Annotated in this window: 51 protein-coding genes and 1 riboswitch (1 of these 52 running past the window's edge); of the genes, 38 read left to right on the top strand and 13 right to left on the bottom strand. The window is 59.2% G+C overall.

Annotation, left to right across the window (positions count from 1 at the left end; all coding sequences use genetic code 11):
• The 3 genes in view from IE111_RS00255 to IE111_RS00245 are tightly spaced (at most 55 nt apart) and all read left to right on the top strand, a layout consistent with a single transcriptional unit that may run on beyond the window.
• Positions 1–494, top strand: partial view of a hypothetical protein gene (locus IE111_RS00255; RefSeq protein WP_229805070.1) — the 3' end only. It extends 868 nt beyond the left edge of the window; 494 of the gene's 1,362 nt are visible here — the last part of the coding sequence; the start codon falls outside the window, past its left edge; its stop codon occupies positions 492–494.
• A gap of 55 nt (positions 495–549) precedes the next feature.
• The gene (locus IE111_RS00250) at positions 550–2,637 is read left to right on the top strand and encodes a LodA/GoxA family CTQ-dependent oxidase (protein WP_189606489.1); all 2,088 of its coding nucleotides are present in this window, start codon (positions 550–552) and stop codon (positions 2,635–2,637) included.
• A gap of 3 nt (positions 2,638–2,640) precedes the next feature.
• Positions 2,641–3,783, top strand: a complete 1,143-nt coding sequence (locus IE111_RS00245) for an NAD(P)/FAD-dependent oxidoreductase (RefSeq protein WP_189606488.1) — start codon at positions 2,641–2,643, stop codon at positions 3,781–3,783.
• 54 nt (positions 3,784–3,837) lie between these two features.
• On the opposite strand, the gene IE111_RS00240 is transcribed toward IE111_RS00245, so the two are convergent.
• The 4 genes from IE111_RS00240 to IE111_RS00225 all read right to left on the bottom strand — a co-directional run bounded on the left by IE111_RS00240 (position 3,838) and on the right by IE111_RS00225 (position 6,182).
• A complete protein-coding gene (locus IE111_RS00240; protein ID WP_189606487.1) occupies positions 3,838–4,287 on the bottom strand; it encodes a DoxX family protein in 450 nt (149 codons plus the stop codon).
• A 9-nt stretch (positions 4,288–4,296) separates the two neighbouring features.
• The gene (locus IE111_RS00235) at positions 4,297–5,037 is read right to left on the bottom strand and encodes an HvfC/BufC N-terminal domain-containing protein (protein ID WP_189606486.1); all 741 of its coding nucleotides are present in this window, start codon (positions 5,035–5,037) and stop codon (positions 4,297–4,299) included.
• Positions 5,024–5,854, bottom strand: coding sequence for an MNIO family bufferin maturase (bufB, locus tag IE111_RS00230; RefSeq protein ID WP_229805068.1), 831 nt, complete (start codon positions 5,852–5,854; stop codon positions 5,024–5,026). The genes IE111_RS00235 and bufB overlap by 14 nt, the downstream gene beginning before the upstream one ends.
• Before the next feature lie 67 nt (positions 5,855–5,921).
• Positions 5,922–6,182 carry a BufA1 family periplasmic bufferin-type metallophore gene (locus IE111_RS00225; RefSeq protein ID WP_189606484.1) on the bottom strand — a complete coding sequence of 87 codons (261 nt, stop codon included), beginning with the start codon at positions 6,180–6,182 and terminating at the stop codon, positions 5,922–5,924.
• A 395-nt stretch (positions 6,183–6,577) separates the two neighbouring features.
• Here IE111_RS00225 and IE111_RS00220 point away from each other — a divergent pair, with 395 nt between their 5' ends.
• The 22 genes from IE111_RS00220 (at position 6,578) to IE111_RS00115 (ending at position 35,530) form a co-directional block, all read left to right on the top strand.
• Positions 6,578–7,729: a sulfotransferase gene (locus tag IE111_RS00220; protein WP_189606483.1), complete on the top strand. Its 1,152-nt coding sequence runs from the start codon at positions 6,578–6,580 to the stop codon at positions 7,727–7,729.
• Positions 7,726–8,856, top strand: a complete 1,131-nt coding sequence (locus IE111_RS00215; RefSeq protein ID WP_189606482.1) for a glycosyltransferase — start codon at positions 7,726–7,728, stop codon at positions 8,854–8,856. Before IE111_RS00220 ends, IE111_RS00215 begins: the two co-directional genes overlap by 4 nt.
• Entirely contained in the window at positions 8,856–9,599 is a 744-nt protein-coding gene (locus tag IE111_RS00210) for a polysaccharide deacetylase family protein (RefSeq protein ID WP_189606481.1), read from the top strand. The genes IE111_RS00215 and IE111_RS00210 overlap by 1 nt, the downstream gene beginning before the upstream one ends.
• Before the next feature lie 154 nt (positions 9,600–9,753).
• Positions 9,754–10,350, top strand: a complete 597-nt coding sequence (locus IE111_RS00205; RefSeq protein ID WP_189606480.1) for a LemA family protein — start codon at positions 9,754–9,756, stop codon at positions 10,348–10,350.
• A 13-nt stretch (positions 10,351–10,363) separates the two neighbouring features.
• Positions 10,364–12,265 carry a M48 family metallopeptidase gene (locus tag IE111_RS00200; protein ID WP_189606479.1) on the top strand — a complete coding sequence of 634 codons (1,902 nt, stop codon included), beginning with the start codon at positions 10,364–10,366 and terminating at the stop codon, positions 12,263–12,265.
• A gap of 484 nt (positions 12,266–12,749) precedes the next feature.
• Positions 12,750–13,166: a 30S ribosomal protein S6 gene (gene rpsF, locus IE111_RS00195; protein ID WP_189606478.1), complete on the top strand. Its 417-nt coding sequence runs from the start codon at positions 12,750–12,752 to the stop codon at positions 13,164–13,166.
• A gap of 18 nt (positions 13,167–13,184) precedes the next feature.
• Positions 13,185–13,412 carry a 30S ribosomal protein S18 gene (rpsR, locus tag IE111_RS00190; RefSeq protein ID WP_108125226.1) on the top strand — a complete coding sequence of 76 codons (228 nt, stop codon included), beginning with the start codon at positions 13,185–13,187 and terminating at the stop codon, positions 13,410–13,412.
• Positions 13,413–13,438: 26 nt separating this feature from the next.
• Positions 13,439–14,290 (top strand): hypothetical protein, encoded by an 852-nt coding sequence (locus IE111_RS00185; protein WP_189606477.1) that lies wholly within the window; start codon positions 13,439–13,441, stop codon positions 14,288–14,290.
• A 10-nt stretch (positions 14,291–14,300) separates the two neighbouring features.
• Positions 14,301–14,750, top strand: coding sequence for a 50S ribosomal protein L9 (rplI, locus tag IE111_RS00180; protein WP_189606476.1), 450 nt, complete (start codon positions 14,301–14,303; stop codon positions 14,748–14,750).
• Positions 14,751–14,896: 146 nt separating this feature from the next.
• Complete coding sequence (gene dnaB / locus IE111_RS00175) at positions 14,897–16,297, top strand: replicative DNA helicase (RefSeq protein WP_189606475.1); 1,401 nt, start codon at positions 14,897–14,899, stop codon at positions 16,295–16,297.
• Positions 16,294–17,370 (top strand): alanine racemase, encoded by a 1,077-nt coding sequence (gene alr, locus IE111_RS00170; protein WP_189606474.1) that lies wholly within the window; start codon positions 16,294–16,296, stop codon positions 17,368–17,370. Before dnaB ends, alr begins: the two co-directional genes overlap by 4 nt.
• A gap of 862 nt (positions 17,371–18,232) precedes the next feature.
• Positions 18,233–20,653: a cyanophycinase gene (locus tag IE111_RS00165; protein WP_189606473.1), complete on the top strand. Its 2,421-nt coding sequence runs from the start codon at positions 18,233–18,235 to the stop codon at positions 20,651–20,653.
• A gap of 615 nt (positions 20,654–21,268) precedes the next feature.
• On the top strand, positions 21,269–22,753 hold the full coding sequence (gene mqo / locus IE111_RS00160) for a malate dehydrogenase (quinone) (RefSeq protein ID WP_189606472.1): 1,485 nt from the start codon (positions 21,269–21,271) through the stop codon (positions 22,751–22,753).
• 706 nt (positions 22,754–23,459) lie between these two features.
• Positions 23,460–24,749, top strand: a complete 1,290-nt coding sequence (locus tag IE111_RS00155) for an NCS2 family permease (protein ID WP_189606471.1) — start codon at positions 23,460–23,462, stop codon at positions 24,747–24,749.
• Positions 24,750–24,874: 125 nt separating this feature from the next.
• Entirely contained in the window at positions 24,875–25,405 is a 531-nt protein-coding gene (locus IE111_RS00150) for an adenine phosphoribosyltransferase (RefSeq protein WP_189606470.1), read from the top strand.
• A gap of 250 nt (positions 25,406–25,655) precedes the next feature.
• Positions 25,656–27,428 (top strand): putative bifunctional diguanylate cyclase/phosphodiesterase, encoded by a 1,773-nt coding sequence (locus tag IE111_RS00145; RefSeq protein WP_189606469.1) that lies wholly within the window; start codon positions 25,656–25,658, stop codon positions 27,426–27,428.
• Positions 27,425–28,351: a sugar phosphate isomerase/epimerase family protein gene (locus IE111_RS00140; RefSeq protein ID WP_189606468.1), complete on the top strand. Its 927-nt coding sequence runs from the start codon at positions 27,425–27,427 to the stop codon at positions 28,349–28,351. Before IE111_RS00145 ends, IE111_RS00140 begins: the two co-directional genes overlap by 4 nt.
• A 55-nt stretch (positions 28,352–28,406) precedes the next feature.
• Positions 28,407–29,402 (top strand): YhdH/YhfP family quinone oxidoreductase, encoded by a 996-nt coding sequence (locus tag IE111_RS00135; protein WP_189606467.1) that lies wholly within the window; start codon positions 28,407–28,409, stop codon positions 29,400–29,402.
• Positions 29,399–30,097, top strand: coding sequence for a uracil-DNA glycosylase (gene ung, locus IE111_RS00130; RefSeq protein WP_189606466.1), 699 nt, complete (start codon positions 29,399–29,401; stop codon positions 30,095–30,097). Before IE111_RS00135 ends, ung begins: the two co-directional genes overlap by 4 nt.
• Before the next feature lie 598 nt (positions 30,098–30,695).
• The gene (locus IE111_RS00125; protein WP_189606465.1) at positions 30,696–32,618 is read left to right on the top strand and encodes a PrkA family serine protein kinase; all 1,923 of its coding nucleotides are present in this window, start codon (positions 30,696–30,698) and stop codon (positions 32,616–32,618) included.
• Between the two features lie 90 nt (positions 32,619–32,708).
• The gene (locus IE111_RS00120) at positions 32,709–33,992 is read left to right on the top strand and encodes a YeaH/YhbH family protein (protein WP_189606464.1); all 1,284 of its coding nucleotides are present in this window, start codon (positions 32,709–32,711) and stop codon (positions 33,990–33,992) included.
• On the top strand, positions 33,989–35,530 hold the full coding sequence (locus tag IE111_RS00115; RefSeq protein WP_189606463.1) for a SpoVR family protein: 1,542 nt from the start codon (positions 33,989–33,991) through the stop codon (positions 35,528–35,530). The genes IE111_RS00120 and IE111_RS00115 overlap by 4 nt, the downstream gene beginning before the upstream one ends.
• A gap of 118 nt (positions 35,531–35,648) precedes the next feature.
• On the opposite strand, the gene IE111_RS00110 is transcribed toward IE111_RS00115, so the two are convergent.
• A complete protein-coding gene (locus IE111_RS00110) occupies positions 35,649–38,705 on the bottom strand; it encodes a hypothetical protein (protein ID WP_189606462.1) in 3,057 nt (1,018 codons plus the stop codon).
• A gap of 251 nt (positions 38,706–38,956) precedes the next feature.
• Positions 38,957–39,109, top strand: a riboswitch (molybdenum cofactor riboswitch).
• On the opposite strand from IE111_RS00110, the gene moaA reads away from it, so the two are divergent.
• The 10 genes from moaA (at position 39,098) to egtD (ending at position 46,550) form a co-directional block, all read left to right on the top strand.
• Complete coding sequence (gene moaA, locus IE111_RS00105) at positions 39,098–40,066, top strand: GTP 3',8-cyclase MoaA (RefSeq protein WP_189606461.1); 969 nt, start codon at positions 39,098–39,100, stop codon at positions 40,064–40,066. It overlaps the preceding riboswitch by 12 nt.
• Positions 40,067–40,068: 2 nt before the next feature.
• Positions 40,069–40,641: a molybdenum cofactor guanylyltransferase gene (mobA, locus tag IE111_RS00100; RefSeq protein ID WP_189606460.1), complete on the top strand. Its 573-nt coding sequence runs from the start codon at positions 40,069–40,071 to the stop codon at positions 40,639–40,641.
• Positions 40,638–41,183, top strand: coding sequence for a molybdenum cofactor biosynthesis protein B (moaB, locus tag IE111_RS00095; RefSeq protein ID WP_189606459.1), 546 nt, complete (start codon positions 40,638–40,640; stop codon positions 41,181–41,183). Before mobA ends, moaB begins: the two co-directional genes overlap by 4 nt.
• Positions 41,184–41,185: 2 nt before the next feature.
• The gene (gene moaC / locus IE111_RS00090; RefSeq protein ID WP_189606458.1) at positions 41,186–41,680 is read left to right on the top strand and encodes a cyclic pyranopterin monophosphate synthase MoaC; all 495 of its coding nucleotides are present in this window, start codon (positions 41,186–41,188) and stop codon (positions 41,678–41,680) included.
• Positions 41,677–41,928 carry a MoaD/ThiS family protein gene (locus IE111_RS00085; RefSeq protein WP_189606457.1) on the top strand — a complete coding sequence of 84 codons (252 nt, stop codon included), beginning with the start codon at positions 41,677–41,679 and terminating at the stop codon, positions 41,926–41,928. The genes moaC and IE111_RS00085 overlap by 4 nt, the downstream gene beginning before the upstream one ends.
• Positions 41,929–41,935: 7 nt before the next feature.
• Positions 41,936–42,391 (top strand): molybdopterin synthase catalytic subunit MoaE, encoded by a 456-nt coding sequence (gene moaE, locus IE111_RS00080; protein WP_189606456.1) that lies wholly within the window; start codon positions 41,936–41,938, stop codon positions 42,389–42,391.
• 217 nt (positions 42,392–42,608) lie between these two features.
• Positions 42,609–43,151 (top strand): uracil-DNA glycosylase, encoded by a 543-nt coding sequence (locus tag IE111_RS00075; protein ID WP_189606455.1) that lies wholly within the window; start codon positions 42,609–42,611, stop codon positions 43,149–43,151.
• Between the two features lie 12 nt (positions 43,152–43,163).
• Positions 43,164–43,964, top strand: a complete 801-nt coding sequence (locus IE111_RS00070) for a phosphotransferase family protein (RefSeq protein ID WP_189606454.1) — start codon at positions 43,164–43,166, stop codon at positions 43,962–43,964.
• Between the two features lie 374 nt (positions 43,965–44,338).
• Positions 44,339–45,565: an ergothioneine biosynthesis protein EgtB gene (egtB, locus tag IE111_RS00065; protein ID WP_189606453.1), complete on the top strand. Its 1,227-nt coding sequence runs from the start codon at positions 44,339–44,341 to the stop codon at positions 45,563–45,565.
• 4 nt (positions 45,566–45,569) lie between these two features.
• Positions 45,570–46,550 carry an L-histidine N(alpha)-methyltransferase gene (egtD, locus tag IE111_RS00060; protein ID WP_189606452.1) on the top strand — a complete coding sequence of 327 codons (981 nt, stop codon included), beginning with the start codon at positions 45,570–45,572 and terminating at the stop codon, positions 46,548–46,550.
• 56 nt (positions 46,551–46,606) lie between these two features.
• Here egtD and yihG read toward each other — a convergent pair whose 3' ends face one another.
• Positions 46,607–47,518, bottom strand: coding sequence for a 1-acylglycerol-3-phosphate O-acyltransferase, YihG family (gene yihG / locus IE111_RS00055; protein ID WP_189606451.1), 912 nt, complete (start codon positions 47,516–47,518; stop codon positions 46,607–46,609).
• A gap of 149 nt (positions 47,519–47,667) precedes the next feature.
• On the opposite strand from yihG, the gene IE111_RS00050 reads away from it, so the two are divergent.
• A complete protein-coding gene (locus tag IE111_RS00050; protein WP_189606450.1) occupies positions 47,668–48,660 on the top strand; it encodes an aminoglycoside phosphotransferase family protein in 993 nt (330 codons plus the stop codon).
• A gap of 3 nt (positions 48,661–48,663) precedes the next feature.
• On the opposite strand, the gene IE111_RS00045 is transcribed toward IE111_RS00050, so the two are convergent.
• Genes IE111_RS00045 through IE111_RS00030 form a run of 4 tightly spaced genes read right to left on the bottom strand, consistent with a single transcriptional unit; the run spans position 48,664 to position 52,508 of the window.
• Entirely contained in the window at positions 48,664–49,371 is a 708-nt protein-coding gene (locus IE111_RS00045) for a response regulator transcription factor (protein ID WP_189606449.1), read from the bottom strand.
• Positions 49,359–50,429, bottom strand: a complete 1,071-nt coding sequence (locus IE111_RS00040; protein ID WP_189606448.1) for a tetratricopeptide repeat protein — start codon at positions 50,427–50,429, stop codon at positions 49,359–49,361. Before IE111_RS00040 ends, IE111_RS00045 begins: the two co-directional genes overlap by 13 nt.
• A complete protein-coding gene (locus IE111_RS00035) occupies positions 50,416–50,958 on the bottom strand; it encodes a hypothetical protein (RefSeq protein ID WP_189606447.1) in 543 nt (180 codons plus the stop codon). Before IE111_RS00035 ends, IE111_RS00040 begins: the two co-directional genes overlap by 14 nt.
• Positions 50,955–52,508 carry a sensor histidine kinase gene (locus tag IE111_RS00030; protein WP_189606446.1) on the bottom strand — a complete coding sequence of 518 codons (1,554 nt, stop codon included), beginning with the start codon at positions 52,506–52,508 and terminating at the stop codon, positions 50,955–50,957. The genes IE111_RS00035 and IE111_RS00030 overlap by 4 nt, the downstream gene beginning before the upstream one ends.
• 451 nt (positions 52,509–52,959) lie before the next feature.
• On the opposite strand from IE111_RS00030, the gene IE111_RS00025 reads away from it, so the two are divergent.
• Positions 52,960–53,697: a hypothetical protein gene (locus IE111_RS00025; protein ID WP_189606445.1), complete on the top strand. Its 738-nt coding sequence runs from the start codon at positions 52,960–52,962 to the stop codon at positions 53,695–53,697.
• 53 nt (positions 53,698–53,750) lie between these two features.
• Here the strand turns inward: IE111_RS00025 and IE111_RS00020 are convergent, their stop codons facing one another.
• On the bottom strand, positions 53,751–54,665 hold the full coding sequence (locus tag IE111_RS00020) for a LysR substrate-binding domain-containing protein (RefSeq protein WP_189606444.1): 915 nt from the start codon (positions 54,663–54,665) through the stop codon (positions 53,751–53,753).
• Positions 54,666–54,791: 126 nt separating this feature from the next.
• Between IE111_RS00020 and IE111_RS00015 the strand changes: the two genes are divergently transcribed.
• A complete protein-coding gene (locus IE111_RS00015) occupies positions 54,792–55,001 on the top strand; it encodes a DUF1127 domain-containing protein (RefSeq protein ID WP_189606443.1) in 210 nt (69 codons plus the stop codon).
• 111 nt (positions 55,002–55,112) lie between these two features.
• On the opposite strand, the gene IE111_RS00010 is transcribed toward IE111_RS00015, so the two are convergent.
• Both IE111_RS00010 and IE111_RS00005 read right to left on the bottom strand, forming a co-directional pair.
• Positions 55,113–56,432: a peptidoglycan -binding protein gene (locus IE111_RS00010; RefSeq protein WP_189606442.1), complete on the bottom strand. Its 1,320-nt coding sequence runs from the start codon at positions 56,430–56,432 to the stop codon at positions 55,113–55,115.
• Positions 56,433–56,454: 22 nt separating this feature from the next.
• The gene (locus tag IE111_RS00005; RefSeq protein WP_189606441.1) at positions 56,455–57,291 is read right to left on the bottom strand and encodes a flagellar motor protein MotA; all 837 of its coding nucleotides are present in this window, start codon (positions 57,289–57,291) and stop codon (positions 56,455–56,457) included.
• Between the last annotated feature and the right edge of the window lie 380 nt (positions 57,292–57,671).

The following is a 57,671-nucleotide window of genomic DNA, read 5'->3' as shown; positions in this document are numbered from 1 at the left end:
AGTGCAACCGGAACCCCAGCAATTCCGCCTCCCGAAAACTGGACGAGCGGACGCAGACACTGACGCCAGTCACCCAGGTGTGTCGGTTGTTCGAATTCGGCAACGATCCGAACGATGCGGTGAACGACCGGAAATCCATAGCAAAAAACGATTCCAACATCCATGACCTGAATCTTCAGGTGAAGCAGCAATTACGTACCGAGTCCAGTGTTTGGTCGAATTATTTCGAAGTAGGTGCCATCTGGTTTCTGAAAGGCAATGATTTCAAAGCCAACGAATCCCTGGCCGATGACGACTTCCTGACCGGCTCACTCAAACTCTCGAACGCGACCATCGAAACCTTCACCCAAACCCAAAGCACGATGAACAACTGTTTCCGTTGTCACAACACCAACCAGCGTTTCCCTCCCGAGGTGACGATGACCCCCCTGCCGGGGCTTGAAGTCGACATCAGTCACATTCTGGTGAACGGGTATTTCCGGTCGCAACAATAACGCGACTTAAACGCCATTCGTGTCAGTCAACGTTTGATCAACAGAGGCATTCATCATGAGTAATCCCATTTTTCGCGTTCATCCCGCTATCAATTTCGCCCGTGTGGGCAACAGTGAGGAGTATTACATAGCGCCCGAAACCGCCGCCGGCGATCTTCAGGGCGCCAGCGGCCTGATGGGCGGCTTGCCGATCAAGGCGGGTACCGAAGACACCGTTATCGAGGAATCCGACCTGCGCGATGGTCAGCAACGGCTCAAGCGTCAGGCGGCGCGGTTTCGGCTGTACCGATATGACCAGTCGAACGCCACCTATCCCTCGGGGGGCGGTCGGGAAGTCGCCATCGGCGATGTCATCGACGGCAAAACGGTCAAGGACATCGTCTGGATGGTGCACCTGGCCAACAAGAAAGCGAACAATTACGCCATCGCTTCCGAGGTCACGGAGGACGGCAAGACAGTCGCCGTCGAGGAGGGCATCAAAGCCTATGAAAACGGCGGGCATCCACCGGCCCGTAACCGGGAGGAATTCGGTTCGGATCTCGATACCACCGAACGGTTGAGCAAGCTTGTCATCGACCCCGGTCCTAGAACGATCGCCGCAGCGGACAGGGATCAGCCGCCGGTAGTACCGTTCAGTCGTCAGAGCGAACCGAGCTACGTGGACCGTCAGGGCCAGGTCCAGCAGGTGGCCGATTACCCGGTCAGCTTTCCGGACGATCACGGATTGCCGATGTTCAACCCCAATGGGTCTATCCGGACTCTGGGCGAACTGACGCTGGAAAAAGGCTCCGGACGCTTGCTGGTGCTGGGCGGCTATGGTCTGGCGGCCGGTTGGGACGAGAACGGCCAGGCTCCGCGGTTGAACGATGCCATCGACAACGACAACTGGTTCGACGATGTCTCGGACGGGCCGGTCAATGCCACCGTGGTGTTCGAGGACGGCAGCTGTGTCGAAGCCGTAGGCGGTTGGGTGATTACGACCGATCCGGCCTATGCACCGCAGACCCGCAATGTGGTGTCCGCCTGGGATGATGTCTTCAACACCTGGGTGGAGCAACTCGGGCTGGTTCCTGCGCTGTTCGCCAACGGACAATACAATCCGGATTACCTGCCGTCGTTCGACGACGACATCCTGCCGATCCTGCACGCGGCCATGCTGCAACAGTGGAACACCAATCTGCCCGACGCCGCCATTCAGGGGCATCGTTTCATGGGGCACATCACCGCCAGCGACGACCCGCAGCAGAAGATTCCGTCGTTCAGGAATCTGATCCGGGATCCGAACGACGAGAGTCAGTTCGAACAGGGGGGTAAATTGATGCCGCTGTCGCTGGGCGACGCCATGAAGAGTTTCCTCACGGTCAGCAAAACCCAGTACTTTATGCTGGATCAGTGGTACAACCGGCGCTTCAGTCGACAATCGGTCACCTATGGACCGGGGGAACGGTTGGATCGCGCGGTATTGCAGAACTGCCTGGGCGGTCGGTATTCGCCCGGCATTGAGGTGACCTTCATTGTCCGCGATGTCAATCTCTACCGGCAGGACTGGCAGGGCGCCACCGGCCCCTTCCGCATCAATCAGGCCCCGCTGGATTACAGCCAGGCCAAACGCGACAAACCCTTCCTGGGCGTTGGCTATATACCGTTGCGGCAAGCGGCCGTGCAGCCAGGCGACCTGTCGAAGTTCATGGCCTTGCCCTGGCATACGGACTACAACAGCTGCGCCACGCATACGCCGGACCCGAACCCGGCCGGGAATAATACCCTGTATTGGTCCTGGCCGGCGCAGCGGCCGGTGGCGGTCTATCCGGCCAGTCAGTGTTCCTACGATCGTTCAGCCGGACAGTGGAATCTGGGTGGGCAACTGTACAGCGTGCGCGGTGATGAAGGGCAGGGAACCCAAACCCCCTACCCGCAACAGCAGGGGCGTTTCCAATGCTATTTCGACTTCGTCGAAAACTGGCAGAAAGTCGGCTTCATCATTCAGGGGCTGCGGATACCGGACGGGAAAGGCGGCAACTACGGCGCCGACAAGTTCCTGGAGATCGCCAGCCTGTTTGAAAGCGAGGGTGACAGTGTTCCAGCCTGGCCGACGGCCTTCATGCCCGGCTATCAGCCACCGAAAAACTGTGGACCGGATTGATTGATGCGTATGACCGATACACCCATCGTCATCGTCGGAGGCGGCCCCGCTGGGGCCGCCACGGCGCTCTCACTAAAACGGTTGGGGTTTAACCGATTGACGGTCTTGTGCGATCAGGACGATCGGATCGACCCGAACGCCATCGGTGAAAGTCTGCCACCGGGTGCCCGTGCGGTATTGCGACGATTGGGTTTGGATGCCCTGCTGGACGGCGAGGCGCACCGGCCCTGCCCGGGAAGTTGGTCACTGTGGGGGCGTGATCAACCCGGTTTCAACGACTTTCTCTTGGACCCGAACGGTCGCGGTTACCACCTCGACCGATCCCGGTTCAACGAGCAATTGTTGGAAGCCCTGGCGAACGCCGATGTAGAGTTGATGCGACCCGCTCGCCTGACCTCGATCGCGCAAACACCCCTAGGATTCGGCCTGAGCGGGACCCGGAAGGGCCGACCGTTTCATCGGGAATTCCCCGTCATGGTTGACGCCTCGGGCGCTGCGGCCGCCGCTGTTCGTCGGCTGGGTGTAGCACGCAACGTCTACGATGACCTGATCGCCGTATGCGGGTTCGTGGATTGCTCGGATGCACTGGAGCGACCGGACCATACCCTGCTGGAAGGCGATACATCGGGTTGGTGGTATGGGGCCCGCCTGCCCGGGGATCGGTGCCTGCTCTCTTTCACCAGTGACTGGCGAACCGTGCGCGAGCGCGGAATCGATACAGCGGTCGGGTTTGTCGAAGCTTATCGGCGAACGCGTCTTCTGAGTCGGAACCTGCCTTGTCCGAAGCCGGAGGAGCTCGATCGCGTCATCAAACCTGCGCCGGTCGCCATCCTCAGTGGCGTCGCCGGCGTTGTCGAACAGGGCGTCTGGCTGGCCGTCGGAGACGCGGCCTGCAGTTTCGATCCGATCAGTTCCGCCGGCATCACCAAGGCGTTGGATCAGGGGCAGCGGGCCGCGAACGCCATTGACGCCTGGTGTCGAACCGGTCAATCAGGCGGTTTGCTCGATTATCAGTCCGGCGTGTTCTCCGAATTCAGCGAGCACATCAAACTGCGTCAACAGTACTATCTGGCCGAATACCGACACCGGGGTGGTGATTTTTGGCGGCGACGGATCGAGCCAACCCTGAGCGCCGCCGTTCCGTAACTCAGATTTGGAAATCCATAAAAGGCGAGTGCCGGGTTCCGGCACCAAAGACGACTAGTAACTGACCTGGGGCTGCGGACGGAAGAACCGATTCAACCCCTGGTCCAGCGATAGCAAACCGGGGCCGACCACCGCCAGCATGCCAAGAATGCTCATCCAGTAGTAGTGTTCGGTGGTGTTCGGGTACACGAACAGCTCGATCACCAATGTCATGCCAAGCAACCCGAGGGCGGCCAGTCGGCTGCCCAGTCCCAGCGCCAACATCACTGGAAAAGCCAGTTCGGCGATAACGGCCAGATACGCCGCCAGGGTGTGGGGCAGAATCGGTACGCTGTATTCGTACTGAAACAGGAAAAGCGTGCTGCTCCAGTCCGACAGTTTCAGCAGACCGGATTTAAAGAAAACCCAGGCGATGAACAGTCGCACCGCGAGCAGGGCCGGCGGTCGTAGCCATTGATCGATCAACAGAGCGAGATGGTTCAAGCGTTGCATCAGCGCGTCCATGGTGTGTCCTCATTCAGGTTGGCAAAACAGCCGTTGGTTGAAACAGTGGGATAAAAATGGGGTGAGTTGTTCGGCTCCCTCCAGGGCCATGGCCGATTCGATCGCCGGGCCGAACGCCAGTCCGCCTTCAATCGACCGCAGGCAATGAAGCGCCGCCGGTTCCAGTCGCTGGACCGTGACGCCCGATATCGTGCGTAGTACCAGCAAGGACGACGCACCGTCTTCCAGGCGCACCGTAAACTCTCCCTTGTGGTCCGGTCGCGACTGGCGCCAGAGCTCATCAATGGGGTAGGGCGATTGAATCAAAGCGACCGAAGGGTGCAGCGAGGCGTGCTGTGTCAGTAAATGATTGGGATCGTCCGGCATTACCAGCGGAGTACCGTCCGGCGCGTAATAAGCGCGATGATAAGCCCATTCCAAACGGGCAACATCGTCGACAAAGGCTTGTTCCGCCAAAGCGGGAAACGACGCCAATGCATCGGCGAAGGGCTCTCCGTAACGGTGCAAGTCTCCGCTGTGCGGAGGATGCGAGGTCAGGAAGCGCTGGCAAAAGCTGTTGAAAAACGCGTCGCCCACCAGAGCCTTTACAGCGGGAAACACATCGGCCAGGTACGACTTCAAACCCACGTTCACATTGTTGCGATAAATATTGAGGCGGTGTTTAAAAGCGGGTGCTATGGCATCCTCGATGGACGACGTTCCGGACAACAGATCATCAAGAAACCCCTCCTGATAGTCAGACAACGGCATCCGCTACCTCCTCCCGCATCCAGCGAGTCGCTTGATCGGCCTGATTGACCAGGGTGTCGAGCGAAGGGAAATCACTGTCCCACTCGATCAGCGTCGGACGTCGCCCGAAACGACGCAGGCATTCCAGGTACAAATCCCATACCTTCTCCGCAACCGGCTGGTTGTGACTGTCGATCAGGACCCGGTCCTCGTCCCGGACCTGTTCCACAAAACCGGCCAGATGAAATTGACCCACATAATCGCCCTTCAGGCGGTCCAAATAATCATGGGCATTGAGCCCAATGTTTTGACTGGATACATAGAGATTGTTCACATCCAACAAGATTCGACAGCCGGTTCGACGGGCTAACTCATTTAGAAAATCCGCTTCGTCCATATCGATGCGTTGAAAGGCCAGATAGTTGGACGGGTTTTCCACCAGAATGGCGCGATCCAACGCCTCCTGCATCCGTTCAACATGATCGCAAAACACCTGCAGCGCCTCGATTGTGTATGGCACCGGCAACAAATCCGGTACATGTCGATGCCGGTACCCGCTCCAGGCCAGGTGTTCCGACACCAGAACCGGGCGCACCTCATCCACCAGAGCTTTTAAATGCTGTAAGTGTTCCGGATCCAACCCATCGGCGCGACCCAGGGATAAACCCACCCCATGCAAACTGATCGGATAATGCTTCGCCAACGTCAGTAATTGGCGACGAGCCGGGCCGTCGCCGAAATAGTTTTCACTGTGCGCTTCCAGAAACCCCAGTGCGGGCATGTGTTCCAGCAACGGCTGAACATAGGGCGCACGCAAACCGATACCGGCCTGATTCATGATTCGAATCCCCATCGACAAACGCAAGAAAACCCGGCGGGCAAAGCCCGACCGGGTTCAAACCGACTTACATCGCCTCGGTGGAACCACCGACCAGCTTCTCGCACAGACCGGCCGGTACCAGTACCCACTCCTGGCTGTCACCATCCACGGAAGCCTGGCCCTGGCAGCTGTGACCATGCGCCTGGCAATCGTTATGGCCGGCCTTCACCACCCCATAACACTTTTCCATGTCGTCCTCGGCTGCGAGCGTATGGGTTGCCGCCAGAGACAAAGCACCAGCCAGAACGGAAGCCGCAGCCGCTTGAGATACGAGTTTCTTATTCATGAGTTGTTTCCTCTAATCATCATTGTCGTGTGTTGTGCCAAAGCGCCGGCTGAATGAACGGCGCCATAAAGCGGGCAATCAATGAGGCAGGCAAAGTTGAAAAAAGTTCTCTGGAAGTTTGAAAATTTTTCCCCGGTGACATCGAACGGTCATATTCGTGACATGTAAGTGACATTTTTGGTGGTTAGGGTTCCGGGATACAAATTAAGGCATGGACCAACCACAGGGACGAGCCTGCGCTGCCGGGGTGACCCATTCTGGGACGTTCGCAGCATGGATGCTGCGGTCGAGTCTACATGGATGTATTTACGACGACCCAGAATGGGTCACCCCGGCAGCGTGGGCGGACTCATGGCACTTTGGGGCGGTTGGTCATGAATGAGATTAGGAGCGTTATGGGTAACGGGTTTTGGTTGGCCGTCGGTCAAATGTTATCGATCTGTTTCTGGACCGTGAAATACCTGCCCTACGGTGGCTGGCGACGCCTGCCCAAACGAGCCCTGATGTTTGGCCTGGCCATACCGGTCTTTATGGTGCTGCAATGCATCCACTGGCTCGGCTTCGCCTTCGACGAACTCTTTTTTCGTCGCTACCGACACGTGGCTATCCGTCGTCCGATATTCATCTCCGGAATTCCTCGCAGTGGCACTACCCACCTGCATCGCGTACTGGCGCGTCATGATCGCCTGACCTCCATGCAAACCTGGGAATGTCTGCTCGCCCCCAGCATCAGTGAGCGTTACCTGTGGCGCTTTGTCGGCCGATTGTTCAGCCCCCTGGGACGCTGGCTCGGCACCGGCAAGCTGCCGTTCTTCAAGGACATGTCCGCCATTCACAGCCTGGGTCTGACCGAACCGGAAGAGGACTTTCTGACCTTGCTGCCCATCAACGCCTGCTTTCTGATGGTCGTACTGTTCCCCGAGGAAGCCTCGTTGTGGCGACTGGCCCGGTTCGATGCCGCCGTCCCGGCGAAAAGACGGCGCGCGGTCATGGCGTTCTATCGGCGCATGATCCAGAAACACCTGTATGTCCACGGCGCTGATCGACGCTACCTGTGCAAGAACCCCTCGTTCGCATCCTGGCTGGGCAGCCTGAAGGAGACCTTTCCCGACGCCGATTTCGCGCTCTGTACCCGACCCGCGCAAAAGACACTGCCTTCCCAGTTGAGCTCGCTCTATCCCGGCTGGCGGTTGTTTCATGGTGCGACCTTTACCCCAGCCTTTGAACAGCGCGTCGTTTCCATGCTGGCCGGTTACTACCGCGACGTCGAATTGTTCCAGATCGCCAACGAAGGCGTCGGCCGGGTCGAGATGAACGCCTTGACCCGCGACCTGGACGGCACCATCCGCACCTTGTTGACCCGACTGGAATTACCGCTGACGGCGAACTATGAGGCCGCGCTGGCCGAGGAAGTCTCGGCGGCTCAACGTTATCGCAGCCGACATACCTATCAACAACAGGCGTTCCGGGTGCGCTGGTCCGACGTGGCGCATCGCTTCGATCAAAACCGCGACGACTACCGAACCGGACCGGAGGTGGCATCATGACCGCTCAAAGTCGACTGGGACTGACCGAATCACTTTACGATGCCAGCCGTCGCAGCCGGGTGTTGATCGTCTCCGACGCCGCGCCCCACCGCAACGGGGTAGGGGCTTACTATCAGGACCTGATGCACTACCTGAGTCCCCGGGTCGAAGCCATCGACATCATCTCGCCCGAAATTGTCGACGGGGAATGGCAGGGCGGGTGGATGCTGCCGCTGCCGGGTGATCGCACCCAGAAATTCTGCATTCCGAATCTGATCGGTCTGCGTCGCCGCATCGAGTCGTTCGCACCGGACGTGGTGGTTATCCCCACACCCGGACCGTTCGGCGTGCTTGGTGCCCGTTACGCGGCCGGTGTCGGTGCCCGCGTCGTCGTTGGTTTTCACACCTGGTACGAGAAACTGACCGAGCTCTACTGGAACCGCGTGCAGGGATCGTTGACCCGGGGATTCTTCGAGGTCAGCAATCGCCTGATTTTTCGTTACGCCGATGTCGTCCTGGCCAACTCGGAAAGCATGGTCGATATCGCCCGACGCATCGGCGCCCCGCAAGCCGCCCTGATGGGCACACCGGTCAGTGCCCCCTTCCTGGAGCGGCCGGCCCCACGCGCGCCGACCCGGGTCGGTACCGTACTGTTTGCCGGCCGTCTGGCGGCGGAGAAGAACATCGACAGCATGATCCAGGCGGCGCGTGATCTCCCCGATGTCCGGTTTTCGATCGCCGGTGACGGGCCTTTGCGTGTCCAGGTGGAAGAGGCGGCCACTCAGTTACCGAACCTCCAATACATCGGTTGGTTGACGCGGGATGGTCTGATGGACGCCATCGACAGCCATGATCTGCTGATGTTACCCAGTCATGTGGAGAGTTTCGGCACCATCGCACTGGAAGCCATGGCCCGTCAGCGGCTGGTGGTGGTCAGCGCTCACTGTGGCATCGCCGATTGGCCGGACCTGGCCGAACACCTGACCGTCATCCCGGAACATGCCACCCTCGGTCAGGTGTTGAACGGGTTGAAAGCCCTGAGCGAATTCGAATTGAACGCCCGGGCGCGTCAGTGCCGTCAGGCGGTTCTGTCTCACAATGACTGGAACACCCGCCTCTGGTCGAGTTTTGTATCCGAGGCGCCGTGATGAGCCTGCTTCCCGCCATCATCAGTCTGCACGACGTCATGCCGCACACCCTGGACGAGACTGAAGAACTGCTGGCCGACTGGTTGACGGACATCCCGCCGGAGCGCGTCACGCTGCTGGTGGTGCCGGGGCTGAACTGGCAACCGGCCCAGCTTGACCGCTTGCGGGAATGGGAACGCCAGGGGTATGAACTCGCCGGCCATGGCTGGATCCACCACGTGCGTCGTGTAAAAACACTGTATCACTGCCTGCACAGCATCTTGATTTCCCGGCGGGCGGCAGAACATTTATCACTGTCCGAAAATGAACTGGTCACCCTGTTAAACGACAACTACCACTGGTTTCAACATCATGATTTCAAGACACCCGAACTCTATGTCCCGCCTGCCTGGGCAATGGGGCAGCTCGACACTGCGGCGCTCCAACGCCTTCCATTTCGTTACTACGAATCCACCCCGGGCCTGCTGGACAGCCAACAGAACCGCTTCCGACGACTCCCCCTGGCCGGATTCGAAGCCGACCGCCGCTGGCGAGGCCCCTGTTTACGCACCTGGAACGGAATCAACCGAGTCGTCGCTGCGCCACAGCGACCGATAAGACTGTCGATCCATCCCTTCGACCACCGCTATCACCTCGCACACTCGCTGAGACGGTGGCTGAGCCGGGTTCAGCCGATCGATTATCGCTCCCTGTTCGACAGTGCCGCCCCCGCATCCCGACCGGGGAACGCCACCGCTCTGTGACGGGCCGCCCGAATGCCGAAGCCGCCTCTATTGTTCCCGATCGTCTGCCGCTAAACTGTCGCGAATGTGCCTGATCGGCACCCGATTCCCGGGGCTAGTGGGCCTGGCCCGCTAGGTCCGGGTCTATTCTGTCCGCCATTCTAAGGAGAACAATATGGATTCATGGCTCAGTACCGCCATCACCTGGGGCGTTCCGCTGATCATCGTGATCTTTCTGGTATTGGTGTATAACCGGCTGGTCGCGTTGCGCAACCGATTCAAGAACGCCTTTTCCCAGATCGATGTCCAGTTGCAGCGGCGCCACGACCTGATCCCCAACCTGGTGGAATCGGCCAAGACCTACATGTCGCATGAGCGTGAAACCCTGGAAAATGTCATTTCCGCTCGCAATCAGGCCGTCGGTGCGCAGAAGGCCGCCGCCGCCGACCCGACCGACGGCTCCCTGGTCGAGAAGCTGAGCCAGGCCGAAGGCTTACTGACCGGTGCTCTGGGGCGCCTGTTCGCCGTCTCCGAAGACTATCCGGACCTGAAGGCCGACGGCACGATTCGCGATCTGATGGAAAGCCTGGAATCGACCGAGAATAAAGTCGCTTTCGCGCGTCAGGCCTACAACGATGCCGTGATGAACTACCAGACCTATAAAGAGTCGTTCCCGAACAACTTCATCGCCAACGTCACCGGCTTCAAGAACGCCGCCCTGTTCGAACTGGAGAATCCGGAAGCCCGCCAGGCTCCCAAAGTGCAGTTCTGAGTGAGGCGAGCGAATGGACTTTTTCGAACATCAGGACCGGGCCCGGCGTAAATCCGGGCAGTTGGTTCTTTTCTTCCTGATCGGTGTCGGCGTCACCGTCCTGCTGGTCAATTTGCTGGGGTACGCCCTGTATTGGGGGTTTATCCGCTACCTGGGTGTGCAAACGGATGGGTCGCTCGGGGCCTGGTTGACCAGCGACTACAGCTGGCAGCTCAGTCTCGCCGCCTTACTGGTCATCGCCGTCGGTTCGCTGACCGCCTATCTGCAATTGCGCCAGGGCGGACAGGTCGTCGCGCGCTGGGCCGGCGCCCAACCGGTCGATTACGACACCGGCGATGCCGGGCGGCGGCGCTTCATTAATGTCGTCGAAGAAATGTCCATTGCCTCCGGTACGCCGGTGCCCAGCCTCTACGTCATGCCGAACGAGGCGTCCATCAATGCGTTCGTCGCCAGTTATCAACCGGACCAGGCCATTCTGGTGGTCTCCCAGGGCGCACTCGATCATCTCGACCGGGATGAGCTCCAGGGCGTTATCGGCCACGAATACAGCCACATCCTGAACGGCGACATGCGACTGAACATCCGTCTGATGGCCGTGCTGGCCGGCCTGATTCAAATCGGCCAACTGGGTCAGTGGCTCGTCGGCTGGCGTACGCATTCCTACCGGTCCAGTCGTCGTGAGGACTTCGCCATTCCCTTGCTCGGGCTCGGTCTGCTTGCCATCGGCTATGTCGGCGTGCTGACCGGCCGCATCATCAAAGCCGCTGTATCCCGGCAACGCGAGTATCTGGCCGACGCCAGCTCGGTCCAGTTCACACGCAACCCGGACGGCATCGCCGGCGCGCTGTACAAGATACGCGAACACGCCACCGGCGCCCTGCTCATGCACCGTCACGCCGAAGACATGTCTCATTTCTGCTTTGGCGAAGCGGTCAGCCTGTCTCAAAGACTGGCGACCCACCCGCCGCTGGACGACCGCATCAAACGTGTGAACCCGACGTTTCTGGCCAGAGCCAAGCACCGAAGCCGTCAAAGCGAGAGCGCCGACGATGCCATCGCCCGGTCGCAACCGGACGCCTTCGAATCCGTCATGGGCGGTGCCGCCGTCATGGGGCTCGCGGGCCAGGTCACGCCGGGCCACCTCGACTACGCCCGTCAGCTCTACAAACACATTCCCGAGCAGGTCCGTGCCGCCGTTCACCAGTCGGCCGGCGCCCGAGCCTTCTGCTACACCCAGGTTATGCTCGCCAGCCCCGGCCACGAGCAACCCATACTCGACCGTCTCAAGCGCGAAGACGCCGACAGCCTGGACAGCCTCAAACGCCTCTGGCCATTCGCCAAAAAGCTCGACGCCCAGCTGCGCCTGCCGATTCTCGATATGGCCATCCCCGTCCTGAAGCGCTACAGCGAACCCGATCGCCTCGTCTTCCTCGACCGGATCGAGCGCCTCATCCTGGCCGACAACCAGACGCGACTCCCCGAATGGATCCTCGCCGCCCAACTGCGCCACCACCTGCAGCCGGGTCGGGAAAAAGCCCCGGGCCGTAGCCGGGCTTTCAAGCACGCCGGCCCGGCCGTCGTCACACTGCTGTCTGCGCTTGTCTACCAGAACCGGCAGCCGGAACAGGCCGAAGCCGTGTACGAGCGCGTAATCGCACCGTTCGACTTCCCGGACAAGACACTCAAAAGCCCCGATCAGGCCGGTTTCCGGGCGGTGACCGATGCCCTGGAGGATTTGCAGGACATCGCCTTCTTCTGGCGCAAGTCGGTGCTGCAGGCCTGCGTGGACATCATTCAGGCCGATGGCGCCGTGCATCAGGATGAGTATGAGTTGATTCGGACGGTGTCGGATTGTCTCGGCTGTCCGATGCCGCCTTTGGTTGAGCGGGAATGGACGCGTGATGGAGTTGCATGAGGCGGGGTTGGCATGTCGGATGACGCTGTCGCTCTTCCGACCTACGATTGAACCTTGGGTGAGTGAGTGGGGGCTGCCAAAGTTAGTGTGCGGTTCCATTTCACTTCTGGTGGGCGGTGCCCACCCTACGGAAGAGAAGTAATCTCGGTAGCAAGCGCCGGGTGAGAGGGATGCTCCTGCGGGGATGTCGGCCGCCAGGATGGCGGCCGTCAAGCCCCCATGGACGGGTTCACGGCGACCCCGCAGGAGCATCCCTCTCACGCGGCGTGGACCATTGGCACAAAAACCGACCCAGCCAAGTCGGACCATTGGCACCAAACAGTCCCTGGAACTTGATAAACCGCCGTCAGTTCTATACTATCCGCGCCCTCCCGGCCTGAACCAGGCAGGGGACCGTACGCCTGTCGGAACCGTCAGGCACTGATTCACTCCTTACCTTACCGCGCCCGCATCGTGGGAGGTTGCCAAACCGCAAGGAGAAACCATGCGTCATTACGAGATCGTTCTGCTGGTCCACCCCGACCAGTCCGAGCAGGTACCGGCCATGATCGACCGCTATACCTCGATCGTCACCGAAAAAGGTGGTCAGGTACACCGCGAGGAAGACTGGGGCCGTCGCCAGCTGGCTTACCCCATCCTCAATGCTCACAAGGCTCACTACGTCCTGCTGAACATCGAAGCTGACAACGACATCATCGAAGACCTCAAGAGCACCTTCCGTTTCAACGACGCCATCATTCGTAACATGATCATGCGTCGTAAGGATGCCGTGACCGAGGCCTCCCCGATGATGAAGAGTGTTGAAGCCAAAAAGGCCAAAGAAGAAGCTCAAGCCGCCGCAGCTCGCGCTCGCGCCGAAGAGAGCAAGCCTGAAACCGCTGAAAACACCGACGAAGCCTAATCCAGAGGAGCATTGAACATGGCCCGTTTTTTCCGTCGCCGTAAGTTCTGCCGGTTCACCGCAGAAGGCATCAAGGAAATCGATTACAAAGATGTGGACCTGCTGAAAGGCTACATCACCGAAACTGGCAAGATTGTACCCAGCCGTATCACCGGTACTCGCGCACGTTATCAGCGTCAGCTGTCTTCCGCGATCAAGCGTGCTCGCTACCTTGCCTTGTTGCCCTACACTGACAGCCATCAATAAGCCATCGGAGTAGGGGAGGGCCCGGCATGCTAGGGTTGGCACGTTTCGCCATGAAAAGCCCGCTCAATGTCGGAGTTCTCGCTGCAGGTTTTGCCGCGCTGCCGCTGCTTTATGCCATCAGCGCGGCCCTGGTGGGTTTGGTCACGCTGCGTCGTGGCACCACCGCAGGCACACAGACCCTGGTCTGGAGCCTCGCCGGCGCCCTGATCGCCTGGCGTACAACGGGGATAATACTGCCCCTGCTGGTTCTGCCGATCACCGCCATTCTGGCCATCGTGCTCAGAAGGGTGCAGGACTGGCACCTGACATTGCTGTTCGCCGCCGTGCTGGGCCTGGCGTTGGCTGTCTTCGGACAGCTCACCATGGCCGACCGCTTCGCCGCCGTCGTCACCCAGATCCAGACGGTGATGCTCGGCAGCGAGTCGCAACCCGGCTGGAAGGTGCTGGAAGGCATCAAGGACCAGGGGGCCTATCTGATCATGGCCGCCGAAGTCTTCGAAGCCTTGTTGTGCCTGATGCTGGCGCGTTACTGGCAGGCGGGGTTGTACAACCCGGGTGGTTTCGGGGCCGAGTTTCGCGCCCTGCGCTACTCGGGGCGGTTGTTGGTCGGCTGGGTCGTATTCCTGGCGCTGACCCTGGTGGTGAAACCTGCAGCCACTTTGTTGCTGCTGATGCCATTGATTTTCGCCGGTGTGGCGTTGGTCCATGGCGTGGTGGCACGAGCAAAATTGGGAGGGCAGTGGCTGGTGGCCTTTTATCTGGGCACCGTCCTGTTCAATCAGTTCTTTTTACCGTTACTGGTCCTGGCGGCCGTGACAGACGGGGTTTTCGATTATCGAGCCCAGCTGGACCGACGCAGCGACCGGGATGACGAATGAGGTAAGCGAGATGGAAGTTATCCTGCTTGAGAAAGTTGGCAAGATGGGTGTCCTGGGTGACACCGTCGCCGTTAAAGGTGGCTATGCCCGCAACTACCTGATCCCTCAGGGCAAAGCGGTTCCGGCCAGCAAAGAAAACGTCAAGGTGTTCGAAGAGCGCCGTGCCGAGCTCGAGAAAGCCGAGCAAGAAAAGCTGAAGGCCGCTCAGGAGCGCGCCGACAAGCTGGCCGAAATCGAATTGACCGTTGCCGCCAATGCCGGCGACGAAGGCAAGCTGTTCGGTTCCATCGGCCCGCGTGACGTCGCCGACCTGATCACCGCCGCCGGCGTTGAAGTCGAGAAGGCCGAAGTCAAAATGCCGGAAGGCCCGATCCGCAACACCGGCGAATACAACATCGCCGTTCAGTTGCACCCGGACGTCGAATCCGAAGTCCACATCATCGTGGTACCGGAAGCCTAAGGCACGCCCGCAGGCATGGGCCTCCCCATGCCTCCTCCGGGTCGGGTTTCGTTCTATCGGACGGAACCCGACCGGTTTTCCTCTCTCCCATTTTCCGCCCCAAACGGCTACCATAGCCGGCTCACTTTTCCACGCTGTAACACCCTATGACCGACGCCCTCGAAGACGATCTGTTTTCCGGCAGCGACGACCTGGCCAAGCTGAAAACACCGCCGCACTCCCTGGAAGCGGAGCAGTCCGTGCTGGGCGCTCTGATGATCGACAACAGCCAGTGGGACAACGTCTCCGAAATCCTGATGCCGGACGACTTTTACCGGAACGAACACCGTCAGGTCTTCCGGATGATGATGCGACTGGCCGAAGAAACCCAGCCGCTGGACGTCATCACCCTGGGCGAGTTGCTGGAGCAGGAGAAGCAGCTCGAAGCCGTCGGCGGCATGAGCTACCTGAACGACCTGGCCGAGAACACGCCGTCGATCGGCAACCTGGTTGCCTACGCCAAGATCGTCCAGGAGCGGTCGGTTCTGCGACGGTTGATCTCCGTTGCCAACGACATCGCCGGCAAGGCCTACGACCCGCGCGGACTGGACGCCGAGACCATCCTCGACGACGCCGAGCGTCAGGTGTTCCAGATCGCCGAGGAACGGCCCAACCAGGGCGGCCTGATACATGTGAATCCCCTGGTCGAGAAGGCCATTCAGCGCATCGACGACCTCTACCATTCCGACAGCGACATCACCGGTGTCTCCACCGGCTTCGCCGACCTGGATGGCATGACGACGGGGATGCAAAGCGGTGACCTGCTCATCGTCGCCGCTCGTCCGTCCATGGGTAAGACCACCTTCGCCATGAACCTGGTCGAGGAAGCCGCGCTCAATCAGGACAAATCGGTCGTGGTGTTCAGCCTCGAGATGCCCGCGGACCAGATCATTACCCGTTCCATGGCCTCGTTGGGGCGCATCGACATGGGCCGGGTCAAGACCGGTAAGCTGCACGAAGACGACTTTCCCAAGCTGACCAAGGCTGTCAATCTGCTCAAGGACCGCAAGCTGTTCATCGACGATACGCCCGGCATCAGCCCGACCGAAATGCGCAGTCGCCTGCGCCGCTTGGTGCGCGAACACGGCGACGTCGGCCTGATCATGGTCGACTACCTGCAGTTGATGAAGATCAAGGGCTTCACCGAAGGCCGGACCAACGAAATTTCGGAAATCTCGCGCTCGCTGAAAGCCATCGCCAAGGAATTCGAATGCCCCATGGTCGCGCTCTCGCAGCTTAACCGGAGTCTGGAACAACGCCCGAACAAGCGACCGGTCAACTCCGACCTGCGGGAATCCGGCGCGATCGAGCAGGATGCCGACGTCATCCTCTTCATCTACCGGGACGAGGTCTACAACGAGGATTCGAAAGACAAGGGCACCGCCGAGATCATCATCGGTAAGCAACGGAACGGCCCCATCGGTACCTGTCGCCTGGCGTTCATCGGCAAGCACAGCCGCTTTGAAAACCTGGCGCCGGATCAATACGGAGACTGGCAGGAAGAATGAGCCGCGGTACCCGAGCCCTGATCGACGCCGGCGCACTCCGCGCCAACCTGGAGCGTGTCCGCACGCTGGCCCCGAACAGCCGCGTCTGGGCGGTGGTCAAAGCCGATGGCTACGGTCACGGCGCCGTCAACGTCGCCCTGGCACTGAGCGATGCCGACGGTTTCGCCGTCGCCACGCTGGCCGAAGCCCAATGCCTGCGCGATGCCGGCATCGAGCACCCCATACTGCTGTTGGAAGGCACCATCGATCTCGAACAAGCCCGTCAGGCCATTGCGTTGCGGTGCGACACCGTTGTGCACCAGACCGAGCAGTTGGCGCACCTGGAGCAACTGGCGGACGAACGCCACGAGCAACGGCTCTGGCTCAAGGTCGATACCGGCATGCACCGTCTCGGCGTCGCTCCCGAAGCCGCACCGGACTACCTGGAGCGCCTGCGCGCCCTCGGCCCCCGTCACCCGGTCGGCCTGATGACTCACTTCGCCAGCGCCGATGAGGCCGACCCGACACCGACCGAGCAGCAAATCAAGGTATTCGAAAGCTGCGAACCCGGCGAAGTGCCGGCCTGTCTGGCCAACTCCGCCGGCGTCATGGCCTGGCCGCGTAGCCACCGTGACTGGGTTCGCCCCGGCATCATGCTCTACGGGGCTTCCCCCGGCTTCGACAAGACCGGTCTGGATTTGGGTCTGAAACCGGCCATGACGCTGACCGCCCCGGTCATCGCCGTTCGCGAGATCCCGGCGGGTGACCGGGTCGGTTATGGCGGCCGTTGGCAAGCCCGGAGACCCAGCCGCATCGCCACTCTGGCCATTGGCTATGGCGACGGCTACCCCCGCCACGCCCCGGACGGCACCCCCGTCTGGTTACACGGTCGCCGTGTACCTCTGGTCGGCAAGGTGTCGATGGACATGATCACCATCGACGTCACCGACCTCGACCGCATCGAGATCGGCGAGGACGCCGAACTCTGGGGTGCACACCTCAGTGTCGACGAAGTCGCCACACACATCGGCACCGTCGGCTACGAACTCCTCACCCGGGTCTCCCCCCGCGTCGAAAAACGCCTTCTCCTCTGAAGCTCGTTGCCTCTGGATTCTATAGTGCCTCCGCCTTGGCGACTGGGTTGGTTTTGATGTAAGTGGTCCGTGCCGATGGCATGGGGATGCTTCCTCGGGGCCGCCATAAACCCGTCCATGGGGGCTAGGCGGCAGCCATCCATGGCTGCCGACTTCCCCGAGTAAGCATCCCCAAGCCACCGGCACTCGCTATTGTGCCCAATTAAAACCTCCCACTTAGATGGTCAGAAGGTTTCAATCTGTAGGATCGTGCATTTAAATCGGATTTATTTGAATAAATTGTCGCGATAGCGAGTGCCAGGCGTCGGGGTAGGCTCCATCGGGGAAGTCGGCAGCAAGGATGCTGCCGTCTAGCTTACATGGATGTATTCACAGCGACCCCGAGGGAGCCTACCCCGACGCCTAGCGCGGACCACAGGCGCAATCCTATACCCAGGCACCAAGGCCGTGCCACTTAACTCTCCCAAAGCATGCAGGACGCCAACATACTCGGGAAATGAATTTCACAATCGCGACCCGGGGTTGTGAATTGGCGAACTGGAGTCGGGAATGCTTGCATGATGCTTCAGGATCGGCATAGTAATAGGAATCTCGATATGCATCCCCAATGCGTTGGCGCGTAACCAAAACAACAGAAACAAACACACACGCCAAAAAAGAGGAGTACCGGTACCCCGTACCGTAATAACCATTATGTTAGCCCGTTGCCGCGGCCATTTTTTGGCCTTCAACTACAAAGCCTTCTATCTCAGTGAGTGGTTCGACGAATAGCCACCGCCCCTCCTTTGCTCTGAAAAAATACATTCATTAATCGAGCTCGCGTGCACATCCCCGATCGTGCGCGACAGGAGAGGTTTGTCTTATGAAACTCGAATTTCCCCATGCCCGCTGGTTGGCCGGCCTGATGGCGGCTGCTGTTCTGACTGGCTGCAACCTGGACAACAACAAAGACGACGACAAGAACGACGATGACAACGACCAGGGCGGAGGCGGCCAGGCCGAAGTCTGGGAATCGCGCGGAACGCTGATGCTGGCGGGCGGTCACCTGACGTTGTGTTCCTCCATGGCCCAGTCCTATTGCAACGACTGGGACACTTACCGCAGTACCGAATTGGCGCATCTGAGCGACGATGAAATCCGCGTGCCCGTCATCGAAGGGGTGGTACTTTCCGATGCCAAAATCAACGATGTACTGTCCGATCCGGCCTGGGACACAAACACCGTCTACGCGGAAGCGGCGGACGCCATCCTGACCTATCTGCAAAGCCAGCAAGAGCTCTACACCAGTTGGGACGACTTCCGCTCAGCCTTCATTGCCGTTCCCGCCAGCGAAGTGAACGTGACGGACGGCGACGGTAACGACCTGGACGGCAATACCATCTGGTTCAACGCGTCCGATGCGCAATGGTCCACGTTCGACCGCCTGAAAGAAGTCGATGATACCTTCCAGTACACCGTCACACAGGCCAAGGTCGATGCGGCCATGGCGCTGACCGATGTGGTGGCCCTGGAGGCCGAACTGAAAACAGCCCTGTCGACAGCGCTGGATGAACAGGTCTTCGACGATCCCGTTTTACAGCTTGAATTCATCGACTATTTCGGTGACATCAACGTGGTCGATGCCACTGTCAATGGCTGGAAGCTCTACAAGAAATGGCTGTCCGACGCTGAGTACTTTTTCATGTTGGATACGCTCGATCCTGAGGACGATGGTACTCACGTCATCAATGCTGCCAACATTTCCACGATCGAAAATGACTCGACGGTGGCCTGGGACGAGCAGAACCGGTCCGACCTGGTGACCGTCCTGCAACACCTGCTCGACGAAGCCGGCGAGGACATCACCTACGCCACCCGGGACGACTTCAAGGCCGCCTTTACCGATGTTTATCTGGATGGTGACGGCAACGCCCTGAACCCGACCTACACACTGGGCAGCGACGCCTGGGACGCACTCGAAACCAGTCTGCAATACCAGATCCTGCGTGAACTGGTGAATCCGTTGACCGACTACGAGCGCCCCCTTGAACGCATCGCACTGGAAGAATCGACCAGCCAGGACGCCATCGACGTCATCAAGGCCGTGGTCGAGAAAGCCAAGGGCGATTCCGATGAAGCCCCGACTATCCTGGTCATGACCTCATCCTCCAACGACAGCTACGACGCCGTCGACTTCTACACCGACATCTTCAACCAGGCTGGCGCCAACGCCCAGTGGTTGCCCGTCGACCGCGCCTTCCAGGACGCCCAGGCCAGCGGTCGCTGCGATCTGCTGCCGATCTACCACGGCCTCTACGCCAACCACCCGCACCTCGATGCCCTTTACCCGGACCATGCCCAGGCGCACCAGAACGCCTGTGAAAACCCGGCCTCCGTGCTCAGTATGATCGAAGACGCCGACGCCCTGTTCATCAACGGTGGCGGTCAGCGCCGTTCGCTCGACGCCCTCATGCCCGAAGTCTCCGCAGGTGTGCGTGAAGACAGCGACGCCATGGCCCTGATCCGTCAGCGCTTCAACGACGGCGACCTCATCGTCGGCGGCACCTCCGCCGGTACCGCCGTCCAGGGTGGTGGTTCGCTCAATGATGACGGCTTCACCATCCCCATGATCGACGGCGGCACCGCCCACGACGTCCTCGTCGACGGCTACGACAGCGGCATCGCCGTCTTCGAAGGCGGCCTCGGCCTGTTCGACTACGGCATCACCGACACCCACTTCTCCGAGCGCGCCCGCGAAACCCGACTGGTCAAACTCGCCCAGCAAACCGGCGTCCGCTTCGGTTTCGGCGTCGACGAAACCACCGCCCTCATCGTCGAACGCCAGGAAAACACCGCCGGCGTCGAACGCGCCCGCATGAACGTCATCGGCGCTGGCGGCGTCTACATCACCGACCTCGGCGATGCCACCCAAACCTCCGCCGACGGCCAGCCGCTCGCCATCGAAGGCGTCGTCACCCACTTCCTCACCCACGGTGATGGTGCCACCTTCACCCCGCACGACGGTGAATTCGACTTCGACCTCGCCGATGGCAAAACGGAAATCTCCGTGGACACCGGCGTCGCCACCGTCACCAACGACGACGTCATCTACGAAGACAACTACCGTCAGATGGCCACGACCATGGTGGCCAACGGCGCTGCGGATGCCACCGGCACCAGCTACGAAAACGACCCCACCTATGAGGTCAACCTGAGCCGGACTGGTGACTCGGTCGGATATGCTGACACCAGCGGACGGGTCTCCTACATCCACTTCCAATTGGATTTAAGCCCTCAAAACTGATCGAAATACATCGATCTGACCTTGAAAAGCCGGCAAATGCCGGCTTTTTTGTTGATGGGATGTTTTGTTGCCAGGGAAGATTTTGGTGGGCGATGCCCACCCTACGGAATCATCACGGCGGATGACGCCTACGGCTCTTCCGCCCTACGGTGTGACCGATCTGGCAAGAGCCGTGTCTTTCGGAATGGAAATGATCCAGTGACACGAATGCGAGCGCGAGAGGAGGGGGTGGCCCTGTTCGGGGATGTGCGAGGCATGGATGCCGAGGTCAAGCCTCCATGGACGGATTCACGGCGACCCCGAACAGGGCCACCCCCTCCTCTGAAGCGGACCCGGCCACAGTATCATGCGAGCCATTTCCCCTTGATTTCCCACTGATCAATAAAACGTCTATAAGCCAAATGGATGAGTGGGTTATTGGGTTTTATTCAAGACATTTATAACAAAATCCGTATAATGCCCCGCGATCTGCTCTCCAATTGACGATCCCGGTTAGCGAACACTCGCTTGAAACCGACCGCCGGAGACGCGATCCCGATTTTCGGCAGGCGCCCAGGGTCCACAAGACCGAGGCGTTTACCAGACCGCTTTCAAATCAAACGGGCGAAGATCGCAATGACCGCAACAACCGCAGATGTAGTGCTAGTTGGGGCCGGTGCCATGAGCGCCACCCTGGGAATGCTGCTCAAGCAGCTCGATCCCTCCCTCAAAATCATCATGCTCGAAAAGCAGGACAGCGTCGCACAGGAAAGCACCGACGGCTGGAACAACGCCGGCACCGGACACGCCGCCTACTGCGAGCTCAACTACACGCCGGTCAAGGCCGACGGCAGTATCGACACCACCAAGGCGTTCAACATCAACTCCGCCTTCGAAGTCAGCCTCCAGTTCTGGTCCTACCTGGTCGAAGAAGGCTCCATGCCCGAGCCGGACCGCTTCATCAATCGGGCGCCGCACAAAAGCTTCGTCTGGGGCGACAAAAACGTAGCCTTCCTGAAAAAGCGCTATGAAACACTCAAAGCCCACCACCTGTTCGCCGACATGGAATACACCGAAGACCGGGATACCCTGCGTCAATGGATGCCCCTGGTCATGCAGAACCGCGACCCCAGCGAAAAAGTCGCCGGCACTCGGGTTCCGTACGGCACCGACGTCGATTTCGGCGGCCTGACCCGTCACCTGGTCGGAAATCTGCAAAAACAAGACGGTTTCGACCTCAAGCTCAAACACGAGGTCAAAGATCTTTATCACAAAGCCAATGGACGATGGGCCATCACTGCGAAAGATCTTGATACAGGCGAAGTCAAATCCATCGATGCTGGTTTTGTATTCCTCGGTGCGGGTGGTGGCGCGCTGCCCTTGTTGCAAAAATCCGGCGTTCCCGAAGGGTACGGCTACGGCGGTTTCCCGGTCAGCGGCCAATGGCTGGTGTGTCGCAAACCCGAAGTCGTCGAACAGCACCACGCCAAGGTCTACGGCAAAGCCCCGCTCGGCGCACCGCCGATGTCCGTCCCGCACCTGGACACCCGCATCATCAACGGTAAAAAAGCCCTGCTGTTCGGACCCTTCGCCGGCTTCACCACCAAGTTCCTCAAGCAAGGATCCTTCCTCGATCTGGTCAAATCCGTCCGTCCGAACAACCTCAAACCCATGCTGTGCGCCGGGATGGCCAACATGGATCTGACGCGCTACCTGATCAGCGAAGTCATGCAGTCCCACAAGTCCCGCGTCGACGCTTTGCGCAAGTTCTACCCCGACGCGCGCGAGGAGGACTGGGAACTGGCCATCGCCGGTCAGCGAGTGCAAATCATCAAGAAAGACCCGAAAAAGGGCGGCAAGCTGGAATTCGGCACCGAGGTCATCGCCACCGAAGACGGCTCACTGGCCGCGTTGCTGGGTGCCTCTCCAGGCGCCTCTACCGCGGTCCAGACGATGATCAACATCGTGGAAGACTGCTTCCCGGAGCGGATGGCGACGCCGGAATGGCAGGAAAAGATGAAAGCCATGGTCCCGTCCTACGGTCAGTCCCTGATCGAAGACGCCGACCTGCTTAAATCCGTCCGCGCCCGGACCCTGTCCACATTGAAGCTCAACCCCTGAGTTTCGCACTGCTTTGAGGCACCTTTGGAGGCATTGGCTTTCTGGGTGCCTCGGTATAAATCACCATCCTTGCCAAAACCCGTGCCGGTTGCGGGGTAGGCCTATTCGGGGTCGCCATAAACCCATCCCTGGGGGCTTGGCGACAGCCATCCATGGCTGTCGACACCCCCGAATAGGCCTACCCCGCAACCGGCACTGGACTGCTGTGCTCTCCGGTATCCGTTGTCGATGACCAGACCTCTCAACCCTCTATCGTAAGGTGCAGGTGACCCGTAGACCGAAGCCGATGCACAATAAAACACCTTCCAAGAACGTAACAATCTTTTGGGAATAACGGTTACAACGGTGACTGAGTATAGAGCGACCGGTGCCGGGGTAGCCCTATTCGGGGATGTCGGTAGCCATGGATGGCTACCGCCAAGCCCCCATGGATGGGTTCATGGCGACCCCGAATAGGGCTACCCCGGCACCGGGTGCGCATTCCCGCCACGAAATGTAACTGTGCCGTACTCAGCCCAGCCACTGTCTCCTCACTCACCCCAACACTTGGCACAACACCTGCTAAAGAGAAAGCTGACCAAACGGTCCAGAGGTGTCGATCGCTGTAAAATCTGTGAAAATCGCGCCTCAATGGATGACATCATAACAACAAGACCGGGAACTCGGCTGGATGACCCGGGTAACCGGTCAGGAGTGGGATAATAAGATGCTGGAAAAATACTTTAAGCTGCGCGAACTGGGCACCGACGTCCGTACCGAATTACTGGCCGGGCTGTCCACCTTCCTCACCATGGCGTACATCATCGCCGTCAACCCGGGCATACTCTCCGAAACCGGTATGCCGTTCAACGCCGTCTTCGTGGCCACCTGTATCGCCGCCGCCTTCGGCACCGCCATCATGGGTCTGTTTGCCAACTACCCGGTCGCTCTGGCACCGGGCATGGGGCTGAACGCCTTCTTCACCTACGGCGTCGTCTTCGGCATGGGCCACAGCTGGCAGATCGCCCTCGGCGCGGTCTTCTGGTCCGGTATTCTGTTCTTCCTGCTCAGCGTCTTTAAAGTGCGTGAATGGATCATCAACGCCATTCCCGCCTCGATGAAAACCGGCATCGCCGTCGGCATCGGTCTGTTTCTCGGCATCATCGGGTTGCAAAACGCCGGTATCGTCGTCGACAACCCCGCCACCCTGGTCGGTCTCGGCGACGTCAAATCCCCAGAAGTGATCCTGACCTTCATCGGTTTCGCCTTGATCACGGCACTGCATTATCGCAAGGTCACCGGCAGCGTCATCATCGGGATTCTCGGTGTGACCGTCATCGGTGCCTTCTTCGGTCTGGTCGAATACAACGGCGTTATGGCCATGCCGTCCGGTCTCGGGGCCACTTTCCTGCAGCTCGACATTCTGGGCGCCATCGAACTGGGTCTGTTCGCAGTGATCTTCGCCTTCCTCTTCGTCGATCTGTTCGACACCTCCGGCACCCTGGTCGCAGTGGCGAAAGAGGGCAAACTGCTCGACAAGGACGGCAAGCTGCCACGTTTGGGCAGAGCGCTGATGGCCGACAGCTCCGCCTCGGTCGCCGGTTCCCTGCTGGGCACGTCCACCACCACCAGCTACATTGAAAGCGGTGCCGGCATCGCTGTCGGTGGTCGCAGTGGCCTGACCGCGCTGACCGTGTCGGTGTTGTTCCTGCTGGCGTTGTTCTTCTCGCCGCTGGCGCAAATGATCCCGGCGTACGCCACCGCTTCGGCGCTGATTTTCGTCGCGGTTCTGATGATTTCATCGATCGCCAGCGTCGACTGGAGCGACCTGACCGAGGCGGCGCCGGTTGTCGTCACCGCCATCATGATGCCGCTGACCTACTCCATCGCCGAAGGTATCGCGATCGGTTTCCTGACCTATGCCGCCGTCAAGGTGCTCGCCGGCAAGGGTCGAGAGGTCAATATCAGCGTCTACATCATCTCCGCTCTGGCGCTGCTGAAGTACATCTGGCTGTAGGACATAGCCCGCAGGAACCATGGTTCGCACGCGGCGGCGCGTGCGGACTTTGGTTCCCGCAGGTAATCGCCATAATGGGATCGTGTCGTTACAATGTCGATTCAAGCAAAGCCAAGCGAGACAGCATGTTCGACCCGAAAGACTATATCCGCACCGTTCCCGACTGGCCGAAACCCGGTGTCCAGTTCCGGGACATCACCACCTTACTTTCCAACGGTCCGGTCTTCCGCCAGTTGATCGACACCTTTATCGATCGTTATCAGCCGGTCGGTCTCGATGCTGTCGTCGGCATCGACGCCCGCGGTTTTATCCTGGGCGCCCCCCTGGCGTATCAGCTTGGTCTCGCGTTCGTTCCGGTGCGCAAACAAGGTAAACTGCCGTTCGATACCTTCGAGGAAGCCTATGAACTGGAGTATGGCGAAGCCATTCTGCAGGTCCATGCGGATGCCCTGGATCCCGGCCAACGGGTGTTGGTGATTGATGATCTGGTCGCCACCGGCGGCACCCTGATGGCGGCCTGCAAGCTGGTGCAGCGGTTGGGTGCCGACGTTCACGAATGCGCCGCCATTGTCGACCTGCCCGCCCTGGGCGGCAGCCAGGCGGTGCTGGACGCTGGCTTCGGCTTTCACGCCCTGTGCCAATACGAAGGTGACTAGTGGTCCATGCGCCAAGTTCGGTAACTGTTCGCTTCGCCAGAATGCACAGGACTTCGTTGGTGAACCTTGAAAGAGCGGTGCTATGTCTGCGGTTCACCGCCTCGCCCTGTACACTCTGGCTGTGCTCCTTAGTTACCGAACTTAACGCACGAACCACTCGGTACTGTCCCCGGGCGGACACTTCTGTCTATACTCAAGCCGACTACAATAATAATTAAAGCGGGGTATAAATGCGCGGTCAGGAAATTCTATGTGGTCATTAGAAACGTGGTTGTGGATCGCGTTGGCGGTATGGGCTGTGATAGCCACCTTAATGCTCATGTATTTCCGGGCCAGGACCCGGCGCGAGCGCGTGCACCAGAACCACCTTCAGGCGTTGATCGACAGCATACCGGATCTGACCTGGATCAAGGACCGCGACAGCCGTTTCCTGCTGGTCAATCAGCAATTCGCCCGGGCATTCAAGTTGCCGCCGGAGAATCTGATCGGCAAGACCGATCTGGACATCAGCCCCCGCGATCAGGCTTTGGACTACCTGCAAGACGATCGCAAGGTCATCGAATCCGGCGAGTCCCGGGTGGTCGAAGAACGCATTACCGGCGAGAACGGCGCCGAGGCCTGGGCTGAAACCACCAAAGTGCCGGTTCGCTCCGCACGGGGCGATATTATCGGCACCGCCGGTACGGCTCGGGACATCACCGAACGCAAGCGGGCCGAAGCCTACATCAAACACCTGGCCCATCACGATTACCTGACCAGTCTGCCCAATCGCATGTGCCTGGAGCAGCGTTGCCAGGAATACCTGAAAGGGCAGGCCGATGCCCGCGCCGGGTTGATCTTTATCGATCTCGACAACTTCAAGTACATCAACGATACGCTCGGTCATCGGGCCGGTGACAAGATGCTGCGTCTGTTGGCCAGTCGGTTGAGCCGGTTGGTGGCCGATCACGGCTGGGCCGGCCGGTTTGGCGGCGATGAATTCGTGCTGTTCCTCACCGACCTGGCTTCGGCCGAGGCACTGGAGGCGTGGATCGACACAACCCTGGCCACACTGGCCAAGCCGGTCACCCTGGGCAGCCTCAGTTACGAGGTCACCGCGAGTGTCGGCTACAGTTATTACCCGGATGATGGCGACGATTACGAAGACCTGCTGCGCAGCGCCGACCTGGCCATGTATCAGGCCAAACATCGCGGGCGCAATCGTTCCTACCGGTTCGAACCGGCCCTGGGTGAACAGTCCCTGTTTCGCATGTCGATCCGCAAGGAGATCAAGCAGGCTCTGGAACAGGACGACTTCTTCATCGAATACCAACCGAAGATCGATTGCCATACCGAGTCTCTGGTCGGCCTGGAGGCGCTGGTTCGCTGGCAGCATCCGAGCCGTGGACGGATTCCCCCGGACGAGTTCATCTTCCTGGCCGAGCAGACGGGGCAGATCATCGACCTCGGCGATTGGGTGCTCGACAGCGTGATCCGACAGTTGGCGCATTGGTCCTCCAAACCGCTGGACCCGGTGACCGTTTCCGTCAATCTGTCCGCCATTCAGCTGCATCAGACCGGGTTCGCCGATCGCCTGGAAACGCTGTTGAATCACCACAAGGTGCCACCGGAGCGGCTCGAGCTGGAATTGACCGAAAGCATTCTCATGGGCCAGGAAGAAGCGGTAACCCAAACGCTGAATCGATTGCGGGCCCTGGGCATTGTGATCAGCATTGACGATTTCGGTACCGGTTACTCCAGCCTGTCCTATCTCTGTCGATTCCCCATCGACGTGCTCAAGATCGACCGTTCCTTTGTCGACCGTGTCGATCAGCGGCGGGACCAGCAACAAGTGGTGCGAGCCATTGTTCAATTGGCCCGTTCGCTGGAGCTGGACATCGTCGCCGAAGGCGTGGAACGGGCCGAGGAAGTGCATTTCTTCCGCGACTTGGGGGTCAGCCGCATGCAGGGCTACTATTTTGCCCATCCGATGACGATGGACGCACTGGAACGTCAATTCGACCCGATGCAGAGGCGCGTATGAACCCACTGGGCTTTTTCACCGCACCCTTCCCCGAGACCGACCTGTCCGAGGTGCTCGATCTGGCCCGTCGTTGGCGGGTCGACGCGCTGGAAATCGGTTGCGGCGGTTACCCCGGCACGCACCATGCCGACGCCCGGCATCTGATGAACGCACCGGAAGAGATTGAAACCTTTCGACAGCAACTCGACGACGCCGGCATCCGGCACCGGGTGTTGAGCTGTCATTGCAACCCGTTGCATCCGGATTCCATACAGGCGGATCTGGCCGACCAGACGCTGCGTCAAACGCTGCACCTGGCCCATCGGTTAGGCATTCGAACCGTGGTGACCTTTTCCGGCGTAGGCGGGCAGGGCGGTCAATTCAACTGGCCGGTGCTGGGCTGGCCGACCGACTACAGCCATTATTGGACCGAGGTCTGGGAAACCCAGTTGATTCCTTATTGGCAGGGCATCGCGGCATTAGCCGAATCGCTGGATGTGCGCATCGCGATCGAACCTCATGGCGGTTTTCTGGTGCACTCGCCGGGCACACTGTTGATGTTGCGCGAAGCCTGTGGCCCCAGTATCGGGGTGAACCTGGACCCGAGCCATTTCTGGTGGCAGGGTCTGGACCCGCTGGCGGGTGTTCGCCTGTTGGGCGATGCGCTGCATCATGTCCACATCAAGGACTGGCTGGCGGACGAACGCGAGCAGGCACTCTGGGGCATGCTCGATCCGCGCCCGCGTACGCCGGACATCACCCCGGCCTGGGAGTTCGCCATTCCCGGTCGTGGTCATGACGAAGGCTTCTGGCAGGCGTTTATCGCAGCATGTATCGCCACGGGTTACGACGGCATGTTCAGCATAGAACACGAAGATCCGACCCTGGATCCGGTGACCGGGATTGAACGGAGTTTGGATTTCATCCGCGCGCTGACTGTTTGAGCCCGGGCGCTTTTGGTAGCCTTTGGTCTATCTCAACGACTGAACAGGCCAGACCATGACCTCATACCGAGCTCTACGGGTGCACGTGACGGACTCGGGCATCACCCGTGCGATCGAGACCCGCTCCCTGGATGAACTGCCCGACCACGATGTTCTGGTCCGGGTGCACTGGTCGTCCATGAACTACAAGGACGCGCTCTCCGCCAACGGCCACAAGGGCATCAGCCGGCACTATCCACACACACCGGGCATCGATGCCGCCGGCGTCGTCGAGCGGGACCGCAGTGGCCGGTTCGAGCCCGGAACCGAAGTGGTGGTTCTCGGTTTCGACCTGGGCATGAATACCGATGGCGGTTTCGCCGACTACATTCGTGTACCCGCCGACTGGATCGTGACCCTGCCCGACGGATTATCCATGGCGGACAGCATGCGCCTGGGTACGGCCGGGGTAACCGCGGCATATTGCCTGGAAAAATTGCTCGATAACGGCCTGCGGGCCTCTCAAGGCCCGGTATTGGTCACCGGAGCGACCGGGGGCGTGGGCAGTATCGCGGTGCATCTGCTCGCCACACTGGGGTATACGGTGACAGCGGTGACCGGCAAACCCGAGGCGCACGACTGGTTGCGTGAACTGGGCGCCTCCGAGATCCTGCCGCGCGAGGCGCTGTCCGAACCGCAGAAGAAAGCCCTGTTGGCCGGCACCTACGCGGCCGCCATCGATACCGTGGGCGACCAGACACTGGTGAACATCCTGAAGAGTCTGAAATACGGCGGTTCTGTCGCCGCGTGCGGCATCGTCGGGGGAACAAAGATACCGGCCGAGATCTACCCCTTTATTTTGCGCGGCGTCAACCTGCTCGGTGTGGCCAGCGCGGATGCACCGTTGGAAGCCCGTAAGCGGGTATTCGCCAAGTTCGCCAAACTTTGGTCGTTGCCCAAGCTCGCCGGCCTGTGCGACACCATCCTGCTCGACCAGGTCAGTCCGCGCGTTGAGGCGATGCTGGCCGGCAAGATCCAGCGGCGCGCCTTGATCGATATGGAGGCGCCATGACGAACGCCTGGAAACTGGACTTTCAGCATTCCGAACTGGAAGCCGGCTGGCAGCAGCGGCTGAACCCGGAATTCGATCAGGACTATGCCCGCCACCTGATGGACTTTCTCAAGACCCGTGCCGGCGAGGGCAAGACGCTGTACCCGCCGGGCGATCAGGTGTTTCGTGCCCTGCAGTTGACGCCGTTCGACCAGGTGAAAGTGGTCATCCTCGGACAGGATCCCTACCATGGCCCCGGGCAGGCCCACGGCCTCAGCTTTTCCGTCCGGGAAGGCGTGCGCCCGCCGCCAAGTCTCAAGAATATCTACAAGGAACTGCAACAGGATGTCGGCATCCAGCCACCTGAGCACGGGGATTTGACGGCCTGGGCCAAACAGGGTGTGTTACTGCTCAATGCCGTGCTGACGGTCGAGCAGGGCAGCGCCGGTGCCCACCAGGGCAAGGGCTGGGAACAGTTCACCGATGCCGTCATAGAACGATTGAATGCCGACAGGACCCACCTGGTGTTCATGCTCTGGGGCAGTTATGCCCAGAAGAAAGGCCGGTTCATTGACAGGGAGCGTCATTGTGTCCTCGAAGCACCGCATCCATCGCCCCTGTCCGCCCACCGGGGCTGGTTCGGGTCGAATCATTTTTCCAAAGCCAATGTCTACTTGAGAGGGACCGGCCAGACGCCAATAAATTGGCAACCCTGATCAATCACTCGCCCTGTTCGGTCTTCTTCTCACGGTAAAAATCCTGTCGGGAAGAAGTCCGAAAGTCCTGACTTGCCTCGCAAAAAAGAGCCTTGAACTCCCCAACGTTGTAAAAGCGTGAGACCCACGTCACATCAGGGTTTGAAACCTCCCCGGATTTGTTTAAAACAATTATTCGCGTGCGCTTGTTCGACTGTAAAGACGCAAAAAAAAGTGACGAAATTTCAGCAACTTCTACAGGCTTGGGCTAGGCTAAAAGATGTAAAGAGCTTTGACTGCATGGTGTTACATCTGGATCGGGGAGCCGGGTCGAAATTGAAACCGCCCCACGGTATCGGCCATCGCCGATGCAGATCTAACGGCATTCAAGCAAAGTTGATTGGTGTCAAAAATCGGGTCGCTTTACCCGTCGAATGCGATCGGGATGCCCGGGCACCCAGGAACCAGGGGTCGAGCAGTCGCCATGTGACGGCGTCATAAACTGTTTGGCACAAACCGTGCTACCTTTACTGGAGTAATCCAGGGTGTGGCACCACAACAGTGATGACAGGCGTCGTACAGGGAAAGAGCAAGCGCGTTTCTTTCAAGGGGGTCGTACATGGAACTATTCAAACACTATCAAACACGTTATGAATCTCGTCAGCTTGAGGAATATTCCCTGGAGGAATATCTGGAGCTGTGCAAAGAAGATCCGATGGCCTATGCGTCCGCGCCCGAACGCATGCTGGCGGCCATCGGCGAGCCCGAGGTGATCGACACCGCCAAAGACCCTCGGCTCAGCCGGATTTTTTCCAACAAGATCATTCGTCGCTACCCGGCCTTCGAAGAATTCTACGGCATGGAAGAGCCGATCGAACACATCGTTTCCTATTTCCGCCACGCGGCCCAGGGGCTCGAAGAGAAGAAACAGATTCTGTATCTGTTGGGCCCGGTCGGGGGCGGTAAGTCGTCCCTGGCGGAGCGGCTGAAGCAGCTGATTCAGAACATTCCTTTTTACGCCATCAAGGGCTCACCGGTCTATGAAAGCCCGCTGGGCCTGTTCGATGCCGATGAAGACGGTTCCATTTTGCTGGAACGCTACGGCATTCCGGACCGCTACCTCAGAACCATCATGTCGCCCTGGGCGGTTAAGCGCCTGCACGAATACGGCGGCGATATCTCCCAGTTCCGGGTGGTCAAGCTGTATCCGTCGATCATCGACCAGATCGCCGTGGCCAAGACCGAACCCGGGGATGAAAACAACCAGGACATTTCCGCCCTGGTCGGTAAGGTCGACATTCGCAAACTGGAAGACTTCCCGCAGAACGATCCGGACGCCTACAGCTTCTCCGGCGCACTCTGTAAGGCCAACCAGGGCCTGATGGAATTCGTCGAGATGTTCAAGGCCCCGATCAAGGTGCTTCACCCCTTGCTGACCGCTACCCAGGAAGGCAACTACAACGCCACCGAGGGTATGAGTGCCATTCCGTTCCACGGCACTATCCTGGCGCACTCGAACGAATCCGAATGGCAGCAGTTCCGTAACAACAAGAACAACGAGGCTTTCCTCGACCGGGTGTTCATCGTCAAAGTGCCGTACTGCACCCGCGTCAGCGAAGAGATCAAGATCTACCGTAAGCTGATCGAGAACAGTTCGTTGCGCGAAGCCCCCTGCGCACCGGATACACTGCGTATGATGGCGCAGTTCTCAGTACTATCGCGGCTCAAGGAGCCCGAAAACTCCAGTATCTACTCCAAGATGCGTGTCTACGACGGTGAGAACCTGAAAGACACGGATCCGAAAGCCAAGACCATTCAGGAATACAAGGACGCCGCCGGTGTCGACGAGGGCATGGACGGGCTGTCCACGCGTTTCGCCTTCAAGATCATGTCCAAGGTGTTCAACTTCGACGCCACCGAAGTGGCGGCCAACCCGGTCCACCTGCTCTATGTGCTCGAAGAACAGATCGAGCAGCAACAATTCCCGCAGGACGTGCACGATCGCTACCTGACGCATCTGAAGGAATACCTGGCGCCGAGGTACGTCGAATACATCGGCAAGGAAATTCAGACCGCCTATCTGGAGAGTTATTCCGAGTACGGACAGAACATATTCGACCGCTACGTCACCTACGCCGACTTCTGGATTCAGGACCAGGAGTATCGGGATCCGGAGACCGGCGAAATCCTCGACCGCGCCGCCCTCAACGAGGAGCTGGAAAAAATCGAGAAACCGGCGGGCATCTCCAACCCGAAGGATTTCCGCAACGAGATCGTCAACTTCGTACTGCGGGCACGCGCCAACAACGAAGGCCGCAACCCGAGCTGGCAGAGTTACGAGAAGCTCCGCGCGGTCATCGAGAAGAAGATGTTCTCCAATACCGAGGACCTGTTGCCGGTTATTTCCTATTCGGCGAAATCCTCCAAAGAGGACGAGAAGAAACATCAGGACTTCGTGCACCGCATGACAGAACGCGGTTACACCGAGAAACAGGTACGGCTGTTGAGTGAATGGTACCTGCGTGTAAGGAAGTCCTCGTAATCGCTGTGCGTCCCACAGGAGGGCCGTCAGACGACAAGACAGCGCAGTGGCACCCCAGGTGCCACTGCCGCCCAGTCGTGAGGTCGATTTATGATCAATAGTTATGTCATTGACCGCCGCTTGAACGGCAAGAACAAAAGCGCGGTCAATCGCCGGCGGTTTCTTGAACGCTACCGCAAACACATCAAAAAGGCGGTGAACGAAGCGGTCAACAAGCGCTCGATCACCGATATGGAACATGGCGAGTCCATTTCCATTCCTCAGGAAGACATCCACGAGCCGACCATCGGTCACGGCCAGGGCGGTACGCGAACCATCGTCAACCCCGGTAACAAGGAGTTCAACACCGGCGATCGCATTCGCAAACCCCAGGGCGGTGCCGGACAGGGCCAGGGCGGTGGCGATGCGTCCAACACCGGCGAGGGGATGGACGATTTCACCTTCACCATCACCCAGGACGAGTTTCTCGAATTCCTGTTCGAAGACCTCGAACTCCCCAACCTGGTGCGCAAAGACCTCAAGGAAATGAGCGACTTTGTGTACCGCCACGCCGGCTTTACCAATCAGGGCGTGCCCAACCGCATCAATATCGTCCGCTCCATGCGCAATGCGCATGCGCGCCGCATCGCCCTGAGTGGCAAGTCGCGTCGTCGCGTCAAGGAACTGAAAGGCCTGATCGAAGACGAAATGGCGAAAGACGAAGCGCTGCGCGACGGCCGGGCGCTGGCCGATTGGCAGGAAGAGCTGCAGCGGCTCGAAACCAAGATCAAACGGCTACCGTTCATCGACGATTTCGATCTGCGCTACAACCGCAATGAAAAGGTGCCGGTACCGAGCAATGCCGCCGTCATGTTCTGTCTGATGGACGTCTCCGGTTCGATGACGCAGAACACCAAGGACATGGCCAAGCGCTTCTTCCTGTTGCTGTATATGTTCCTGCGGCGCAACTACGAGAAGATCGAAGTGGTCTTCATTCGCCACCACACCAGCGCCAAAGAGGTCGACGAGGAAGAGTTTTTCTACAGCCGGGAGACCGGGGGCACCATCGTCTCCAGCGCGCTGCGCATGATGTCGGACATCGTCAAGGACCGCTATCCGCCCAATGCCTGGAACATCTATGCGGCCCAGGCTTCGGATGGCGACAACTGGAACGACGACTCGCCCCAGTGTCGCGAGCTGTTGGCGAACTCGATCATGCCGTTGGTGCAGTATTACTCCTACATCGAGATCACGCCGCGCGACCATCAGGCGCTTTGGTACGCCTACGAGCAGGTGCGTAAGGAATACCCAGACAGTTTCGCCATGGAACAGATCATCGACCCGTCGGACATCTATCCTGTGTTCCGTCAACTGTTTCAGAGGAAATCCGCATGAGACGTAAAGAACCGATCTCAACCGGCAGCGAGTGGACCTTTCCACTGATCCAGGAATACGACCGGGTGATCGCCGAGATCGCCCAGGAATTCCGGCTGGATACCTATCCGAACCAGATCGAGATCATCAGCTCCGAGCAGATGATGGACGCCTACTCGTCCATTGGCATGCCCGTGGGTTACCATCACTGGTCCTACGGTAAACAGTTTCTGCAAACCCAGCAGAATTATCAGCGTGGCTTTATGGGATTGGCGTATGAGATCGTCATCAACTCCAACCCCTGCATCGCCTACCTGATGGAAGAAAACACCATGCCGATGCAGGCGCTGGTGATTGCGCATGCCTGCTATGGGCATAACTCCTTCTTCAAGAACAACTATCTGTTCAAGACCTGGACCGATGCATCCGCCATCATCGACTATCTGGTGTTCGCCAAGAATTACGTGACCCAGTGCGAGGAGCGCTACGGTGTGCGCGAGGTCGAACGGGTTCTGGATTCCTGTCACGCGCTACAGAATTATGGTGTCGACCGCTACAAACGGCCATCGCCGATTTCCGCCGCCGAAGAGCGGGCGCGTCAGGAGGAACGTGAAGCCTACATGCAACAGCAGGTCAACCTGTTGTGGCGCACCATCCCGGTACCGGAGAGCAAGAAAGAGGAAGAGACGCGGAGCCGTTACCCGGCGGAACCCCAGGAAAACATTCTCTACTTTATCGAGAAGAACGCGCCGCTGCTTGAACCCTGGCAGCGGGAGCTGGTACGCATCGTGCGCAAGCTGGCGCAGTATTTCTACCCACAGCGCCAGACGCAGGTGATGAACGAGGGGTGGGCCAGCTTCTGGCATTACACCCTGATGAACGAGCTCTACAATCGGGGTTACATTACCGAAGGCTTCATGATGGAGTTTCTGCAGAGCCACTCCGCCGTGGTGTATCAACCACCCTACGATTCCCGGTTTTATTCCGGCATTAACCCCTATACCCTGGGTTTCAACATCTATCGCGATATCCGCCGGATGTGCGAAAACCCCACCGATGAAGACCGGGAGTGGTTCCCGGACCTCGCGGGTACGGACTGGCTCGATGCCCTGCATTTCGCCATGGAGAACTTCAAGGACGAGAGCTTTATTCAGCAGTATCTCTCGCCCAAGGTCATGCGCGATATGCACCTGTTCGCCGTATTCGACGACGAAAACGAGAGCGAGTACGAAATCACCGCCATCCACGATGAACAGGGCTACCGGAAACTGCGTTCACTGCTGGCCGAGCAGTACAACCTGAGCACACGCGAACCCAACATTCAGGTAGTTGATGTCGATTTGCGTGGCGACCGGGCGATCACCTTGCGCCATACCCGGCACAACAACATCCCATTGAACAAGGATGCCGAAGAGGTGATGAAGCACCTGCACAGACTGTGGGGCTTCGATGTCCACCTGCATTCCGTGGACGGTGACGTGCTGCGCCAAAGCTACCACATGCCGCCGAAGGATAAATCGCCGGATCAGGCGTTGGAAGAAGGGCTGAAATACGTCTGATCGGACTGAGTATAGGCCGCTCGGTCCGTTATCGGTGCGAATCCGAACGGACCCAGGCGGCTCTTTTTTCTGACTATTAAGGTTGGGGCCGGGTCTCAACCCAGGGGTGCCCGGCCCGTCAGGAATCCGGGCGCACTTCGAAGGTGTCGTTCACCAGCTTCAATTTCCAATTCTCCATAGGTGTGTCCTCCAGATTCAGTCGACTGGTCATATAATAGAGTCGCTGAGTGGCGAGCCCGTCCGGTGCCGTGGTGAAACGTTGGTGCAGCCAATAAGGCGGAATGGCCTGATAATACAGCGTCGCTTCGACCACGAGCTTGGATGTATCCACTCCGGCCGGTAGAGCGATTTCATATGAGAGGTTATCCTCTCCCGGAAATGCCGGCCCCTGATCCTGGTAATCCGGATCATTGCCTACCCCATGAGGGTCGGTCGCCTCCATGAATTGTTCCATCACCTGGCCTTGTGGTTTGAACACGCTGGACTCGCGCCAACCGCGCGGTAACAGGCGGTTGTCCTTTGGGCTGTCTACACGGTGCACGAAGCTGGTGGTGAATTGGTTCTGAGCGTTTCGATTCAGCTCTTCGTATATCTGCACCTGATCCTCGCGCGTAATTCGTTCGTGATGGGGTTGGTAGTCCTCCGGCCCGGGCAGGAATTCCGTCGTTAACGGTTGGCCGTTGCCATCCACGATCACGCCAGCTGCGTTGGTCCGTCCCGATCCCCAGATGACGCGTCCGTCTTCCTTGATCAGCAATTCCACAAAGGCCCGCCGAAACGCCACACCGCTGGGAAAGCGATGACCGGTCTTGTTCTGGAGTCGGACCTGGGTAGTTAGCCGGCCGTCCTTGATGGACACCGACTGAATGTCGATCGCCGCCGTGTCTTCCCGTGCTAGTCGCACCATGTTCTCGATCGCCAGGTCGACACCGTTGTCCGCGGAAGTCATGTAATCGTTCTTGACCACACCCAGAATTTCGGGGAACTGGTCGAACATTTCCAACAGAAACACATTGAGACCGACGTGCTCGTGACGGGTGTAGTCGTCCCGAAAGGGGATATCCAGATCTTCAAGAGGCAGCGTCTCTTCCGCGCCGGGGAAGTTGGCATCCTGAACGGCCGCGATCTGAGTCACCAGTTGATCGATGTTCACACGACCATCGAGCGTTTTAAAGCCGCCCGGCATGTGGCAGTCCTGGCAGCTTTGGAAGGACGAACTCGGGTCGCCTTCGCCCTGCGCGAACGCACTGTTTTGCCACTCCAGAAAGGTGGCCTGTTCGATGGTATGGGCATAGTCTGCGAAAGCCGGGTTCGTTTCGACCGCATCCAGCACTGGGGAGGGCGGCTCGGATAGACCAATATTGGGCAGATTGATGGTGTGGCAGGTGCCGCACAATTGGGAGTCCTGCACGAAGTCGTTGTGTTTCGGTTCAGCACCAATAACCGTGTTCATGGGCTCTGTGGACACATCATCAAAGGGGCCGAAAAAGGCATCGTTGGGACCGCGCTCGAACCGGCCGGTGGAATTGTGGAACAGAGAGTAGGCCAGTTCTCTGGGTGTTTCCGGTGTAAGCCAGTCCGGCTCGGCGGGTTGCCATTGGCTGATGGCGGCCGCCGATGGTGCATCGATGCGGTGGCAGACCGCGCAACTGATGCCCTCGCGGGCCAGTTCCCCGTACTTGTGGTATGCGTAGTCGTCCGGTTTTGGATCTTTCGAGGACATTCGTTCCGTGAGGTAGAAATAGTCCACATTGAAATTCGGATCCAGCGACGGGTCCAATTCGGCGTCGATCGCTAACTGACGTTGACCCATTGCGCCGTGGCAACTCAGGCAGGTATTGGTAATGGCCTGTTGCGTGTCCTCCACGCTGCCGCGTAATGGGTTCGGTGTCAGTCCCGCGTCCCGTTCGATATAGGCCATTTCACTTTCGAGTTGGGCATGAAAGATCGGGTCGCGCCCGGCCAGCCCCATGGGCGACCAACGCCACTCGCCGTATTCGGAGACATTGTAGCCGTCGCCATAATTCGGGCCGGTTTGCACGAACATGGTCACACCGTAGGGAAGGCCGCCCAGACCGCCGTGACAACCCATACAGTTGCTGGAGGTCATGAAGGTTTCAGGGTCACCCGGGCCGGGCACGACATGATCGGTCCATTGCGACGGAAAGGCGGTGACATCCGAGAGCAAGGAGGGTGCTTTCGACGCCAGGCTCGGGAATTGTTCCAGAAAGGCCGCATTGGGTGACGCCAGAGCTTCCCGGGACGGAACCTGCTCGGACTCTCCGCCCCGACCCAAGTGAGCACTGACATAGTCTTTCAAACCGGGAACCGATGTATCTGACCAGGGGCGTTGCCCGGTCGGGATCATCATCCGATTCCGCACGAAGGGATCATCCGCCAGCAGGGACAGGGGATAATTGTTGAAGTGTGCTTCGCTGCGCCACGAGGAATCCACCATAAATCGCAACGGATAGTCGGTCGACTTTGGACCGTTCAAGTTGCGAAAGGTGCTGAACGTCAATTCATTCTCGGCGGAACCGTGGCACCGCAAACAGGGTGCCCCGAAGCCCGAGTTCGGAAACTGCCCGTACCGTTCCACCTGGCTGCGTACCGCCGCCTCGACGCTCTGGTCCTTGTCGGGCGCGCTGGTACCGCTCCAGTACCAGCCGTCGTGAGACCCTTGGCTGTCTTTCACCATCACCGTCCAGGCCGAAACCAATTGGCCCAGCATGGCCTCGTAGGCCGCTGGATCCCGCTGATATTCCGGTTTCTGTTCCAGGTCCTGATACAACACGGCCGGAGGCGAATACATTTCCTTGATGATCATGGCGCCATCCGCTATATCGCCCTGCCGATCGTTTTTTAGCCAGTCCATTACTTCCGGCGAATAGAAGATGCGAACCGCCGGATGGGTACCGTAGTATTCCCCCTCGATGTAGGGGCCCGTGTCGCGCACCATGGCATCGTGCTGCCAGCCGAGCGTTTTATACTGCTGCCGCATCAGCCAGGTGTAGAGCTGTGTTTCGTAGTCGTGTTGGGGTAAAGAAGAGGGGAGAGGTAGATCGGCTGCGTCAGGCTCGGCGCCTGAAAAGCCCGCCAGTGGCATTGTGAGAGTAATAGCCAGCATAGCACGAATCAGGCGCGGCAATAGCCGAGACAGAAGATCCTTGGTCATGACGAAACTCCTTAAAGAATGACAGTGAGCACGGTACTGTCAATTTCATTATTGGATCGCAGCAGGCTTCACGACCTTGTGATGTCCTTCGAGGGCTGCGTTTATCGATTGACCTTAGTTCACGTCAGCGGCGGTGCAAGGTTGGAGCAGACGTATAAAGATGTTCCACATAGCGCCTGACCCAAATCACCCTCCTTACCCCGTTAGAGGGATCCCGCCTCTGTGCAGAGCCCCTACACTTGCGCTATAGTCTTCGGGAACAACACCGAGCCCCGTGTGTCTAAGTTCGCTGTACGCGAATACGACCGCCGGGCCTCGCGCCTTACGCTGTAAGGTTTGCGACAGGGTCAGTCTGGAAACGGCCTGGCCTCCCGACTTTGGAAAGGTGAGACATGCTACAAGACGCCCTGGGACGCCGTTTCTATTATTTGCGGCTGTCCATTACCGACGTGTGCAACTTTCGTTGCACCTATTGCCTGCCGGACGGCTATCAGGGGAAACCCGATCAGTCCTTCCTGACGCTGCCCGAAATCCGCCAGACGCTGCGGGCCTTTGCCGTGCTCGGCACCGAAAAGGTGCGCCTGACCGGTGGTGAACCGGGTCTGCGGGCGGATCTGCCCGAGATCATTGCCGAAGCCGCCGGGACGCCCGGCATCCGCAAGGTCGCCATCACCAGTAACGGTTACAAGCTGCCGCAGCGTATCGACCGCTGGCGCGAGGCGGGCCTGAACCAGTTGAACCTGTCGATCGACAGCCTCGATCCACGCCAGTTCCAGGCCATCACCGGTCACGACCGGTTGCGGGAAGTCCTCGACGGGATGGATCGGGCACTGGAACTGGGTGTGAATACCAAGGTGAACGCAGTTCTGATGCGCGGTCTGAACGACCAGTTGAGCGAGTTTCTGGCCTGGCTGAAAACCATACCGGTCACATTGCGCTTCATCGAAGTGATGGAAACCGGCGACCACCCGACCTTTTTCCGCGAACACCACATGAGCGGGGAGACGGTCAAGGAACGCCTGCTGAATGAAGGCTGGCAACCGGTCATTCGCACCCGCGAAGCCGGCCCCGCCCAGGAATTCTGGCATCCGGATTTCGCCGGTCGTATCGGCCTGATCATGCCCTACAGCAAGGATTTCTGCGCCAGTTGCAACCGGTTACGCATCTCCAGCACCGGCAAGCTGCATCTCTGTCTGTTTTCGGACCACGGTCTGGATGTTCGCCAGTGGATGCAACCGGACGTCGACAACACCGAGTTGCAGAACAAACTGGTCGAACTGTTGAGGTTCAAGGCGCCGACGCATCTGCTGCATGAGCACAACAGCGGCGGCACCCAGAACCTCAGCATCATCGGGGGCTGAAGATGAACGCACACTCGGCCGTCCTGGTGCTGGCCGGTGGCCGCAGCCGACGCATGGGGCGCGATAAAGCCGGTTTGCCGGTGCATGGAACCACCTTGCTGGACTGGCAAAAGCGGCGTCTCGAAGCCTTGGACCTGCCCGTTTACCACAGCGGCCCGGGTGGTATACCGGATCAACACGCCGACTTTCCCGGCCCACTCGCGGGCATGGCCGCCGCCGCCCGCGCGCACCCCGAAATCGGTGCCTGGCTGGTGGTACCGGTTGATATGCCGGGGCTTAACCCCGAGCACTTGCGCCCGTTGCTGGCATCGATGGCCGAGGTGGCCCGGCCGGTGGCCTATCGCGACACACCCTTGCCGCTTGGGCTGCCGATCCTCGAAGGCCTGCTCGACCGGATCGACACCTGGCTGGCGGACCCGGACGGGCCTCGATCCATCCGCCATCTGCACCGAACCTTCGACGGCCTCTGGTTACCGACGCCCGAGGCTGGTGATGAACTGATCAATCTGAATACCCCGGACGAATGGCAACGCTTTCTCGCGACTGCCTCGCTGCCTGCAGGAGATTCCGCATGAGCAAACACACTTCCGACACCTTCGAAGCCCTGAACCTCGTCGTGCTGACCGTTTCGGACACGCGCGACGAGAGCAACGACACCTCCGGCCAGTTCCTGGCGGACAAGGCCACGACAGCGGGTCACACCGTCATCGAGCGGTGCATCGAAAAAGACGACGTCTACCAGATCCGTCATCATCTTTCCCGCTGGATCGCCTCCGCGGATGCACAGGTCGTCGTGATCACCGGCGGTACCGGCTTCACCGGACGGGATTCGACACCCGAGGCCGTCAAACCCCTGTTCGACAAGGAAGTGGAAGGTTTCGGCGAGCTTTTCCGTCAGCTGTCCTACGAGGAAATCGGTACCTCCACCGTCCAGAGTCGGGCACTCGCCGGCATGGCCAACGGCACTCTGGTGTTCTGCCTGCCGGGCTCCACCAGTGCCTGCCGCACGGCCTGGGAACGCATCATCGAGGAACAGCTCGATGCCCGTCAGAAGCCCTGTAATTTTGTGGCTCACCTGAAGGCCGTTTCCACCGAGCAGTGCGAAAGCCGGGGGTAGGGGTGTCGCGATTCAGTCACATCAATGAACGGGGCGAGGCCAATATGGTCGACGTCTCGGGTAAAACCGTTACCACACGGGAAGCACGGGCTGAAGCCTATGTGTATATGAATGAAGCTGCGTTGGAGCTGATTCGACGCGGCGACCATCACAAAGGCGACGTTTTCGGCGTGGCCCGTGTCGCCGGTATACAAGGCGCCAAGCAGACGTCCAGCCTGATCCCGCTGTGCCATCCGTTGATGCTCAGCAAGGTCGGGGTCGATCTGGAATTGCAGGTCGACGAGGGGCGGGTGCGCGTCGAGACCTATTGCAAGCTCGACGGCAAGACCGGCGTCGAAATGGAAGCGCTCACGGCCGCCTCGGTCACGGCGCTGACCCTGTTTGACATGGTCAAGGCCGTCGATCCGGGCATGCGCATTGAGGGCTTGCGGGTCCTGGAGAAAATGGGCGGTAAGACCGGCCATTGGCAGTCAGATACAGCGAAGGGCACATCATGAGCACCATCCAACTGAAATTCTTCGCGCGCTTGCGCGAGGAACTGAACACCGCCGAACTCGACGTACCCGCTGCACAGGCGCCCGATCTGGACGCCCTGGTCGGCTGGTTGGTCAATGAACACCCGGACTGGAAACCCTCGCTGGAGGCTCCCTTGCTGCGGGCGGTCAATCAGGAAATGGTCAACGGCAACCCGGCGTTGAAGGCCGGTGACGAAGTCGCCTTGTTCCCGCCGGTCACCGGAGGCTGAGTCCGTCATGTTACACATCGCCGTCCAACACGAGGATTTCAGTGTACAGGATGAGTACGACGCCCTGTGTGAGTACAATACCGAGGACGGTGCCGTCGTCTTTTTCGTCGGTCGCGTGCGGGATCTGAACGAAGGCGAACATGTCACCGGTCTGAGTCTGGAACACTACCCGGGCATGACGGAACGCTGTCTGGAGAAAATCGTCGCGCGCGTACGTGAACGTTGGCCACTGACACGGGTCCGTATCATTCATCGGGTGGGCGATTTGCATCCGGCCGATCAGATCGTCTTTGTCGGCTGCAGCAGTCCGCACCGCCAGGCGGCCTTCGACGGTGCGGCCTTTCTGATGGACTACCTGAAAACCGAAGCGCCGTTCTGGAAAAAGGAAACCGGACCGGAAGGCAGTCACTGGCTGGATGCCCGGGAATCCGACGACGAACTGAAACGCCGCTGGGAGGACTGAACAAGGTTCTTCGTTCAATCTTGATTAAGCTGAGCCGAGTTGTTGGCGCGGTTCAGTTGCCGGAAAGACTCGGGTACCATGGGCGAACTGACTGGCTATCCCATGTACAACCTGTTCCGGCTCCCATTCCGTGAATTCCATCGACGCATTTCTCAAAGATCTGAAACGGCAACGCCATACCGAAACGGTTTTCAATCCTTACCGAACCCCCAGGCTCGTGGACAACCTCCGCGTTTACCTTGAGCGATTGCAGGCGACCCAGACCAATCCTCTGTTGCTGGTCGGCGAAGCACCGGGTTTCAAAGGCTGCAAATACACCGGTATTCCGTTTTCCAGCGGTCAGTTGTTCCGCTCCAGTCCGCATCCGTTCATCCACTCGATTCGGGACCAACTGGATATCCGGGTCCGGGAATCCGAGAATACCGCCACCATGGTCTGGGAGTATCTGCTCGACAAGCCCGTCGTGCCGCTGTTCTGGAATGCCTTTCCCTATCATCCACACCGACCGGGTGAACGACTGACCAACCGGGCCCCGAATAAAAAAGAAGTGGAGCAGGGCGGCCACTTCCTGCGAGTCTTGCACGACCTGTTTGAACCGACTGTTGTCGTCGGAGTCGGACGCAAGGGATTGGAATGTGCCCGATCGGTATTTCCCGATCAATCCATCCGATATATTCGTCATCCATCCTTTGGCGGCAAGGCGGAATTCATTCAAGGGATGGATGATCTGCTGCGATCAACCACCGAACCGGTGCGCTAGGGAGAACGCCAGATGACGGATCAGGATCTCGCCATGATGGGCGAGGCCAGGGTCAGGAAAACCACCTGGCAGGGTAAAACGGCCATACACAAGGCACCCGTTCATCCCACGGAAGCCTATTTTTATCAGGAGATACTCTGCCAGCCCGGCGCTTCCGGCATCTCGGCTCCGGATGTGTTCGCGGTGTCGCCCAGCGAGGGTATGTGGATTGAATACATCCCCCATGCGGTCCACCCGTCCGAGACCGGCCAACCGGACTTCATGCAGGCTCTGGCCGAAATCCACGAAGCCGATCTTAATCTGGACCGGGATCGATTGTTTCCATACCGTTGGACGACTCAAGACACGGAACGGGCGATAGACCGTTTTGAGCCCGATCAGCAGCGGTTGATCGATCGATGGCTGCCCGATTTTTTCGATCGCCAATCATCGGTTTTCGAACCGGTCTGCCCGGTGTCCGGCGATACTAATGCGTTCAATTGGGGACGCCGCGAAAACGGTGATCTGGTGTTGTTCGACTGGGAACGTTTCGGAATGGGCTCGCCGGCGATGGATCTGGCGCCGATGATTCCCGGCTTGCCGGACATCGAGCTGGTCGATCGATATTGCTCGGCGTATCTGGATGTCCGACATACGGCCGGGTTTCACTCTGAATCGATTCGCAGCCAGGTTTTAACCACCATGGCCTGGTTGGTGATCGAAGTGGTCAATATCCTTCATGATCGTGGGAATCCGGAAGTGGGGCGTTACATGGAGTGGTTCAATCGGCGGTTTGGCGGTTGGCTGAAGGGACAGTCTGTGTGGTTGTTGTAGTTGATTTGCTGGATGGAAAGAATCGGGGATTGGGCGGGCTGGCACCCGCTTGGCAGATATCGCCCAAGGCTCTTCTGCCCTACGAGAATCCACCTGACAGTAGGGCAGAAGAGCCTTGGGCGATATCTGCCGCGAGGGCGAAGCCCTCTTTCCAAGCCAGGCACGATAGCCGACTAATCCGTTGGCTTGGCCACGCCTCCCAACATCATCGTGATGTCACAATTACTACCTATCCTAACAATCGGGCTTGAACACTCATATTTGAACTGAAACCTGGTTCACATTTTCGTCGTTAAACACCGCATCGACCTGAAAACCTCGATCGGTGGTCTAGACTGCTCTGTTACCGCTCAACTTCAGCACGAGGGACCACTGTGCAAGACGAGGCCATACTCAGGCGCCTGAAAGGCGTACGGCAACAGACGCTTCATTTGTGCGAAGGCTTGCAGCCCGAGGACTTCGGTTTACAGGCCGCTGAATTCACCAGTCCACTGAAGTGGCATCTGGCGCATACCACCTGGTTTTTCGAGACCTTCGTTCTAACGCCTTATCTGAACGATTACCGCTCATCCCATCCGGAGTTTCAACGGATATTCAATTCCTATTACCAGACTCTGGGTCAGCCATTGAGCCGGGCTCAGCGACATCTTCAGGCACGACCCACCCTGGAAGAGGTCTGGCGCTATCGAACGGACATTCTCGACACGCTGCAAAACGCCATCTCGATGGATGGTTTGTCGCCGGAGGCGCTCAATCTGGTTTCATTGGGAACGCATCATGAGCAGCAGCACCAGGAGTTGATGCTGACCGATCTCAAGTATTGCTGGTCGTTCTCACCGCTGCCGCCGGGCATGCCTCAAGCGACCCGTTCCGGTCCCATTCGACAGGAACCGCTCGAATGGCAGCCATTGCCGGAAGGTGTGTGGGAGGTCGGGCATGACGGAAATGGCTTCGCCTTTGACAACGAAGGCCCGCGCCATCGCACCTATTTAGCGGGCGGGAACCTGGCCAGCCGGCCGGTCACCAATCGGGAATACCTGGCCTTTATGGATGACGGTGGTTACGAAACCCCGGCCCTGTGGTTGTCGGACGGCTGGACGACGGTTCAAAACCATGGCTGGCGGTCACCGCTGTACTGGTTTCTGAAAGACGATCAATGGTGGGTGTACACCTTGCATGGGTGCCAACCGCTGGACCCTGATGCGCCGGTGTGTCATGTCAGCGCATACGAGGCGCACGCATACGCCACCTGGTGCGGTGCCCGCCTGCCCACCGAGGCGGAATGGGAGACCGCTGCTCCCGATCCGGGTCCGGATCAGGGGCCGGTCAATGGTGACTGGCACCCCCGTCCGGGAGGAGATGCCTGGTACGGAGCCGTCTGGCAGTGGACGGCATCCGCCTACCAACCCTATCCGGGCTTTCGCCCGGCCGGTGGCGCCGTCGGTGAATACAACGGCAAATTCATGTGCAATCAATTGACCTTGCGCGGTTCGAGCTGCGCAACACCCGCCGGCCATACGCGGCGTACCTACCGCAACTTTTTCTATCCGGGCGATCGGTGGCAGTTTACCGGCATTCGCCTTGCCCAAGACAAGGAGTGAACCCATGACGCTCAGCATGCCCCAGGAAGAAAGGATTGACTGGATCGACATGGAACCGGCCACCCAGCACTCGCTGTTCGATGTGCTGAGGGGCCTGTCGGCCGAACGCAAACATCTCTCGCCAACCTTTTTCTATGACGAACGGGGATCGCAGCTGTTCGAGACGATCACCCAGTTGCCCGAGTACTACCTGACACGAACCGAAAATGGCATCCTGCGGCGGCACGCGTCGGACATGGCGCGGGCGATGCGACTGGATCAATCGCTGTTGGTCGAACCGGGGTGCGGCAGTTGCGAAAAAGTACGCTGGTTGCTCGACCAGGCAATGCCCCGCGCGTTTGTGCCGATGGAAATTTCCGGCGACTTTCTGGCGACCAGTCTGGAGCAACTGAGCGACGCCTATCCCGCCCTGTCGATCACGGCACTTGTCGCCGATTATCACCAACAGTTCCCAAACCGGAATGTCCTGCCGGACGGGCATCCGATCCTGTTCTTTCCCGGATCGACCATCGGCAACTTCGATCCGGGCGAGGCGCAACGTTTTCTGCGGTCCATGGGTGATTGGCTGGGAGGTCAATGCGGGCTATTGATTGGTGTCGATCTGCACAAACCCACCTCAATGCTTGAGGCGGCCTACAACGACAGCCAGGGTGTCACGGCGGAATTCAATCGCAATGCGCTGAGGCAGATTAACCGATTGTTCGGAACCGCTTTCAACGTCGAGGCTTTCCGACATCGCGCCCACTACGACAGCATGTTGCACCGCATCGAAATGCACCTGATCGCCGACCTACCGCAGGATGTTACGCTTGGCCGGGAAACCCTCCATATCGAGGCGGGTGAGAGCATTCATACCGAATCCAGCTATAAGTACAACCCGGATACTTTCATCGGGTTGGTCGGCACCGCCGGCTATCGGTTTGAACAGGCCTGGTTCGATGACGACCGTTACTTCGGCCTGTTCTACTTCGAGCGGGATATATAGTCCGGTCCTGCCCGGTTCCTGTCACCTTCCCGGCCGTTGAGGTTTACGGTGAGCCTTTAACGGGAAGGTGTGCCGTGCTTGGTCAGCACGTCCTCGATCATGGCGTCTTTACGCTCCCAGAGGCCGGTTACCCATTGTTGGACTTCGCGACGGAAGTCCGTATCGCCCTGGTAGTCGCCCTGGGTGAAGTGGCGCGGTATCGGCAATTCCTCGACCCGGACGATCACCTGGCGCATGCGCCCGCACATCAAGTCCCAGAAACTGGGCGCGCCTTTGGGGTAGACGATGGTGACATTGGTCAGGGCGCTGAATTTGTCGCCGAGTGCGCCAATAGTGAAGGCGATGCCACCGGCCTTCGGTTTCAACAGATGGGTGAATGGGGAACCCTGCTTGTCGTGTTTCGCCGGGGTGAAGCGGGTGCCTTCGAGAAAGTTCATTACGCTGGTGGGGACCAGGGAGAATTTCTCGCACGCCTTACGCGTGGCTTCCAGGTCCTGACCGGCTTTTTCCGGGTGTTTTTCGAGGTATTCGCGGGAATGACGCTGCATGAACGGAAAATCCAGTGCCCACCAGGCTTGTCCGACGACGGGAATGCGCGCCATTTCCTTCTTGATGAAGAACTTCAACAGTGGAATTTGGCGATGAAATACCCGGAACAGGACAAAGATGTCGGCCCAGGACTGATGATTGGCGGTGATCAAGTACCAGCCCTTGGGGTTCAGCTTGTTCAGCCCCTGGATATCCCACCGGGTTCTGAACACGCGGTTGATCCACCAGAGGATGCCACCCACCCAGGTGGCGGCGACTTCGGTGATGGCGGGGTTGATACGCCGTTGCGCGGCCGGAAAGCGGAACACCAGGCGCAGCAGGATGAAAAAGTACAAAAACACCCCCAGAAAGAGGGTGTGAACCAGCAGCGCGGCGGCGCTGATGACGCCCATCAGGGTCGACAAGACGGCTTTGAACATGGATCGACTCAGTCATTTAGCAGCCGCTAATGGTAAAAGAATGCGCGGGGCTGGACAAATCGGCCTCATTTCTCATTTTGATGACAAAGCCGTGAACTTGGTCCTTTGTTTTGGCACAATGTACTTTGACCTCTAAACATTTAGCGACTATGAGCGAATCTGGTACAACCGAAGCACCCGCATTACCCGCTGAGCTGGACGATTGGGTTCAGCCTTATCTCCGCAAACTCAACTGTTATCCTCTCGATGCCATTGAGATCCTGACCGATCGTCCCTGGTCCCATGTCTGGAAACTGACCAAGGGCAACCGGGTCCTGTATTGCAAAAGCGTAGCCCCCTTCATGAAAGCCGAACTGGCGCTCACCGCCCAGTTGTTCCAGTCTCATCCCGATCTGGTACCCGAACCGGTGGCCATGAACTCAAGCAAGGGGTGGCTCCTGGTGGACGACGCAGGGCCAACGATGCGCACTGTTCTCGGCGATCCGCCTCAGCCTGAGCCCTGGTTTCGCATACTGGCGGATTACGCCCGGATGCAGATCGACTGGATGGAGCACTCGATTCCGTTGCGTTCCCTTGGCTTGCCGGATCGGACCATGCAACGCTTGCCCGAGCTGGTGCAACCACTGATCGATCAGGCGATCACAATTGAGGTGGAGGATGAAAAAGACCGGCTGACGGCCGACCATCTGCCTCGGTTGCAGGCGCTGCTGGACGAATGGCCGGCGTTCGCCGATTCACTCTATCCGGGTGATTTGAGCGACACTCTGAACCACGGTGACCTGCATGACGGCAATATCGCCTGGTTTGAAGAGCATGGACGTATTTTCGACTGGGGCGACGCCAGTGTCAGTCATCCGTTCATGTCGATGCGGACCGTACTGGCGACACTGGAGCGCCGCTTTGGCCTGAAGGATGGGGACGCCGGCCTGTATCCGTACATCCAGGCGTATCTGGCGCCGTGGAAGGCTCAATTGCCGGACGTCGACATCGACGATCTGTTCGAACGCTCGCGCAAGGCCTGGCCGCTGGTCTCTCTGTTGAGCTGGCACCACGCCCTGCAGAACCGGGACGATGCGCGCAGCCAGACTTACGACTATGCCATCCCGGCGCTGTTCCGCGAGTTTATGGCCGGTTACGAATAAGGCTCAGTCCGTTGTCGGACCGAGCTCTTCCACCAGAAGATAGCCTTTACCGCGCACAGTCTTGATGGCCTGTTCCAGACCCAGTTTCTGGCGCAGGCCCGAGATCAGGATGTCCACGGTGCGCGAGACACCGTCGTACTCGATGCCCCGCAGAGCCTGCATGATGTCGTCTCGGCTGAAGATAACACCCGGTTGCTCGTAGAGCAGGGCCAGCAGGTCGAACTCCGGCTGGGTCAGCTCGATATCGCGGCCTTGGCACTGAACGCGCAGGTTGCGCTTGTCCACGTGCAGCCAGCCCAGTCCCTCTTCCTTCGATCGTCGTCCGCCGTAGCGGCGGGCCCGCCGCAGGTGCGCCTTGATGCGGGCGAGCAGTACCCGGGGTTCGACCGGCTTGGTCAGGTAATCGTCCGCGCCGAGTTCCAGGCCGAGGATCTCGTCCAGGGTTTCGGTCCGGGCGGTTAAGAACAATATGGGCCCTTCGTAGAATCGCTGTATCTGCCGGCAGGCTTCGAGTCCGTCCTGTCCGGGCAGCATGATGTCGAGAATCACCAGGTCCGGCTTGTGTTCCCGAACCAGTTCCGGCGCGGCCAGGCCATCGTCGGTGGTGACGACGTCAAAACTCTCCCGTTCCAGATATTGTTCAATCAGTTGGCTGAGCGAGGCGTCGTCCTCGACCAGCACGATCTTTGCGTAAGGGGTTAGTGGGTCCATCTCACACTCACTTCGCTGTACCAGTTGTCCGCAGTGTTTTCCAGATCTTCCGTGCCGATGGCGGTGCCAAGCCGCCAGCGCTCGTTCAGTCGGAAGTCCAGCCCGGTGTCGACGGCCCAGTATTCGCCGTCGAGGTCATAATCGATGTCGGATTGCCAGCGCCATTGTTGCCAGACCAGGGTTTGCCCCAGGCCAAGCTCCCGCTGGTCCCGATCCCGGTCGTTGTCGGTCAGCCAGCGATAGCGGCCAAAACCCTGAATTCGCCAGCGTTGGGTCATGTTCTTCTGTACGCTCAGGCGGTGGCTCTGGTTCCAGCCGTCGCCGTGGTAGAGCCAGTGATTGCTGAGCGTCCAGGTCCAGTCGCTGGCGCGCCAGCGGTTGTCCAGAAAGAGCAGCGGTCCGTCCACATCGGTGGAAACCTGGTACCCCATGCCGCCGCTCAGCCGCATGCGGTCGCCGCCGGCGGCGAGGCCGGCTTCGACATTGATCAGGCCCGGTCGATCCTCGGGCTCGAATTCCTGTTTTACCAGCCCAGCCACATTGAGGATCGCCTGCGTCGGGACCGGTCGCCCTCCGAAATCCAGGGTGCTCATCGCCTGGGTTAACCGCGCCGCGGCACTCACCTGGACGAACGCATCCTCCCGGTCGGCTTCGTAGCCGCTGGTAAGGGCCAGGGTGGTGAGGGCCTGACGCTGGGAGGCGGACTGGGCGGTCTGTATGTTCAGTTGCAGCATCTGGGCGTTGATGCGGACCTTGACCGGCAGGTTCGGGTCTTCCAGCACTTCGGTGATGTAGCGTTCAGCGGTATCGGGCTGGTCCACCTTGAGGTAAAGGGCCGCAAGTTCCAGCTTCAGACGCAGAATGTCCGGGTAGGACTCGCTCAGTGACTCCAACTGCTGTATGGCCAGAAAAGTATAGCCGTTGGCGTCGAGCCTGAGCGCCTGTTGCATCGCCATGTCCCAATCGTCCGCGACAGCGGTGAATGGGGTGGCGCACGCCAGGGCGGCCACCAGTGCTCGCAGCCAACGGCCCGGGCTGGCGAAATTAACCCGTTTCACTGTCGTCTCCGGAGCCGTCGTCGTTGCCGTCATCAGTAGGGGGAGCTGTTTCTCCATCCACGGGGTCTCCTTCACCGGGTTCTGTGTCTCCGTCGTCGATGGACCCGTCGTCATCGCTGTTGTCTTCGTCGTCCAATGGGTCGCCAATAAGGTCGCCATTCTGATCGATCGGCGTAGTTTGTTCTTCCAGGTAGTCTTCGAGATCGTCATACCACTCGGCTAACTCGTCGTTTTCCCAATCGGCGCTCATTTCAAGTAGCCGATCCAGGCTGATGTTCTTGTTGGCCCCGGAGTTTATCTGATCCAGCCAGTGGCGCAGCAACTGTCTTCTCAAACTGTCGTCGACGTCCCGGTTCGCCTGAATCAGCTGGTCGAGCTGATTCGACAATTCGTCGAGCGTACGAACATCCTGCTCGGATTCGAGCAGGTTGTCCGGCAGGTCATTCCAGGTCCCCCATTCATCGGAAAGCGCCAGAGGGCTGATTATAAACAATCCGGCGAGTAACGGTCGCAAGCGGCGCCGGGTCATGGTTGCACCTCGGTTTCGGCTCGCGGGGATTCCGAGGTGTCGACGTCCTGGACCGTGGGCAGCCAGACATCGATCTGCGCTCCGCCGAGGTGACTTTGATTGATGGTCAGACGGCCTCCGTAATACTGAACGATCGTTTGGCACAGTGCCAGCCCCATGCCATGGCCCTGGCTGTTCAAATTGCGGGCGCGATCGCCGCGCACGAAGGGCTCAAAGGCCCGGTCTTTCAGCTCTTCGCTGAACCCCTGTCCGTTGTCGCCCACCGCCAACCGAAGTCCGTCCAGGTCTTCTTCCAATCGAACATCGATGTGGCCATTGCCGTACTGGACGGCATTGGTGACCAGGTTGCGACACAGGCGACGCCAGTGATGCTCTTCGATCGGTGCCCGGTGCACGCCGTCGAGTGATTTGGAGACCCGGACATCCCTAACGATGGGGCCTTCCAGCAATCGATCGAGTTCGGCCCGGGGGAAGCAGTAGTGGGGCTCCGTCGGTGTCGACTGCGACAGTTGGTGAAAGGTGAGCAGTTCGTCCAGCAACTGGTTCAGTTCACGCACATCGGTCTTGAGGTTACCGATCAACGGGTCGCTGTCGGAGTCGAGCATTTCCAGTGCGAAGGTCATTCGGGCCAGGGGGGTTTTCAGATCGTGCGATACGGCCTGGTTCAACTGCTGGCTCTGGTCGGCCAGGTCGATCAGGCGCTGGGCCATGGCGTTGACGTGACGCCACATGGTGGTCAGGCCATCTTGCGGCTGTCGGGGTAAGGGTTCGGTGCGACCCTGTTCGGCGATGCGGTCCACGGCCTGGGTCAGGCGGCCCAGCCGTCGCTGCAACGGCAGCAGCACCAGGATCAGGGCGATGGCCAGGGTGATGAGCAGGGCGAGCACCAACACGGTGATACCGCCGACCGTCAACCACTGGAATTGATCGAAGGGGCCGACCCGCAGGGCCTGCTCGGCGCCGGCGGGGACGTATACCATGAACTGGTTCAACGCATAGTTGGACTGTACGATCACCTGGCCCCGCGCCAGGTTGCGTTCGTCGACAAAGCCCAGGCCTTCGTTTTCCCAACCGACACGGGCCAGTTCCAGCCCGAGCAGGTGTTGCAATTCGGTCAATCGCTGTTCGCGCTGGTCCGCGTCCGTCAGCGAGAGCTCGTTCAATGTCAGCAATCCGATGCCGGTGGCCAGTTGTTCCCAATCCTGAATCAGCCCCTGAATGATCAAATCGTCACGAATCGGCACGGTCAGGCGGGCCCGCTCATCCTGCCAGGACGCTTCATCGACCCGCAGGGCGTCGACGTCCTCCTCCACGATCTGCCAGCCGACGCCGGTCAGGCTGGCAGTGATTTCCAGCCACGCGGCCTCCCGCCCGTTGGTATGGCGTTCGAGCCCCTCGCGAATCAGGGTCAGCGCGGGTTCGGCCTGGCGCTCGGCGAATCGTTCGAAGCGGTGCTGATTCAGGCGATCAATGACGCCATAGACCGCCAGGCACAGGACGATCAGGACGGCGAGCCACCAGAGATAAATTTTTGTGAAAATCGGCCACATGGCAATTGTTCCGAAGGCATAACCCAGCCTGGAGTATCGACCTCCAAGCACAGCGGCCACTATAACGATCCCGCGGCTCTCATAGAACGCCCTGGAACATTTTCCTTACACAAAGCATACGTCGCCTACGTTGGGTGGGCGTACCCTCAATGGGGTAGGGCGACCGTATCGGTTGCCTTTACCGGCAAGTTGCCATTTTGTTGATAACGAGGAGTTCCCTATGGCCTATACATACGCTCGAACCCTATTGTGGTCCAGCCTCATCGCTGGTTCTTCCTTGATGTTAGCCGCGTGTGGTCCCAGCGGCGAGAGCGATGCCAGGACGCAAACTCAATTGTCCATTCAGGGAACCCGTCCAGACGGTACAACCGCTCGCAATCTATTGCGAGCCGCTAGTGATAGCGGGGTGGACATCCCGGTTTACGACAATGCAGGGAGCCCGGATGGTACCTTGCATCTGACCACGGCCTGGATGGTGGTCAAGGAAGTCGATCTGGAAATGGAAGGCGAAGGGGACGACGATGTGGATGGAGCGAGCGACAGCAATGACGATTCCAGCCACGTCGAGATCGAATTCGTCGGTCCATACGTCGTCGACCTGCTGACCAGCACCACGAACCCGGTCTTGCCTTCGTTGCTGATCGAAGCCGGTCAATACGACGACATAGAGGTGGAAATCGAGAAGCTCGAGCCAGAGGATCTGGATTCCGAAGGTAACCCCCTGATCGACACCTATCCGGAGCTAGACCGCTTTACCCTGTATCTTGAAGGCACCTACACAAGCCAAGACGGTACTCACAATGCGATCCCGTTCAAACTGCAGTCCGAATTGAGCGAGGAATTCGATCTTGCGGGCTCGGACATCTCGAACACCATTACCTTGAACACAGATCAAACGGTCGACTTGATTGTCGCTTTTCGAATGGCCCGCTGGTTCCGTTTCGATGACATCGAAACCAATTCCGACCTGGACTTGACGCTCCAGGAAGCGATTGTCTGGAACGAAGCCGAACAACGGCATGAATTGTTTCTGTCGGGTGATAACCGATCGGATGTCATGGAGGTCATTGAGGATAACATCGAGGAATCTGGCGACTTTGGCGAAGACGATGATGACGATGGCGAATTGGGGTCGGATGAAGACGAGGATGACGACGACGAATGGGATGATGACGAAGACGATCAGTAAGTCGCCCCCTCTAAATGGCGCCGGCATACGCCGGCACCATTGCCGGAAGTTGTTCAGCTTCCGTGAAAATCCAGTAATTCGGGGACAAAGGATGTCTCCAGTTCATGCTTCAGCCACTTCCGAAAGGCTTTGACCTTGGGCCGGTTCAGATAGCGTTCCGGGGCAACCAGATAGTAGGAATACTCGGACGGCAATTCGTACTCGAACGCTTTAACCAGTTTGCCGGACACCAGATAGGGTTGGACCAGTGACTTGCGAACCAGCCCCACATAGCCACCCGCTAGGGTGATATCGATCAGCATGCGCGCGTCTTCGATGGTCATGTTTACCGTGTATCCTTCCAACAGGCGTCCCTGCTGGGTCAGCCAGGCATTCCAGGGGTGGCGCTCAAAGCTCAGGTCCTCGGCCAGATCCACTTGCTTCAGCCAGTCGAAGGTCGCGCCTTCTTCCGGGATCATTTCCGGTACGCAAACGGCGAGCAGGGTGTCGCGCATCAGCAGTTCGGTGTGGACGTTCGGATACTGTCCGTGGCCGAAACGCAGGGCAATGTCGGTATCGCCGGAGAAATCCTCGAGTTTGGAAGACGGGTTGAGAACGACGCGGTATTCCGGATGTCGCGTTCGAAAGCTGCCCATCCGTGGGGCCAGCCAGGCCGAGGCGAACGAGGGAATGACCGAGACCTTGACCCGATCCGGGTTCGGGTCGTCCTGCAGTTGGGCGACGCCCTGTTGCAGGCTTTCAAACGCGGAACGCACGTAGGGCAGTAGGGCGCGGCCTTCGGGCGTCAGACGCACTTCACGGTTCAGGCGTTCGAACAGTTTTACGTCGAGGTGGTCTTCGAGCAGTTTGATCTGGTGGCTGACCGCGGCTTGGGTCACGAACAAGGCTTCCGATGCGGCCTTGAAGCTGAGCTTTTCGGCGGCGATCAGGAAGCAGCGCATAGCGTTCAGGGACGGCAGGTTGTGCACGCCTTAGTTCCTTTTAATCGACAGCAAATTTTGATCAATTGTCAGCGTCCGGTCGCGAGTCAACAATGGTGGGCATCTACACGAAGTCGTCGAAACGGTTTCGACGACCACGAAGGAGGTCGCGCCATGACTCAACTGACAATGACACCGATAGTATGCCCTGATTGCCCGACACCGGCCAGGCACCCGATAACGCTCATGGCCTGGGTGAAGGTTTTCGCACGTCGCCACAAGACTCGGCGTGAACTGGCGAGCCTGCCGGACTATCTGATAAAGGATTTGGGGTTGACGCCCCATGAGGTGAGGCAGGAAATCGTGAAACCGTTCTGGCGCTGAACCCGAATACCGGCGGTTTGAGGATCCCTCCTTGCTCTCCAAACCAGGGTTCAGACGTCCTTTCCGGCACAACGATGTTACCGCTGTGCCGGTTTTTTGATTAACCCCGACCTACCGATTCGTCAGTTTGACCTCGATCCGACGGTTCTTCTGAAACGCTTCGGGCGTGAACGCCGGATCGACCGGATGATGTTCCCCGAACCCGGCGGCCGCCATACGATCCGGCGGGATGCCTTGTTCCTCGAGATAACGCACAACGGACACGGCCCGCGCGGTGGACAATTCCCAGTTGGACGGGAAGCGTTCGGTGTTGATCGGCCGCTGGTCGGTATGACCGTCGATGCGCAATATCCAGTTGATGTCGTCCGGTATCTCGGCGGAGATGTCGCGCAAGGTGCTGGCGAGTTTATCCAGTTCCGATTTGCCCGAGTCGCCGAGGGTGGCGGAGGCGGACTCGAAGAAGAGCTCGGAGGGCAACAGGAAGCGGTCGCCCTCGATGCGGATGTTGGGGTTGTTGACAAGCACCTGGCGCAGCCGGCCGAAGAATTCGGAGCGGTAGCGTTCCAGCTCGTTGACGCGCTGGGCCAGCGCGGTGTTCAGGCGTTCGCCGAGGTCGGCGATGACGGTTTCCTGTTCGGTGGTTTTCTGCTCTTCAAGCTGCAGGGCGGCGCTGATTTGGTTGAGCTGGTTTTCGAGGTCTTCGATCTGTTGGCTCAGGCGTTCGACTTCGGCGCGGGCGCTGGCGGAAAGTTGTTTTTCCTCTTCCAGGGCTTCTTCGTTTTCCTCGGTGATGGCGACAAGATCCTGAATGCGGATGTCCTTGGCGTCGATTTCCTGCTGGGCGAGCAGGGTGCGTTCTTCCTGTTCGGCCAGGCGGGCTTCGAGGGAGCGGGTCCGGTCGCGCAGGGAGCCGACCAGAGCCTGTCGGCTGTCGAGTTCGGTTTCCAGGCGTTCGATGTCTTCCTCACGCTGATTGAGCGAGGCGACCAGACCGGCGACTTCCTGCTCGAGTTCGGCACGGACCTGTCTGAGGGCGATGATGTCCTGTTGCAGTTGCGCCTTTTCACTCAGCTGAACCTTGATGGTTTCCTTGTCCGCTTCGACGGTTTCCTCCAGCGCGGCAATCTGGTCTTCGAGGCCGGTCTGACGCTGCAGGGCCTGGTTGTATTCGGCGCGCAAGCTGGTCAGCCGTTCGGACAGGTCTTCGTTGGTGGATCGTTGAATGCGCAGGGCGTTGGAAATTTCGGCCAGGCGGGCGTTCAATCGATTCAGTTCAGCGTCCCGATCGGACACGGTCTCGGCCAGGAAAACCTGGGCGAGGGTGAAGATCAGCAACATGAAAATGATCAGCAACAGCAACGCCGACAGGGCATCGACATAGCCCGGCCAGACGTTAACCGTGGTAGCGGCGCGGCGGCGACTGCCTAACATCAGGGGTGGCTCCGGTCAGCGTTTACTTATCGTCGTCATAGAATCCCATCTGTTCCTTGAGCTGGCGGTTTTCCTCCTCAAGGATCATCAGTTCCTCGGCGAGCTCCTCGCGGGCCTTGAAGGTGGTCTCCTTGGCACCGGACTCGCCCAATTCTTCGGCGTCGACGAGGTTGGTCAGACCGGTCAACCATTCTTCCAGTCCGTCGTAGAAGCGGTTCTGGGCGTGACCGGCCTGGATATCCAGAAAGCCGAGGATCAGCGAACCACCCAGACCGAACAGTGATGAACTGAAGGCGGTACCCATGCCTTCGAGTGGCTTGAGTAATCCGGCCTGAAGCTCGGCGAAGACTTCGTTGAAGTCGCCACCGGAAATGTTGAGGTCGATAATGACGGCGCCGACGGACTGGATGGTGCCCAGCAAGCCCCAGAACGTGCCCAGCAGACCGAGGAAGATGAGCAGGCTGATCATGTATCGGGAGATTTCGCGGGATTCATCGAGCCGGGCGCGGATGCCGTCCAGTACGGTGCGCAGGGACATGGCGGTCATGCGGAAGCGGTCGCGCTTGAAGTCTTCGCCGAGTTGGCGCGCGAGCGGCTTGAGCAAGCGCGGTTCCTGTTTGACGGACAGGCCGCTGCGCCCGGTCCGGAAGAGGGCGATCCACTGGAGTTCGGGGTTGAGCGTCAATACCTGGCGATAGGTGAGGCCGATACCGATGATCAGGACGCCCAAGATGAGGGCGTTGAAGACCCAGTTGGCCAGGAAAGCAGATTCCAGGGGAACGTAGATCAACGCACACACGGCACCGACGATCAACAGATACACGGTCATCCAGAATAGCGTGTGTTTGGGGTTGCTCATGGATACTCCTCGACGAGACGGCGATTTGGTCAAGTGGCGATAACCATATCACACTGTTTTCAAAGTTGTCTTACGGTGCTCCTATTTTACTCATTGTCGTTGTTGGTTGCTGTGGTTGAACCCGTCCGGGCGGAGGGGTAGCGCCTTGCAGGGTCGCCGTAAACACGTCCATGTGGGCTTGACCGCAGCATCCATGCTGCGGACATCCCTGCAAGGCACCACCCCGCCGCCCGGACTAGCCATCTGCACAAAAAACTGCTTGTGTTCCTTAACACCGTAGGGTGGGCACTGAGGCTGTGAAAGTATCCCTTCTTTAAGGTTAAAATCACGGCTTGCTATTCAAAAGGAGCTTTCCAGTGCCTGCCCGCCGCTACAAAACC

The sequence above is a fragment of the Saccharospirillum salsuginis genome (genome assembly GCF_014651855.1).
Lineage (GTDB): Bacteria > Pseudomonadota > Gammaproteobacteria > Pseudomonadales > Natronospirillaceae > Saccharospirillum > Saccharospirillum salsuginis.
This window is presented reverse-complemented; position numbering and strand designations above follow the sequence as displayed.

Coding starts and splice junctions, on each gene's coding strand:
- IE111_RS00120 (WP_189606464.1), top strand. CDS start 32,709: ATGATCAATAGTTATGTCATTGACCGCCGCTTGAACGGCAAGAACAAA.
- IE111_RS00115 (WP_189606463.1), top strand. CDS start 33,989: ATGAGACGTAAAGAACCGATCTCAACCGGCAGCGAGTGGACCTTTCCA.
- moaA (WP_189606461.1), top strand. CDS start 39,098: ATGCTACAAGACGCCCTGGGACGCCGTTTCTATTATTTGCGGCTGTCC.
- IE111_RS00035 (WP_189606447.1), bottom strand. CDS start 50,958: ATGACCCGGCGCCGCTTGCGACCGTTACTCGCCGGATTGTTTATAATC.
- rpsR (WP_108125226.1), top strand. CDS start 13,185: ATGGCCCGTTTTTTCCGTCGCCGTAAGTTCTGCCGGTTCACCGCAGAA.
- IE111_RS00205 (WP_189606480.1), top strand. CDS start 9,754: ATGGATTCATGGCTCAGTACCGCCATCACCTGGGGCGTTCCGCTGATC.
- IE111_RS00155 (WP_189606471.1), top strand. CDS start 23,460: ATGCTGGAAAAATACTTTAAGCTGCGCGAACTGGGCACCGACGTCCGT.
- IE111_RS00015 (WP_189606443.1), top strand. CDS start 54,792: ATGACTCAACTGACAATGACACCGATAGTATGCCCTGATTGCCCGACA.
- IE111_RS00110 (WP_189606462.1), bottom strand. CDS start 38,705: ATGACCAAGGATCTTCTGTCTCGGCTATTGCCGCGCCTGATTCGTGCT.
- ung (WP_189606466.1), top strand. CDS start 29,399: ATGACGAACGCCTGGAAACTGGACTTTCAGCATTCCGAACTGGAAGCC.
- IE111_RS00135 (WP_189606467.1), top strand. CDS start 28,407: ATGACCTCATACCGAGCTCTACGGGTGCACGTGACGGACTCGGGCATC.
- IE111_RS00185 (WP_189606477.1), top strand. CDS start 13,439: ATGCTAGGGTTGGCACGTTTCGCCATGAAAAGCCCGCTCAATGTCGGA.
- moaE (WP_189606456.1), top strand. CDS start 41,936: ATGTTACACATCGCCGTCCAACACGAGGATTTCAGTGTACAGGATGAG.
- bufB (WP_229805068.1), bottom strand. CDS start 5,854: ATGAATCAGGCCGGTATCGGTTTGCGTGCGCCCTATGTTCAGCCGTTG.
- IE111_RS00220 (WP_189606483.1), top strand. CDS start 6,578: ATGGGTAACGGGTTTTGGTTGGCCGTCGGTCAAATGTTATCGATCTGT.
- IE111_RS00045 (WP_189606449.1), bottom strand. CDS start 49,371: ATGGACCCACTAACCCCTTACGCAAAGATCGTGCTGGTCGAGGACGAC.
- rplI (WP_189606476.1), top strand. CDS start 14,301: ATGGAAGTTATCCTGCTTGAGAAAGTTGGCAAGATGGGTGTCCTGGGT.
- IE111_RS00150 (WP_189606470.1), top strand. CDS start 24,875: ATGTTCGACCCGAAAGACTATATCCGCACCGTTCCCGACTGGCCGAAA.
- IE111_RS00125 (WP_189606465.1), top strand. CDS start 30,696: ATGGAACTATTCAAACACTATCAAACACGTTATGAATCTCGTCAGCTT.
- IE111_RS00225 (WP_189606484.1), bottom strand. CDS start 6,182: ATGAATAAGAAACTCGTATCTCAAGCGGCTGCGGCTTCCGTTCTGGCT.
- IE111_RS00085 (WP_189606457.1), top strand. CDS start 41,677: ATGAGCACCATCCAACTGAAATTCTTCGCGCGCTTGCGCGAGGAACTG.
- mobA (WP_189606460.1), top strand. CDS start 40,069: ATGAACGCACACTCGGCCGTCCTGGTGCTGGCCGGTGGCCGCAGCCGA.
- IE111_RS00140 (WP_189606468.1), top strand. CDS start 27,425: ATGAACCCACTGGGCTTTTTCACCGCACCCTTCCCCGAGACCGACCTG.
- moaB (WP_189606459.1), top strand. CDS start 40,638: ATGAGCAAACACACTTCCGACACCTTCGAAGCCCTGAACCTCGTCGTG.
- IE111_RS00245 (WP_189606488.1), top strand. CDS start 2,641: ATGCGTATGACCGATACACCCATCGTCATCGTCGGAGGCGGCCCCGCT.
- alr (WP_189606474.1), top strand. CDS start 16,294: ATGAGCCGCGGTACCCGAGCCCTGATCGACGCCGGCGCACTCCGCGCC.
- egtD (WP_189606452.1), top strand. CDS start 45,570: ATGACGCTCAGCATGCCCCAGGAAGAAAGGATTGACTGGATCGACATG.
- rpsF (WP_189606478.1), top strand. CDS start 12,750: ATGCGTCATTACGAGATCGTTCTGCTGGTCCACCCCGACCAGTCCGAG.
- IE111_RS00005 (WP_189606441.1), bottom strand. CDS start 57,291: ATGAGCAACCCCAAACACACGCTATTCTGGATGACCGTGTATCTGTTG.
- IE111_RS00030 (WP_189606446.1), bottom strand. CDS start 52,508: ATGTGGCCGATTTTCACAAAAATTTATCTCTGGTGGCTCGCCGTCCTG.
- IE111_RS00070 (WP_189606454.1), top strand. CDS start 43,164: ATGACGGATCAGGATCTCGCCATGATGGGCGAGGCCAGGGTCAGGAAA.
- IE111_RS00200 (WP_189606479.1), top strand. CDS start 10,364: ATGGACTTTTTCGAACATCAGGACCGGGCCCGGCGTAAATCCGGGCAG.
- IE111_RS00010 (WP_189606442.1), bottom strand. CDS start 56,432: ATGTTAGGCAGTCGCCGCCGCGCCGCTACCACGGTTAACGTCTGGCCG.
- IE111_RS00145 (WP_189606469.1), top strand. CDS start 25,656: ATGTGGTCATTAGAAACGTGGTTGTGGATCGCGTTGGCGGTATGGGCT.
- dnaB (WP_189606475.1), top strand. CDS start 14,897: ATGACCGACGCCCTCGAAGACGATCTGTTTTCCGGCAGCGACGACCTG.
- yihG (WP_189606451.1), bottom strand. CDS start 47,518: ATGTTCAAAGCCGTCTTGTCGACCCTGATGGGCGTCATCAGCGCCGCC.
- IE111_RS00235 (WP_189606486.1), bottom strand. CDS start 5,037: ATGCCGTTGTCTGACTATCAGGAGGGGTTTCTTGATGATCTGTTGTCC.
- IE111_RS00165 (WP_189606473.1), top strand. CDS start 18,233: ATGAAACTCGAATTTCCCCATGCCCGCTGGTTGGCCGGCCTGATGGCG.
- IE111_RS00215 (WP_189606482.1), top strand. CDS start 7,726: ATGACCGCTCAAAGTCGACTGGGACTGACCGAATCACTTTACGATGCC.
- IE111_RS00210 (WP_189606481.1), top strand. CDS start 8,856: ATGAGCCTGCTTCCCGCCATCATCAGTCTGCACGACGTCATGCCGCAC.
- IE111_RS00240 (WP_189606487.1), bottom strand. CDS start 4,287: ATGGACGCGCTGATGCAACGCTTGAACCATCTCGCTCTGTTGATCGAT.
- mqo (WP_189606472.1), top strand. CDS start 21,269: ATGACCGCAACAACCGCAGATGTAGTGCTAGTTGGGGCCGGTGCCATG.
- IE111_RS00050 (WP_189606450.1), top strand. CDS start 47,668: ATGAGCGAATCTGGTACAACCGAAGCACCCGCATTACCCGCTGAGCTG.
- IE111_RS00250 (WP_189606489.1), top strand. CDS start 550: ATGAGTAATCCCATTTTTCGCGTTCATCCCGCTATCAATTTCGCCCGT.